Source organism: Cellvibrio sp. (assembly GCF_039207905.1).
Classification (GTDB): Bacteria; Pseudomonadota; Gammaproteobacteria; order Pseudomonadales; family Cellvibrionaceae; genus Cellvibrio.
This window is the reverse complement of sequence record NZ_JBCECX010000023.1, coordinates 1-57,671: the sequence shown is the minus strand read 5'-3', so window position 1 is coordinate 57,671 and position 57,671 is coordinate 1. Positions and strand designations below refer to the sequence as shown.

The 57,671-nt window shown below is 48.5% G+C and carries 51 protein-coding genes and 1 pseudogene (1 of these 52 running past the window's edge); 22 read left to right on the top strand and 30 right to left on the bottom strand.

Annotated elements, in window-relative coordinates; translation table 11 throughout:
- Positions 1 to 749 carry the 3' portion of a hypothetical protein gene (locus tag AAGC78_RS14605; protein WP_435784831.1) on the top strand. 49 nt of this gene lie to the left of the window's left edge, so the window shows 749 of its 798 coding nt (coding positions 50-798); the start codon falls outside the window, past its left edge; it ends in the stop codon at positions 747 to 749.
- A gap of 7 nt (positions 750 to 756) precedes the next feature.
- Here the strand turns inward: AAGC78_RS14605 and AAGC78_RS14600 are convergent, their stop codons facing one another.
- The 3 genes from AAGC78_RS14600 to AAGC78_RS14590 all read right to left on the bottom strand — a co-directional run bounded on the left by AAGC78_RS14600 (position 757) and on the right by AAGC78_RS14590 (position 2,914).
- A complete protein-coding gene (locus AAGC78_RS14600) occupies positions 757 to 1,323 on the bottom strand; it encodes a redoxin family protein (protein ID WP_435784830.1) in 567 nt (188 codons plus the stop codon).
- A gap of 100 nt (positions 1,324 to 1,423) precedes the next feature.
- A complete protein-coding gene (locus tag AAGC78_RS14595) occupies positions 1,424 to 2,176 on the bottom strand; it encodes a hypothetical protein (RefSeq protein WP_435784829.1) in 753 nt (250 codons plus the stop codon).
- A 96-nt stretch (positions 2,177 to 2,272) separates the two neighbouring features.
- Positions 2,273 to 2,914 carry a MarR family winged helix-turn-helix transcriptional regulator gene (locus AAGC78_RS14590; protein WP_435784828.1) on the bottom strand — a complete coding sequence of 214 codons (642 nt, stop codon included), beginning with the start codon at positions 2,912 to 2,914 and terminating at the stop codon, positions 2,273 to 2,275.
- Between the two features lie 448 nt (positions 2,915 to 3,362).
- Here AAGC78_RS14590 and AAGC78_RS14585 point away from each other — a divergent pair, with 448 nt between their 5' ends.
- The gene (locus AAGC78_RS14585; RefSeq protein ID WP_435784827.1) at positions 3,363 to 5,042 is read left to right on the top strand and encodes a cellulase family glycosylhydrolase; all 1,680 of its coding nucleotides are present in this window, start codon (positions 3,363 to 3,365) and stop codon (positions 5,040 to 5,042) included.
- Between the two features lie 52 nt (positions 5,043 to 5,094).
- On the opposite strand, the gene AAGC78_RS14580 is transcribed toward AAGC78_RS14585, so the two are convergent.
- The 3 genes from AAGC78_RS14580 to AAGC78_RS14570 form a co-directional block, all read right to left on the bottom strand.
- Positions 5,095 to 7,191: a hypothetical protein gene (locus AAGC78_RS14580; RefSeq protein ID WP_435784826.1), complete on the bottom strand. Its 2,097-nt coding sequence runs from the start codon at positions 7,189 to 7,191 to the stop codon at positions 5,095 to 5,097.
- 126 nt (positions 7,192 to 7,317) lie between these two features.
- Complete coding sequence (locus tag AAGC78_RS14575; RefSeq protein WP_435784825.1) at positions 7,318 to 8,088, bottom strand: LytR/AlgR family response regulator transcription factor; 771 nt, start codon at positions 8,086 to 8,088, stop codon at positions 7,318 to 7,320.
- A gap of 33 nt (positions 8,089 to 8,121) precedes the next feature.
- A complete protein-coding gene (locus tag AAGC78_RS14570; RefSeq protein ID WP_435784824.1) occupies positions 8,122 to 9,285 on the bottom strand; it encodes a sensor histidine kinase in 1,164 nt (387 codons plus the stop codon).
- Between the two features lie 135 nt (positions 9,286 to 9,420).
- Here AAGC78_RS14570 and argH point away from each other — a divergent pair, with 135 nt between their 5' ends.
- The 4 genes from argH to AAGC78_RS14550 all read left to right on the top strand — a co-directional run bounded on the left by argH (position 9,421) and on the right by AAGC78_RS14550 (position 17,319).
- On the top strand, positions 9,421 to 10,821 hold the full coding sequence (gene argH, locus AAGC78_RS14565) for an argininosuccinate lyase (RefSeq protein ID WP_435784823.1): 1,401 nt from the start codon (positions 9,421 to 9,423) through the stop codon (positions 10,819 to 10,821).
- A gap of 220 nt (positions 10,822 to 11,041) precedes the next feature.
- Positions 11,042 to 13,792 carry a response regulator gene (locus AAGC78_RS14560; protein ID WP_435784822.1) on the top strand — a complete coding sequence of 917 codons (2,751 nt, stop codon included), beginning with the start codon at positions 11,042 to 11,044 and terminating at the stop codon, positions 13,790 to 13,792.
- An 8-nt stretch (positions 13,793 to 13,800) separates the two neighbouring features.
- Positions 13,801 to 16,740, top strand: a complete 2,940-nt coding sequence (locus AAGC78_RS14555; protein WP_435784821.1) for a class I adenylate cyclase — start codon at positions 13,801 to 13,803, stop codon at positions 16,738 to 16,740.
- Positions 16,741 to 16,908: 168 nt separating this feature from the next.
- Positions 16,909 to 17,319, top strand: coding sequence for a hypothetical protein (locus AAGC78_RS14550; RefSeq protein WP_435784820.1), 411 nt, complete (start codon positions 16,909 to 16,911; stop codon positions 17,317 to 17,319).
- An 87-nt stretch (positions 17,320 to 17,406) separates the two neighbouring features.
- Here AAGC78_RS14550 and AAGC78_RS14545 read toward each other — a convergent pair whose 3' ends face one another.
- From AAGC78_RS14545 to AAGC78_RS14530, 4 genes are all read right to left on the bottom strand, one after another.
- On the bottom strand, positions 17,407 to 18,531 hold the full coding sequence (locus AAGC78_RS14545; RefSeq protein WP_435784819.1) for a hypothetical protein: 1,125 nt from the start codon (positions 18,529 to 18,531) through the stop codon (positions 17,407 to 17,409).
- Between the two features lie 89 nt (positions 18,532 to 18,620).
- On the bottom strand, positions 18,621 to 20,003 hold the full coding sequence (locus AAGC78_RS14540) for a PAS domain S-box protein (protein ID WP_435784818.1): 1,383 nt from the start codon (positions 20,001 to 20,003) through the stop codon (positions 18,621 to 18,623).
- Between the two features lie 938 nt (positions 20,004 to 20,941).
- Positions 20,942 to 21,412 carry an ester cyclase gene (locus AAGC78_RS14535; protein ID WP_435784817.1) on the bottom strand — a complete coding sequence of 157 codons (471 nt, stop codon included), beginning with the start codon at positions 21,410 to 21,412 and terminating at the stop codon, positions 20,942 to 20,944.
- 162 nt (positions 21,413 to 21,574) lie between these two features.
- Positions 21,575 to 22,327, bottom strand: coding sequence for an SDR family oxidoreductase (locus AAGC78_RS14530; protein WP_435784816.1), 753 nt, complete (start codon positions 22,325 to 22,327; stop codon positions 21,575 to 21,577).
- A gap of 214 nt (positions 22,328 to 22,541) precedes the next feature.
- Between AAGC78_RS14530 and AAGC78_RS14525 the strand changes: the two genes are divergently transcribed.
- Together AAGC78_RS14525 and AAGC78_RS14520 are read left to right on the top strand one after the other, a co-directional pair.
- A complete protein-coding gene (locus AAGC78_RS14525) occupies positions 22,542 to 23,528 on the top strand; it encodes an AraC family transcriptional regulator (protein ID WP_435784815.1) in 987 nt (328 codons plus the stop codon).
- Between the two features lie 465 nt (positions 23,529 to 23,993).
- Positions 23,994 to 25,514: a diguanylate cyclase domain-containing protein gene (locus tag AAGC78_RS14520; protein ID WP_435784814.1), complete on the top strand. Its 1,521-nt coding sequence runs from the start codon at positions 23,994 to 23,996 to the stop codon at positions 25,512 to 25,514.
- A gap of 108 nt (positions 25,515 to 25,622) precedes the next feature.
- On the opposite strand, the gene nirD is transcribed toward AAGC78_RS14520, so the two are convergent.
- The 3 genes from nirD to cobA all read right to left on the bottom strand — a co-directional run bounded on the left by nirD (position 25,623) and on the right by cobA (position 29,491).
- Entirely contained in the window at positions 25,623 to 25,955 is a 333-nt protein-coding gene (gene nirD / locus AAGC78_RS14515; RefSeq protein WP_435784813.1) for a nitrite reductase small subunit NirD, read from the bottom strand.
- A 116-nt stretch (positions 25,956 to 26,071) separates the two neighbouring features.
- Entirely contained in the window at positions 26,072 to 28,615 is a 2,544-nt protein-coding gene (gene nirB / locus AAGC78_RS14510; protein ID WP_435784812.1) for a nitrite reductase large subunit NirB, read from the bottom strand.
- Positions 28,616 to 28,675: 60 nt separating this feature from the next.
- The gene (cobA, locus tag AAGC78_RS14505; protein ID WP_435784841.1) at positions 28,676 to 29,491 is read right to left on the bottom strand and encodes a uroporphyrinogen-III C-methyltransferase; all 816 of its coding nucleotides are present in this window, start codon (positions 29,489 to 29,491) and stop codon (positions 28,676 to 28,678) included.
- A 632-nt stretch (positions 29,492 to 30,123) separates the two neighbouring features.
- Between cobA and moaA the strand changes: the two genes are divergently transcribed.
- The 3 genes from moaA (at position 30,124) to AAGC78_RS14490 (ending at position 32,152) form a co-directional block, all read left to right on the top strand.
- Positions 30,124 to 31,116, top strand: a complete 993-nt coding sequence (moaA, locus tag AAGC78_RS14500; RefSeq protein WP_435784811.1) for a GTP 3',8-cyclase MoaA — start codon at positions 30,124 to 30,126, stop codon at positions 31,114 to 31,116.
- 121 nt (positions 31,117 to 31,237) lie between these two features.
- On the top strand, positions 31,238 to 31,750 hold the full coding sequence (gene moaB / locus AAGC78_RS14495; RefSeq protein WP_435784810.1) for a molybdenum cofactor biosynthesis protein B: 513 nt from the start codon (positions 31,238 to 31,240) through the stop codon (positions 31,748 to 31,750).
- Between the two features lie 6 nt (positions 31,751 to 31,756).
- Positions 31,757 to 32,152: a winged helix-turn-helix domain-containing protein gene (locus tag AAGC78_RS14490; protein ID WP_435784809.1), complete on the top strand. Its 396-nt coding sequence runs from the start codon at positions 31,757 to 31,759 to the stop codon at positions 32,150 to 32,152.
- Positions 32,153 to 32,156: 4 nt separating this feature from the next.
- On the opposite strand, the pseudogene AAGC78_RS14485 reads toward AAGC78_RS14490, so the two are convergent.
- The 3 genes and pseudogenes from AAGC78_RS14485 to modA all read right to left on the bottom strand — a co-directional run.
- Positions 32,157 to 32,726 (bottom strand): annotated as a pseudogene (locus tag AAGC78_RS14485) (ATP-binding cassette domain-containing protein); the annotation flags it as partial.
- Positions 32,727 to 32,793: 67 nt separating this feature from the next.
- Positions 32,794 to 33,489, bottom strand: coding sequence for a molybdate ABC transporter permease subunit (modB, locus tag AAGC78_RS14480; protein WP_435784808.1), 696 nt, complete (start codon positions 33,487 to 33,489; stop codon positions 32,794 to 32,796).
- Between the two features lie 14 nt (positions 33,490 to 33,503).
- Positions 33,504 to 34,289, bottom strand: coding sequence for a molybdate ABC transporter substrate-binding protein (gene modA, locus AAGC78_RS14475; protein WP_435784807.1), 786 nt, complete (start codon positions 34,287 to 34,289; stop codon positions 33,504 to 33,506).
- Between the two features lie 316 nt (positions 34,290 to 34,605).
- Here modA and AAGC78_RS14470 point away from each other — a divergent pair, with 316 nt between their 5' ends.
- On the top strand, positions 34,606 to 36,642 hold the full coding sequence (locus AAGC78_RS14470) for a putative bifunctional diguanylate cyclase/phosphodiesterase (RefSeq protein ID WP_435784806.1): 2,037 nt from the start codon (positions 34,606 to 34,608) through the stop codon (positions 36,640 to 36,642).
- Here AAGC78_RS14470 and AAGC78_RS14465 read toward each other — a convergent pair.
- The 3 genes from AAGC78_RS14465 to nudE form a co-directional block, all read right to left on the bottom strand.
- Complete coding sequence (locus AAGC78_RS14465) at positions 36,639 to 36,854, bottom strand: hypothetical protein (RefSeq protein ID WP_435784805.1); 216 nt, start codon at positions 36,852 to 36,854, stop codon at positions 36,639 to 36,641. The two genes, AAGC78_RS14470 and AAGC78_RS14465, sit on opposite strands and share 4 nt — an antisense overlap.
- 231 nt (positions 36,855 to 37,085) lie before the next feature.
- Positions 37,086 to 37,955, bottom strand: coding sequence for a 3'(2'),5'-bisphosphate nucleotidase CysQ (gene cysQ, locus AAGC78_RS14460; protein ID WP_435784804.1), 870 nt, complete (start codon positions 37,953 to 37,955; stop codon positions 37,086 to 37,088).
- Positions 37,956 to 37,970: 15 nt separating this feature from the next.
- Positions 37,971 to 38,549, bottom strand: coding sequence for an ADP compounds hydrolase NudE (nudE, locus tag AAGC78_RS14455; protein WP_435784803.1), 579 nt, complete (start codon positions 38,547 to 38,549; stop codon positions 37,971 to 37,973).
- A 43-nt stretch (positions 38,550 to 38,592) separates the two neighbouring features.
- On the opposite strand from nudE, the gene yrfG reads away from it, so the two are divergent.
- The 5 genes from yrfG to AAGC78_RS14430 all read left to right on the top strand — a co-directional run bounded on the left by yrfG (position 38,593) and on the right by AAGC78_RS14430 (position 42,437).
- Positions 38,593 to 39,249 carry a GMP/IMP nucleotidase gene (gene yrfG / locus AAGC78_RS14450; protein ID WP_435784802.1) on the top strand — a complete coding sequence of 219 codons (657 nt, stop codon included), beginning with the start codon at positions 38,593 to 38,595 and terminating at the stop codon, positions 39,247 to 39,249.
- A 3-nt stretch (positions 39,250 to 39,252) separates the two neighbouring features.
- Positions 39,253 to 39,684, top strand: coding sequence for an RNA-binding S4 domain-containing protein (locus AAGC78_RS14445; protein WP_435784801.1), 432 nt, complete (start codon positions 39,253 to 39,255; stop codon positions 39,682 to 39,684).
- 17 nt (positions 39,685 to 39,701) lie between these two features.
- Positions 39,702 to 40,142 (top strand): DUF4124 domain-containing protein, encoded by a 441-nt coding sequence (locus tag AAGC78_RS14440; RefSeq protein WP_435784800.1) that lies wholly within the window; start codon positions 39,702 to 39,704, stop codon positions 40,140 to 40,142.
- A 24-nt stretch (positions 40,143 to 40,166) separates the two neighbouring features.
- Positions 40,167 to 41,072 (top strand): Hsp33 family molecular chaperone HslO, encoded by a 906-nt coding sequence (hslO, locus tag AAGC78_RS14435; protein ID WP_435784799.1) that lies wholly within the window; start codon positions 40,167 to 40,169, stop codon positions 41,070 to 41,072.
- A 123-nt stretch (positions 41,073 to 41,195) separates the two neighbouring features.
- Entirely contained in the window at positions 41,196 to 42,437 is a 1,242-nt protein-coding gene (locus AAGC78_RS14430) for an MFS transporter (RefSeq protein ID WP_435784798.1), read from the top strand.
- A 32-nt stretch (positions 42,438 to 42,469) separates the two neighbouring features.
- Here the strand turns inward: AAGC78_RS14430 and AAGC78_RS14425 are convergent, their stop codons facing one another.
- Positions 42,470 to 43,783, bottom strand: a complete 1,314-nt coding sequence (locus AAGC78_RS14425) for a gluconate:H+ symporter (protein WP_435784797.1) — start codon at positions 43,781 to 43,783, stop codon at positions 42,470 to 42,472.
- 295 nt (positions 43,784 to 44,078) lie between these two features.
- On the bottom strand, positions 44,079 to 45,455 hold the full coding sequence (dbpA, locus tag AAGC78_RS14420; RefSeq protein WP_435784796.1) for an ATP-dependent RNA helicase DbpA: 1,377 nt from the start codon (positions 45,453 to 45,455) through the stop codon (positions 44,079 to 44,081).
- A gap of 114 nt (positions 45,456 to 45,569) precedes the next feature.
- Between dbpA and AAGC78_RS14415 the strand changes: the two genes are divergently transcribed.
- Positions 45,570 to 46,430 carry a MipA/OmpV family protein gene (locus AAGC78_RS14415; RefSeq protein WP_435784795.1) on the top strand — a complete coding sequence of 287 codons (861 nt, stop codon included), beginning with the start codon at positions 45,570 to 45,572 and terminating at the stop codon, positions 46,428 to 46,430.
- A 49-nt stretch (positions 46,431 to 46,479) separates the two neighbouring features.
- Here AAGC78_RS14415 and AAGC78_RS14410 read toward each other — a convergent pair whose 3' ends face one another.
- The gene (locus AAGC78_RS14410; RefSeq protein WP_435784794.1) at positions 46,480 to 47,088 is read right to left on the bottom strand and encodes a class I SAM-dependent methyltransferase; all 609 of its coding nucleotides are present in this window, start codon (positions 47,086 to 47,088) and stop codon (positions 46,480 to 46,482) included.
- A gap of 53 nt (positions 47,089 to 47,141) precedes the next feature.
- Between AAGC78_RS14410 and AAGC78_RS14405 the strand changes: the two genes are divergently transcribed.
- From AAGC78_RS14405 to AAGC78_RS14390, 4 genes are all read left to right on the top strand, one after another.
- Complete coding sequence (locus AAGC78_RS14405) at positions 47,142 to 47,864, top strand: acyltransferase (protein WP_435784793.1); 723 nt, start codon at positions 47,142 to 47,144, stop codon at positions 47,862 to 47,864.
- A 15-nt stretch (positions 47,865 to 47,879) separates the two neighbouring features.
- Positions 47,880 to 48,731 carry a helix-turn-helix domain-containing protein gene (locus AAGC78_RS14400; RefSeq protein ID WP_435784792.1) on the top strand — a complete coding sequence of 284 codons (852 nt, stop codon included), beginning with the start codon at positions 47,880 to 47,882 and terminating at the stop codon, positions 48,729 to 48,731.
- Positions 48,732 to 48,825: 94 nt separating this feature from the next.
- Positions 48,826 to 49,275, top strand: coding sequence for a carboxymuconolactone decarboxylase family protein (locus tag AAGC78_RS14395; protein WP_435784791.1), 450 nt, complete (start codon positions 48,826 to 48,828; stop codon positions 49,273 to 49,275).
- 20 nt (positions 49,276 to 49,295) lie between these two features.
- Positions 49,296 to 50,213 (top strand): TlpA family protein disulfide reductase, encoded by a 918-nt coding sequence (locus AAGC78_RS14390; RefSeq protein ID WP_435784790.1) that lies wholly within the window; start codon positions 49,296 to 49,298, stop codon positions 50,211 to 50,213.
- An 83-nt stretch (positions 50,214 to 50,296) separates the two neighbouring features.
- On the opposite strand, the gene AAGC78_RS14385 is transcribed toward AAGC78_RS14390, so the two are convergent.
- The 8 genes from AAGC78_RS14385 to AAGC78_RS14350 form a co-directional block, all read right to left on the bottom strand.
- Positions 50,297 to 50,854 carry an NUDIX domain-containing protein gene (locus AAGC78_RS14385; protein ID WP_435784789.1) on the bottom strand — a complete coding sequence of 186 codons (558 nt, stop codon included), beginning with the start codon at positions 50,852 to 50,854 and terminating at the stop codon, positions 50,297 to 50,299.
- A 123-nt stretch (positions 50,855 to 50,977) separates the two neighbouring features.
- Positions 50,978 to 51,295, bottom strand: a complete 318-nt coding sequence (locus tag AAGC78_RS14380) for a DUF3301 domain-containing protein (RefSeq protein ID WP_435784788.1) — start codon at positions 51,293 to 51,295, stop codon at positions 50,978 to 50,980.
- A 170-nt stretch (positions 51,296 to 51,465) separates the two neighbouring features.
- Complete coding sequence (locus tag AAGC78_RS14375; RefSeq protein ID WP_039912329.1) at positions 51,466 to 51,675, bottom strand: cold-shock protein; 210 nt, start codon at positions 51,673 to 51,675, stop codon at positions 51,466 to 51,468.
- A 286-nt stretch (positions 51,676 to 51,961) separates the two neighbouring features.
- Positions 51,962 to 52,336, bottom strand: a complete 375-nt coding sequence (locus AAGC78_RS14370) for a hypothetical protein (RefSeq protein ID WP_435784787.1) — start codon at positions 52,334 to 52,336, stop codon at positions 51,962 to 51,964.
- A 36-nt stretch (positions 52,337 to 52,372) separates the two neighbouring features.
- On the bottom strand, positions 52,373 to 52,888 hold the full coding sequence (locus AAGC78_RS14365) for an MgtC/SapB family protein (RefSeq protein WP_435784786.1): 516 nt from the start codon (positions 52,886 to 52,888) through the stop codon (positions 52,373 to 52,375).
- 22 nt (positions 52,889 to 52,910) lie between these two features.
- Positions 52,911 to 55,454 (bottom strand): 2-octaprenyl-6-methoxyphenyl hydroxylase, encoded by a 2,544-nt coding sequence (gene ubiH / locus AAGC78_RS14360; RefSeq protein ID WP_435784785.1) that lies wholly within the window; start codon positions 55,452 to 55,454, stop codon positions 52,911 to 52,913.
- A 53-nt stretch (positions 55,455 to 55,507) separates the two neighbouring features.
- Positions 55,508 to 56,821 carry a Xaa-Pro aminopeptidase gene (gene pepP, locus AAGC78_RS14355; protein WP_435784784.1) on the bottom strand — a complete coding sequence of 438 codons (1,314 nt, stop codon included), beginning with the start codon at positions 56,819 to 56,821 and terminating at the stop codon, positions 55,508 to 55,510.
- A gap of 18 nt (positions 56,822 to 56,839) precedes the next feature.
- Positions 56,840 to 57,454 carry a UPF0149 family protein gene (locus AAGC78_RS14350; RefSeq protein WP_435784783.1) on the bottom strand — a complete coding sequence of 205 codons (615 nt, stop codon included), beginning with the start codon at positions 57,452 to 57,454 and terminating at the stop codon, positions 56,840 to 56,842.
- Between the last annotated feature and the right edge of the window lie 217 nt (positions 57,455 to 57,671).

The following is a 57,671-nucleotide window of genomic DNA, read 5'->3' as shown; positions in this document are numbered from 1 at the left end:
TCGGTTGCGGTGGCAGTTCCAATATAAAAAGCACCATGCCCATTGATCTACATGACAGCAATGCCGATGCTGTTTTTTTGCAGGCTAAAACGACTCTCGCATCCGGCAGGAAAATACATCTGGAAGTGGAGCAACACAAAGTAAATGATACGGTTTTCCTCAGCAGTGGTGGCGAGGACGGGCGCTATCAATACCGTTTACACGATGGCAACCCCAACGGCTCGGCTGTTTTAGTGGGCCCCGCCATTGCAGACACATCACAAAAAATTACCCAAATTTCTGCACACGCCAATTATTCATTAGTCGATACACGCCGCTTTAAAATGGGTTGGGCACCGCATGTGAGTTATTTATTTCTTGATAGTGCTTATCGCACTCCCGGCAAGGCGGTGAAAGTCGATATGGATAAACCTGGCCTGGGTGCACAGTTAAATTTGGGCTTTATTATCCTGCCGCAATTGAGCTTGAATCTCGCCGGAAAATTTACCCATTTCACCTCGGACACCACTAACTTTACCCACAATGTATTTGTGCGCTACCAACCCACTCCGCAGTTAAATATTGATATTGGAAAATACGTGGGCACACTCGATGTCAACGAAGATTCAGGGGTGATTTACGAACAGCGTGCAGCAAATGACCCCAACTGTTTTCCAAATTGTGTGTATGAATTTAACGGCAAAAAACCATCGCGATTGGAAATCGACAACTCCGGCTTCCGCGTAGGCCTCGGCTGGAGTTTCGATTAAGTCACCATTAAATAGTGCAACCCTGCTCATCGCAGCCCGCTATTTGTGGCTGCGATTTTTGTTCAGTGACGATTGCAGAGGTAGAACTGCGCAATGCATTTGCCTCTTGCACTAATTCCGCAATTTGCGCCCCCAGCAACATATCGCTGACTTGCCCAAAATATTGATAGCGAATAACACCGGCTGCATCGATTAATGTCAGCGTTGGCGTGCCCTGCATAAAATACGCGCTCATGGTGCGTGGTGTAGGTGCGCCATCAATCCCCGCGCGATCCACCCCCACCGGAAAATGAATGCGGTATTCATGCAGGAATGCTTGCAGTGAGGTGGGCGTCATCGCAGCGTGATGCTCGAACACCGTGTGCAATCCGATCACCGCAACATCTTCTGCGGCGAAGCTGGCGCGAATACGCGTCGCCTGCGGCAAGCCGTGGGATACGCAGCCGGGACACAACATCTGGAATGATTCCAGTGCGATCACTTTGCCGCGCAAAGATTCGAGCGTAAGCGGCGTTGGGGTGTTGAACCATTGTTCGATTTGCCACGCGGGTGCGGGGCGATTTAATTTGCTCATGTTTGTACTCCACATTATCCAAACCGGTTTTTGGCCGGTACAGAAGACCTGCAACCGGCGGGATTGCCGCCAGCTGCACCAATCAATCGTTGATGATCAATTACTGATTCGGTTTGCCCGGCAAACTCAAATCACCCGACGCCACCTTGAACACATCCACCACACACAAAAGTGGCGCATGCACGCTGGCGTTAACGCGCAAACCGGCGGTTACGCCATCAAATTTCGCAGCGGCAACAACACCGGCATCTTCAAAGGGCACACGTACTTCTACGGTTTGGCCGTTGAATACCGGGGCCCAACCGGGACTGTCGATCAGGATGGGCAGACCCGGCCAGGTTTTTGGCAGGCGCGGTTTTGCACCCTCAGGAATATCCACCACACCGAGCGCGCCAGGACCGCAAGCTTCGGTCGGTTTGAGTACGACCCAGTGGCTGTGCCAGAGATCGCCGTCGTTGGTGAGATTGCCATCGCCGTTTTCGTCGTAGAGCGGAGTATCGTCAAAATCCGGATGCGCGGTTAGCGCCATGGCGAGAATGCCGGTGCCGCGCTCAAATCCGACTTCGTAGGGATCAATGCTGGTCGGCCACACATAGGAAAAGACATTGCTACCGGCGAGTTTGCCGGTTTTGGCAGGCTTACTTTTACCGGCCTTGCCGGACACCGCCATATGGAAAGTGACGACGTTTTTGTCAGTAGTGACCTTGGCGTGGACGATATCAAAATCGGCTTTCACCGCTTTGTTGGCGGCCGCTTGGATACCACCATGATGGCCGGCATCGTGTGCATTAGCAGCGCCGTTGCTCAAGGCAAAAACGGCAGCCACTAGGAGTGGAAGGGCTTTCTGGCGCATAATTAACATTCCTCGTATTGCGTTGCTTACGTTAAGTACTGGGAAACCGGGCGATATTCGATTGCCGTCGAATATCGCCCACTCTTTTTATCCGCGTTATTGCGAATGCATTGGCCGGAAGCGCAGCACGCTCTCTTCGGCTTGTTGTTGGTCAGCTGGCTGTTGTTCAGCGCAATCGACACGTAATTCAGAATCGCCAAACGGCTGTTGCACGAAGGCGCAAAAGTGCGGCTTATCGGGTTGGCTGCCTTCGCCCGGGCGGAAAAACCGGCAGCCCAAACAAGTGCGCGACCCTGTCGCCAAGCCTTTTTGCTGGGCTTCGCGCACCAGCAATTGCGTCACGCGCAAAAATGCGCCCACATCCTGCTCACTCAAACCATTTATCAGCGCCGCCATTCCCTGCTGCGGATCATTTAGGCGCGCGGCTATTTCGCGTCCGTAAACAGTGACGCTTAGCAAACTGGCGCGCTTGTCCGCTGGATCAGCGGCGCGCAGCAACCACCCTTTCGCTTCCAGGGCTTTGAGCGAATCGCTCAAGCTGGCTGCCGATATTCCCAAGCGCTCGGCGATCTGCGCTGCACGCAAGGGTTCAGCCGCACCATCAAGCATGCGCAATACTGCCGATTGGGTCGGCGGCAGCGATGGAGTGCCGTCTTGTCGCCAGGATTGGGCACGAACCAGCGACGCTAACTGCTCAAGTCCGGCTACTGCCTGTTGTTTTTGGAAGTCGGTTGTCATGCAATTAATTTAGGAGTCCTAACCATAATTGTCAAGCTATCGCACTAATAGCCAAAGCCTGACGCTTTTTACGAAACCGATCTCATCACTAAAAAGCGAGTTAAACCGCTATCAACTGGCTTGAGTGTGCACAAATAGGCACTTTTGTCGCCACTTACTGCTTGTGCAAAATCCTAAACTGACCATAAAATGTAACCGATTACAAAAATTGACCGACGTTTTCATAATAATAATGGGCGCCACCCCAAGGCTCTTTTCTCCAAAGATGCTAGTGCAAGCCCTGGTCACGATAGTAGTCATAACCCGAAAGCAGTTCGCCTCACGACAACTCCGCTACGTCTCGCGCAGGCACTGCCTCAAATTGCCAATGCAGTTTGATAACAATAACCAGCTCGCAGGAATTGGTGCCCCATTGCCAATTGAGCAATACCCGCAAAGGAATCCCGCTATGAAAAAACTACTGCCTGCTTCAAGAAAATACTTACAACGCACCGCTCTGGCGTTAGCCACCGCAACCATGATGGCCCCTGCATTCGCGGGTTGGACGGTGAGCGGCACGCAAGTGCTCGATCCTAACGGCAATGCTTTTGTATTCCGAGGCGTAAACCACGCTCACACCTGGTACGCCGACCGCTTGACCCAATCGCTGCGCGACATAGCCGCGACCGGCGCTAACTCGGTACGTGTGGTGTTGAGTAACGGCACCCAGTGGTCGCGCAATAACGGCGCCGATGTGACCAACGTGATCAACCAATGCAAAGCCAACAAGCTTGTTTGTGTGCTGGAAGTGCATGACTCCACCGGCTACGGCGAAAGTACGGCGGCAACCCATATCAGCCGCGCGACCGAGTATTGGCTGAGCAGCGATATCAAAGCGGCCATCACCGGTCAGGAAGATTATGTGATCGTAAATATCGCCAACGAACCCTTTGGCAACAGCACCTCGGCGGCGACTTATACCGCCGATCACATCACCGCGATTCGCGCATTACGCGCCGGTGGCTTGACACATATGCTGATGGTCGATGCCGCCAACTGGGGACAGGATTGGCAAAATGCCATGCGCGATAACGCTCCGGCCATTTTCGCGGCCGACACCCTGAAAAACACCGTATTTTCCGTGCACATGTATGAGGTCTATAACAACGCGGCCATAGTGCAAAGTTATTTGAGTAGCTTCCAAACCCGCAACTTGCCCATCGTGGTCGGGGAGTTCGGCGCGGAGCACAACGGCAGTAACGTTGCGGAAGATGCGATCCTCCAATATGCGCAGGATATGCGCATCGGCTATCTAGGCTGGAGCTGGTCAGGTAACGGTAGCTGCTGCGTGAATCTGGATATTGTGAATAACTGGAATGCAGGCTCGCTCAGTACCTGGGGCAATTTCCTGATCAACAGTACCAACGGCATTAAAGCGACGTCTAAACTGGCGACCAACTTCAGTGGCACAACTACCAGTAGTACCAGCAGTGCGCGCTCCAGTGTCGCGCCGAGTTCAGCCGCACCTTCATCAACTCCCCGCAGCTCGTCATCAATCGCGGTGAGTTCTTCATCGGTCGCGAATGGCGGCACCTGTAATTGGTATGGCAACCGCTATCCGATTTGCATCACTAGCAATAGCGGATGGGGTTGGGAGAATTCGCAAAGCTGTGTGGGTCGCACCAGTTGCGCCGCATTGCCAGCACCCTGGGGGATTGAGGGCAGTGCGACATCCAGCACCGCACCAAGCTCAACACCGGCATCCAGTAGCAGAAGTAGCGTTGCGCCCAGTTCGATTCCAGCGTCATCCGTACCTGCATCCAGCCGCTCATCCTCCAGCGTCGCCAATACCGGAGGCGTAAGTTGTACTTATGTGGTGAGCAATTCCTGGGGCGCAGGTTTTACCGGTGCCATCCGCGTGACCAACACCGGCACCAGTGCAAAATCCGGTTGGACTGCAAGTTGGACTTATTCCGGCAGCAACCGCATTACCAGTTCATGGAATGCGACGCTGACCGGCAGCAACCCTTACAGTGCAACCGGTGTTAACTGGAACAGCACTATCGGTGCCGGACAAACGGTTGAGTTTGGTTTCCAGGGCAACACTAATGGCGGCAGCGTAGAAACACCGGCAATCACTTGCCGTTAATCCAGAGCCTCCTACTGCAATAAAAAGCCCCAGCTTCAAACTGGGGCGCCTCTTACAAGCTCAGCTTGTACAAACCAATTTCACCGGCGGTTTGCTCCATCTTCCCATATTTATCAATGACTATTTTCAGATGGTCCCTAAAAGGTGGGTTATTGGTGTTGCCTCTCAAATTCCAATAGACAAATCGAATGTTATTTGCTTTTAAATAGGCAACAAGGTCTTCCTCACTTTTAATCCGATCAAATGCAGCAAGTGTAGAAGGTGATACCCAATCAGGATAAAAAGGCTTTCCATATAACAATGCACCATTACATCTACCACTCTCAAAAAGTACGTTTTCACCAGGGTAAATTTCATTGAGATATAGATTAATAACATGTTCGGGATTGTAATTTACAGCGATCTTCTGCTTCTGATGCTGCGTAAAGTTTTTGAGCGAATTGTGATCATATATCCAACTAATCCCCGGTAAAAAATAAAAATTTAGTGACACCAAAGCCACAACAGTAATTGCTGCAAGGGTATTGTTAAAATAACCTATACTTTTTCCCCCTGGCATATAAAAAACACCTGCAGCCAATATGCACGCAACAGGCATTATGGGAAACAAATAGCGGATGTACTGCATCATATAAAACATCACACTACCAAATAAGACTACTGGAAGCGCAAGATATAACAGTGTTTGAAACCTTAATAATCTGCTCAAACACAAAATTCCTGCAAGCGGCAACAAAAGGTAGTGAAAACCCGCACTAAAATTTTTAGATTCAAAATATTTACTGGAATCAAAAAACATCGCCCACCAAGCCTGAAGACTAGCGCCATGGGTAAAGGTACTATCTTTAAAGTTAACTGGATTGTAATAAGGCGATTGGAAAATAGCGTTATACAAAGGAAAAACTGGATTTCCGGTAACAAAATAACTTGAGAGATACGGATTAAGTGCAGCGCCCAATCCTAAAGCCAGCACTACAGACACAGTGATAAAGGTAAATTTCGAAAAAGTACATATTTGACGAAAGTTGTTCCACTCACTCACCAATAAACATAAGCATAAAGATCCAGCCAATACAGCTGCAGGCAGCTTTATTGCGATCAATAAAAAGGAAACCAGCAATACGCCAAGAAAACGTTGAATAAATGGCATTTGCCGATTAATGCCAATACATATGGCTGCCATAGTTAACACAGAGAGGATCAACTCTGTTTGCAGACCTGACAAAAGGTTAAATAACATCGGCGTAGAAGCCAGAAATGCCAAGCACAGTAGTCGGACATTAATGCTGTCAAACAACTGACTCGCCGTCATTGCAGTTGAGGCAAACAACGCAATTAATAGAAAAATATTAAGTGCGCCGCGAGAATCCGAATTAGCAATAACAGAGACAATCCCATGAATCATATCCAGGGTAAAAGGCGCTGCGTACCAAATTTGTGTCGTAACATCAAATAAGTATTGGTGATGTGTATGCAACTGGCTCCACATTGCCAAGTGGTAGCTGTTATCGTCAGATGTCACACTTAGTACGAATGAATAGCTGCTGAAAAAACCAATTATCGTCAATAGCATTGCCAGCTTCCAATAAGCTATTGGTGATAAAGCGCTATTGATGCCCTGTATAAATTCTCTAGCGGCATGCCCTATTTTTTGCTGTTTACTAAGACGGATAAATTCAATACAGAGAGGGACAAGTAGAATAAAAATATATCCCGCGCGGTAGTTAATTGGGAAATGAATCATAATCCCGAAAATGACAACATACCCCACCAATCCCAGAATCAAAACAACACCGATATGCCAAGGCTCGTCGGTGATACAGCGCGAGATAATACGCCCCAAACTAAACATACTGAGTGCAAAAAGCAGGCAAGAAAAGCTTGCTAGCACCCCATTGCCAGCAAACAGCACTAGCATAAATCCGATAATGAGCGCTAATTTCTCTGCACGCGGCACGCTAAATTTGCATAGCATAATCAGACCTGCACTAATGGCCATCCATGCCCCCGCCCCCTCCAGAGCGCCAGCAGACCAATAGTTTTGCATAGATGTATCGCTAAGCAGCAAACCGATTATTACAGAAACAAAAGCGATAAACAGGAAACAACCTTGAAAATAACGGGGCATATACCTTGTGGGCAAACTCACAAAAAATTCCTTATCGCAAGCTAAAGAAGGAGGGAGAATAGAAAAATAGGAAGGCTATTGTAATATTCTCTATGCTCATTTAACCATCAGAGCAGGAACTATTTTGTATTTATGTGTAAATGGCAATCACATCATTTTTAGCAATTCCTTTAGATCACTCACATGGCGCCGACTAATCACCGGGCGCAATTCGGTATCGGCCAAGCGCACCTGATACTGCCCCTGCGGCGTACGCTCAAGCGCTTCGATATGTTTAACCGAGACCAGCGAATTGCGATGCACGCGCACAAAGCGCGCACCAAATTCTTCTTCCAATTCCTTTAAGGTTTCATCGAGCAAATGTTCGCCATTGCGATGAAAAACGGTAACGTATTTTTGATCAGCAAGAAAATAACGTACATCGTCGAGCGGGATTAATTCAACTCCACGGCGGGTTTTGGCGGTGATGTGCGTACGCTGGTTTTCCGCTTTGGTCTGCGTTGTTTTTTGCTCAGCTACTCGCAGTGCAGCATTTTGCTGCGCTGCGCCGCGCTGGATTTTATTGAGCTTTTGCGCCTTTTCCAGCACCTGCAATAACTGCTCGGCTTTTACCGGTTTTAATAAATAGCCCACCGCATTAGTGCCGAATGCATCCAGCGCGTATTGATCAAAGGCGGTGCAGAAAATAACGGCGGGCGCATCTTCCAGTTCGGCAACATCCTGCGCGAGGCTCAAACCATCGCGGCCGGGCATACGGATGTCGAGCAAGACAATATCCGGATCATGTTGAGTGATAGCAACCAATGCATCTTCCGCATTGTCCGCTTCGGCGATAACACAAAATCCTTCGATTTTTTCCACCATGCGCACCAGCCGTTGCCGCGCGAGGGATTCATCGTCAACAATTAAAATATCCATCGTTATTGTCTCAATTTGTTGATTTTATTCTGATCACACCGTTAAGGGACAAAAAATATAAGTGGTAAATACACCGTTCTCTGCACTGCTGGACAAACGCGCTGCCGTACCAAAATGCGCGGTGAGGCGGCGGCGAATGTTATCCAACGCTATGCGATTGTGACGCTGCGCCTGTTCACCATTGCGCTGATTTTTTTTCGCTAACAAATAGGGGTTGGTAATCACAATACTGAGTTGTTTATCGTTCTGCGACACCTTGACGGTAATCGTCCCGCCTTTGGGCAAAGGTTCGATGCCGTGAAAAATGGCGTTCTCCACCAACGGCTGCAACATTAAACTGGGAATTTTCAGCTGTGGATTATAGCTGCCGATTTGCCAGTCCAATTGCAACCGCCGCCCCAAACGCAAACATTCAATATCCAGGTAGTGTTTGCATAAACTCAACTCGCGCTCCAGCGGAATCAAGCTTGGCTCGGCAAGGCTCGCGCGAAATAATTCCGACAGGTCTTCCACCACTCGCTCAGCGGTGTTGGGATCGGTCGCAATTAAACTCGCAATCGAATTCATACTGTTAAATAAAAAATGCGGCCGGATACGCGATTGCAACGCCTGGATGCGCGATTGCATTTCCGCCTGCTGTTGGTTGCGCAATTGCTGCTGCAGATAAAGATAGCGCAGCAAAATGCCCGATAAAATCGCCGCGATCACCATATTGTTCAGCAGCAACCAACCATCAAAACTGAACTCCTGATCGCCCACAAATGCCAAGCCGCTGGCGCCATAAATAATCCACTGACCGGCGATACACAGGATCAAGGTAATCACCAATACCAACGCATAACTGACGCAACCGGCGCGCACATGGGATTGCCGCCCCAACCAAAAGCGCAGGCGGCAGAGTGCTATCGCGCTGAACACCACTATCCATTGCACCTGCACGGAGATCAGCGCGAGCTTGTCCCAATTAAAATGCTGCAAGCCGGAAGAAGCGCTGATGGTCAGCAACAACGCCAATAACTCCGCCACCAACACCAACAGGAATACCGACTGGCTGCTGCACAAATCCGGCAAAAATGGCGTAGCCGGCTCAACCGGCAGCGGGCGCGCGGCTTTTCCCTTAACACCTGCAGCGGCCTTGGGTGGGGCTGGAATGTTGGTCTCGTTATCTGGCGCTTTCATTGATACAGCAGCTTCCATTAGTAGGTCTTTTAAAGAGGCATTGAGCTATAATGCGCGGCCCCGGCACCCTGACTACCTTGGATGCCAAGGTGAATGGTAGCCTAAACGCACCCGTCGCCTCCTTCATTCTTTCAAGATTGTGGACACATGCTCATGAGCCAAAACGATCAGCCTATCAAACCCTGGGGCGGCCGCTTCAGTGAAGCCACCGACGCCTTCGTCGAACGTTTTACCGCCTCCATTGGTTTTGATTACCGCCTCTATCATCACGATATCAACGGCTCTATCGCCCACGCCACCATGCTCGCCAAAGTTGGCGTGCTAACCGAGGCCGAGCGCGACCAGATTATTACCGGTTTGGAAGAGATTCGTGCGGAAATCGTGGCCGGCAAATTTACCTGGTCAGTAAGCCTTGAAGATGTGCACATGAACATCGAAGCGCTGCTCACCCAGCGTATCGGCATCACCGGCAAAAAACTGCATACCGGACGCTCGCGCAACGATCAAGTTGCCACCGATATCCGCCTGTATTTGCGCGACGAAATCGATGCAATCGCCAAAGAGCTGACCCGCCTGCAACAAGGTTTGCTGCAAGTGGCTGAAGCCAACGCCGACACCATCATGCCCGGCTTCACCCATTTGCAAACCGCGCAGCCAGTGACCTTTGGTCATCACCTGCTCGCCTGGTTTGAAATGCTGCAGCGCGATTTCGGCCGCCTGCAAGATTGCCGCAAGCGCGTTAACCAATCACCGCTCGGCGCCGCTGCACTGGCAGGAACCACCTATCCGATTGATCGCGCCTATACCGCGCAATTGTTGGGTTTTGATGCACCGACCGAAAACTCGCTCGACTCCGTGAGCGATCGCGACTTCGCCATCGAATTCGCCGCTTTCGCCAGTATCCTGATGATGCACTTGTCGCGCGCGAGCGAAGAGCTCGTGCTCTGGACCTCATCGCAATTCAGCTTTATTGATTTGCCGGACCGCTTCTGCACCGGCTCGTCGATCATGCCGCAAAAGAAAAACCCGGACGTGCCTGAACTGGTGCGCGGTAAAACCGGTCGCGTTTACGGCCATCTGACTGCCTTGTTAACCCTGATGAAATCCCAGCCCTTGGCTTACAACAAGGACAATCAGGAAGATAAAGAGCCAGTATTCGATGCCATCGATACCGTAAAAGATTGCCTGCGCGCCTTCGCCGATATGGTGCCCGCCATCCAGCCACGCAAAGAGAAAATGTACGAAGCAGCCAAACGCGGCTTCTCTACCGCAACTGATCTGGCGGACTACCTTGTTCGTCGCGGCGTACCTTTCCGCGATGCGCACGAAATTGTCGGCAAATCAGTCGCCCACGGTGTACAAACCGGTAAAGACCTGTCCGAGATGAGCTTGGCCGAACTGCAACAATTCTCCACCGTCATCGAGCAAGACGTGTTTGCCGTATTGACGCTGGAAGGTTCAGTTGCCGCCCGTAACCACATCGGCGGCACCGCACCGGCGCAAGTGAAAGCGGCAGTTGCACGCGCGAAAGCGAGCCTCGAAAGCCGTAAGTAAGCGCAAGCCAGCAAACCTAAAAAGGCCGCATCCTGTTCTGGATGCGGCCTTTTTTATGCTCAGATTTCTGTTCATAGTTATATTCATACTTACGTTCATCGCCCACTGGCATCAAAATTCACATTTTTGCCCTTGTCGCTGGTATTTACATCGAAATCGACTAGCCTTTTAAGTTGGCAGTCCATTTTTATAAAGCCAAAAACCAAGGCATAACGCGGCGATGGGAAAAAAATCCTTGCATTCAGGAGAGTCTGAAGAAGCGCTGGCAGCTAAAATTCAGTTGCTGGAGGATGAACTCGCCTCATTGAAACAGGCCTTACACGCCAAACATGTGGTCAACCGCCTCCAGCGTTCGGCGCTGGGTGAGCAGTTCGATGACGAAGAGGCACCCACTCCCAAAAGCAGTTCCGCCAGCAAAGACCAGGATGGTCCACTGTTTGATGAAATTTGGGTGATGGAAACCCTGAAGTTTCTGGTCAAGCAGCAGCATGCTAAAAGCATCCGGCAAGTACTCACCCAAATCGGCACCCTCTTGGCTGTGCGAGAAATCGGCCTGTGGAATTGGGATACCAATGCCGCCACGACCAATTTGCTCAACCAATGGTGTGCGGCTGATCTTGCTGAAAATACCTGCCTATATCTGCAAGATGCGGAATGGCTCCAGTATTTGCTTAAGCCTGATTCCAGTTATTTTCGCCAGCTGCGCGATGCTCATACATTAACGCTCAGCGCCGCTGATCACGACATGGCCGATGCAACCAAGTCCCTGCGTGAGCACGCCATTTTCAACACATTAATTATTCCGCTGTGCGAGCAAAACCAACTGCGCGGTTTTATGACTTTGCACCGCAACAATCCGCGCACCTGGCACACGCAAGATATTAAAGCGCTCACCAGTTTGCTCGGTTGGCTGTTCCGCTTTATGCATCAGCACGAACAATTACGCGTGATGGGCGACCGCGACACACGCTACCAATACGCGATGGAAGCAACCAGCGACGGCTTGTGGGATTGGAATTTACAGAGCGGGAAAATTTATTTCAGCCGCAGTTATTTGCGCATGCTCGGCTACGATTACGAAGACCTGCCTGGCAACCTTGACACACTGCGCGATTATTTTGTTCACCCGGATGATGTGGACAATATGCTCAGCGAATATCAGGCGGCGATTGATAACAATCGCGAATCCCTGCAATTACAATTTCGCATGCTGCATCGCAACGGACAAACAATTTGGGTGCATTCCAAAGCGAAGTTTTTTGAGCCGGATCAGCATAGCCGTTGCACACGTTGCGTTGGTGTGAATACCGACATCACCGATTTTATGAGTTCGCGTGAAGAGTTGCTCAGTGCCAAAGCACAGGCCGATCTCGCCAACAAAACCAAAAGCGAATTTCTTGCGCGCATCAGCCACGAAATCCGCACACCGATGAATGCCATCATTGGTATCGGTTATTTAATGCATGACACCAAGCTGGATGAACAGCAACAAAGTTATCTCAGCAGCATTAACTCTGCCGCCGATTCACTCTTGCAAATCATCAACCAACTGCTCGACTTCTCCAAAATTGAAGCGGGCCGTGTGATCCTCGAATACGCGCATTTTGATCTCGACCAATTATTTGAAAAATTATCGCGCCTGTTTGAAATTAGTGCGCTGCATCGCGCAGTTAATATTGTGTACGACATCAAACCCGATGTTCCGCGCTTCCTGCGCGGCGATGCATCGCGCGTGAGCCAAATACTGGGGCATTTAATTAGCAATGCATTCCAGTACTCCAACACGGATCAAGTCGTGGTGCGTGTCGCTCGTCAAGGTCACAGCGCCAAACAAGTGATGTTGAAATTCACTGTTGAAGATACCGGCCTGGGCATGACTGCCGAAAAGCTCGCCCATATCAAAGAGCGATTGGTATTTAATAAACATACACCGGAAGCAGATAAAAATACCTACGGTCTGGGTATTTGCAGCCATCTTGTGCATTTGATGCAGGGCGAATTTACGATTGAATCGGCGCTCAACAAAGGTTGCAAAGTTACCTTCACTGCCTCTTTTGAACACAGCCATCTCGGCGAGAAAACACTGGTCAACCAACCGCGCGATTTAAATGCAATCCGCACGTTAATTGTGGATGACAACACCATTGCGCGTACTATTATCGCCAGTACCGCACGCAGCATTCATTTGCAAGTGGACGAAATTGACAATCCTATCAGCGCACTGGAACGCATCCGGCAAGCCGATAATTTAGGCCAGCCATATCATTTTGTGTTGCTCGACTATCGCATGCCTAACATGAATGGCCTGCAGTTGACGGGGCTGATCAAATCAGACCGCACATTAAAACAAAAGCCGCGTGTATTTTTAATTTCTGCCTATCATCGCGATGAAATTTCCAGCGCCGATCCTAATGCTATTCTAGTGGATGAATTTCTAAGCAAGCCTGTTAGTGAATCGCGGCTGTTTGATGCTATTAGCCAGGCCATCGGACGGGAACAATTACTGCAAGAACTGACTCCGGAAATTATTACGCCCGGCGATGTTCAGGAGCTGCTTGAAAACGCGCGAGTGCTAATTGCAGAAGACAATATCGTCAACCAACAAGTGATCCGTGGCATCCTCAAAAAGAAAAAAATTAGCACCGAAATTGCCGCCAACGGAATAGAAGCATTGAAATTATTGGAGAGCAGCAGCGAACCATTCGATGTTATTTTGATGGATTTGGAAATGCCGGAAATGGATGGCATTGAGGCAACACAGCGAATCCGTGCCGGACAATTACGCGCGAATAATCTGCAACAAAATATTCCGATTGTCGCGGTAACCGCACAGGCAATGCGTGGCGACCGCGAACGATGTCTCGCCGCCGGCATGAATGGCTACCTTTCAAAGCCAGTGAACCCGGAATTACTTTACAGCACCCTCGCCGATATTTTGCGCAAGAAAAAAGTGACTCAAGACAACTCCTGAAAACATCTATGTATTCACGTCCAATAGACATACACGATATCGATGAAGGCGTTGATCGAAAGCTGCTTAGTCAACTCAAACAACGATTTCTGGATTTAAACCAGGTGCGCCACGAGCGCACCTGCGCTGCGCTGCCTGAACGCCAACAGCAGTTTTTGCATTTGCTTCCGCTGTTATTCCACGTCAATCACCCTATGCTTCCGGGTTATGTTTCGCACAGCACGCCCGCGGGCCTTTACCAATATGAGCCAAATTCTGAAGAGCTGCGGCTGGCAAAAATTTTAGCGCGCAGCTTTCAATTTAATCGCGACCTGAATGAGAAATATCCGGCCATTGATGCCTTGTTTATTATGGGTAGCGTGGGAACAATTGCGCAAAGCGATTCCAGCGATCTCGATGTATGGGTATGCCACAGCATTCCTGAAGAGAATCCACTGTTATCCGAACTGGAACGAAAATGCCACCTGATCACGCAGTGGGCAGCACAAAATATTAATTTGGAAGCGCATTTTTTTTTGATGCGCAGTGATGAATTTTCTACGCAGCGCGTGCAATCGCTCAGCAGTGAAGCCAGTGGTTCTGCACAACACTATTTATTGCTGGATGAATTTTATCGCACGGCATTATGGATCGCCGGCAAAATTCCGCTCTGGTGGTTTATTCCCGCTTCACGGGAAGCAGATTATGCCGACTACCGCGAGCAATTATTAAGCAAACGTTTTTTGAAGCGCGACGACGTGATCGATTTTGGGGGGCTACCCGAAATCCCCGCCAACGAATTTATTGGTGCAGGCATTTGGCAACTCTACAAAGCCATTGAGTCGCCCTACAAATCTGTATTGAAATTGATGTTATTGGAAGTTTATGCCAGCAGCGAAATAACAAGCCCAATTGCCGAGCAGGATAATCAAGTCAGCGATAATATTGATGAACCACAGACTGAAAATATTTGCGTCAATAGCGAACCCTTAGCCCTCAGTTTAAAGCGCGCCATCTACGCACAAACACCGGATACAGATGCACTTGATCCTTATGTCATGGTCTATCGCCGTATCGAGCAATATTTACTAAAACACAATCAGCTGCAGCGCCTTGATTTGGTAAGGCGCTGCCTCTATTTCAAAGTAAACAAACCATTGTCACGCACCAGCCGGCAACCTAATAAATCCTGGCAACGAAAATTGCTGGAGCAATTGGTAAAAGAGTGGCAATGGTCGTCACATCAGTTGCATATGCTCGACAATCGCGCCTACTGGAAAGCCCCCCATGTCATTACCGAGCGTGCGCTTTTGGTGAATGAACTCAACCATAGCTATCGATTATTGAGCGAACTGAGCAGGACCCAACAAAAAGAAATTGCTATCAGCAGTGACGAACTTGCGGTACTCGGGCGAAAATTACATGCTGCATTTGAACGCAAGGCTGGAAAAATTGAATGGATCAACCCCGGAATTTCACGTGACATTAGTGAAGATGCACTGTGTTTTATCCGCGAGCAAAACGACCTGGGCGAAAGCTGGCAAGTGTTGCGTGGTAGCCAAAACGATTTAGCACTGCGCAACATTGAAGTGGAGCCCATTAAACGCGCGCGCGGACTAGTGGAATTATTGCTCTGGTGCCACGCAAACCAAATCATGGAGAGCCACACCAAAAACGATATTATCGGAAAACAATTTTTATTAAACGCTACGCAAAAACAACAGTTGATTCAAGCATTGCAGCAATGGCTTCCCGTCCCGCTTAACATTGAACATCACCAGTTTACGCGCCCCGCGGCTATAGAGCGTTTTTTAATTATCGTGAACACCGGTGTTGAGCCGCAGGCCGATTTGCATAAAAAAGGCATGCAGATGCTGAGCAGCCAACGCGACGCACTGGGTTACAGCGGCTTGCGCGAAAATTTGATGATCAGTGCTGACGTAATACAAATTAATTCCTGGGGTGAATTAGTTTGCCGGCACTACCCAAGCGACGCCCTAATCAATTGTTTATTACATTATTTCCGGTTATTCGCTCCAGGAAAACAATTTAGCTTGCCAGAATTAAGTGTTCGTTGCTTTAGCAGTGGGCAAGGTTCAAATATCGCCCAACGCTTAACCGAACTCTGGCGCGACCTGATAAGTTGTTACTACTCGGGCACGCGCCCACGCAGCAGCCGTTATATATTAGAGATGGGTGATGAATATTTGCTGTTGCAATTTTTGCAGCAGCAATTGCAAATCCAACGCTTTAAAAGTTACGAAAAACTACTCGAAAAATTGGCACAATCACAAGCTGATTTTAGCCCCATTGTAATTGACCGCTACGGCTTGCGCGATAAATCCCTGCGCATTATTGGCGAATACGTAAAGCAGCGCGGCATCTATCTATTTTATCAACTTGATGAATCCCAGGCACATATCACTATCATTGATGAAAAAGGTTCTATCTTTACCACACGCACTGAATATCACAACCAGCAAACTCTATTGCGCCCGCTGGTCAATTTTATTAACGCTGCGATGCAACGCCAATTGTTGGATGGTGACTACCAAGGTGTTTTACCTGACGCAAAAGATATTGTCATTTATGAAATAACCGGCAATGTAAAACAACAGCAGGGCACAGCTGAACGCCGACACTTACAAACTGATTTGAGCCAGCTGCACTTTATTAATATAAAAGCCATTGCTGAATTGGATAGCGAGCAGGAATTGCGCTTTACTATTTTTTGTAATGAACAAGAGTTCTCAACACTGGCATATGGAGATGAGCTTTTTAAAGCAGTCGCCAGCTACATCATCCGGCGCCGTCAGCGTGGTGAGCGCTATCCCTGCTATATCACCGACCTCGATCTCTCCCTGTGCCACGAAACCATTGCCCAACAAACAGGTGTACAGCTGGGGCATTACCTACACTTAAAATCAGAACTGGAAAAAAAACTTAACCTTGCACTAGCCGCCTTATAAAACCAGATGGTTTCCCCTCATATAAAGCTTATTAACTGACTATTAATTTTTGTTTAGCTACAGGTTATCAGCTGGCAACTCATGCATAATCGCCTCGCCTTTCCAATCGGCACTCTTATTATCAAACTAAAAAAATTATCAACCAAAACACAATCGAGGCATCCAATAATGAAAAACATCCTGACATTAATCGCAATAGCAACCTTGGCATTTAGCCAATGGGCAAACGCCGGTAGCAAACTGACGGGAACCTGGGAACTGGAATACGCCATTTATAAAAATGAAAAAGGCGAAGTCGTCGGTGAAATAAAAGACAAAACCACCCTCTCCCGTAAAGTCCTGTCGGAAAAACATTTTGCGTTTATCACCTGGGACAAAACAGGAAAGTTTATTGTAGCGGCATCCGGCACTTATACTTTTAAAGGTGAGGATTATAAAGAAACTGTTGATGTCACTTCAGAAGCGCGCCTGATGGGAAAAACCTATCACTTTAATGGTGTGGTAAAGCAAGACCTGTGGATTCATAAAGGCATGGAAGATGGGACGTTAATTGAAGAACATTGGCGTCGCGTGCAGTAACGAATCTTTATTGCCTGCCGATAAATGCATCGGCAGGCAAGCAAATAATATCTTTCTTAAATATTTTTAATTAAAAATGATAGACAGCTAGTCGACCAATTTAAAATCTGCGTTAGCCACTTCTTTTCCATTGACCTGAATTGCCACCTGATGCGCACCTGCATAATAGCGGCGGGTAGTGATCGGTTTAAACGAATAACTTTTTGCAATTACCACCGATTCATTCGCACCTAACATCATATTTTTTAACTTGAATACTTTGGGTGCTAATTTGCCATTGGCTTTCATAAAATAAACAACATAATCCACTACCAGATTCTGCGTTTGCTCACCTGCGGTAATCACACAAGAAAAACTGATCGCATCACCCATAGAGATACGTTTCTTATACAGTTTGATTTCACTCGCAGTTACCTCAGGTGTTGCTGCGTATCCCAACAGCGGAAACACACGCATATCGCCAGCTTTAACCAAGCTACGCAGCGCGTGTTTTACAATCCAGTCGGAATGTTGATGTGCGTCACCCAACCAATTCCCGCACAATTTAATCATCCAATCGGCATTATCCTTACTGATATCGTTCAGATTGTTTGCCACTGAACGGCGCACATACAAACTCTCATCCACTTTTAATTTTTCCAAAATAGCGGCGAGAGGTTCAGGATCTTTAATAAATTGCGGCAAGCGCATACCCCACGGCAGACGTGGGCGCGAACCTTCAGAGGCGAGCCTGCGCACATGCTCGGAGTCGTGCTCACACCACTCCAATAATTTTGCGTAGGTGATATCAGTGTGCTGCTGGATAAAAGGACGCACTGCAAATTCAGCACTGAATAGCGGTGTTAATTTTTCCAGCGTCTGTAGCGCTTCTTTAGGATGTTGCAAACCATGGGCAGCGATATAATCAATTAACGGCCAGGCGGCAAAACCGGCTTTGTTATCCGCCGCACTGCCCCTATCCCATACACTGGGAAGATCCTGCAGATATTTGCTGAGTTTTTTAAATGGCAAATCGTAGTGACGATGCAATACCGCAATCAAATGATGCACGCGCGCTTTTAATTCAAGTTCATCAAGCCCGCGCTCCGCATCTTTCTGAAACGCCCGCGCATTAAACCCCGGCACCACCAGCGCAATGCTACTGCCGATACGCTTGATCGCCTGCGGCCCCAAACCATCTTTCATTAACGGACTTTTATCGGCATCACTCATTAGCTAAATCCCAGTAGTAAAACCCCATCATAAAAAAAGCTGCTGACATATAATGTCAGCAGCTTTTTTAAACCGAATAAAACAAAAACCTAACTCATCGCTAACTGGATATTGAAGCAAGTGCCATGTTGTTCATCTGAGGTGACCGCCATTTGGCCTCGGTGATGTTCGGTGATGATGAAATAGGAGTAGGACAAACGCTGTTCTACCGGGCAAGTGGATTCGTGATTAGTGATGGCGAAGAAAGGTTGGAAAATATCCAACTGTTCAGTTGCACTTAAACATTTGCCGTTGTGTTCAATTTTAATCCACAGCGAATCGTAGAACTCACCAATTTCAATATTAATCCAGGGTTTGTTGTTATCGTCCCAGGTTTTGGAATTGAGCGCGTAGAAAGAGTTACGCATCAAACGAATAAATACTTGCTCAAGCTCAGTGGGGAAACACGGAATTTGCGGCAGAGGCGATGCGTAGTTGCGGCGGATATTAATATGTTTAAACGCGAGACTATCGGCATCGGTAAACAAATCTGTTGCCAGCGCTATACTGCGATCCATAATCGGCGGCACATCGGCGAGTTGTTTGGTATCGCGATGGCTGCTGGCGAGATCCAACAAGTTTTGTGCAATCGCCGTCGCCTGATGGGCACTTAAGCGAACCGTCTCAACTTCTTGCAATAAAAAATCTTTTACATCGCCAAGCTCTACTTCTGTGGATTCAATCTCCTGACGCGCATTGGTGACGCGCGACAAAATAGTTTGCATCGGCAAGCTGATATCGTAAGCCATAGCGGATGCGAGCTCGCCCATCGCGGAAACCTTATCGCGCTCGGCCAATTTATTTTCGGCGTTAACTTGTTTGGTCACATCGGAAATCAAAATTACCAGACCGGTATCTTTGTGCGATGTAAGGGGATAGAGAGTGATATCAAAACTGTATTGCCCGCGCTGCGCATGCTTCAAGGTGAGTGTTTCACCTTCTGCCAACACTGACTTCACTTGTTCCTGTGTAAGCGTGATAGCCGCGTAGGCATCCCATAAATTTTTGCCGATAACATCTTTAAATGGTCGACCAGTAATCTCTTCCGCCTTTTGGTTCCACTGGGTGATGTTCAATTGTTGGTCCAAACCGATCAGCATCACCGGCATGGAATTCACGATGCTGGCGATATAGGCCTCGCGCTCCTGTAATTGTCCAGTGGTCTCCTGCAGTACTGCAGTACGGTGCGCGACGCGATCTTCCAGCGTGGCTTTTATTTCTGTCAGGGCGCGGTTGGAGCGCATGGAGCGTAAATGGGCGCGAATCAAAAAAATCAGCACGATCAACAGGGTCAGGATCAACACACTGGCACTGGTATTGGCGACGTATTGCCATCTGGTACTGCCATCCTCTTCGCGAAACACGGCGAACATATCGGCGAAAGCACTCATACTCAGGGTAGCGAGTACGATTAATACCAAGGGTTTCTTCATGGATGGGGTCCCGGGAATGGTGAGGGTGCGGAGCGGGAGAGTCGCTCGTAGCGCTAGCGGTGAATTCTACAAGATGCGCCCGCGCGACAATAGCTCCTTGTATGCGCGATGGCCCATCAGCGGGATCACAAAGCTCGGGAGCTGGGCATCGACCGGACATTTCGACCACAAAAGCAGCAAAATGCTCCAGCAACAAGCAAATCGCTCCGATGCGGTGCGCTGTGTATCAACGATAGAAGGGGATTAAACAGGCCGGGAAACCAGAAAGTGGAAACTGCAGGCAGAAGAAGCAATCAGTAAAAGCCCAATCACTGGGCTTTTACTGCGGCAGACATTGGTCATCGCATCCTTATCGTTAGCAATCATTTCGTCCGGGCGCCCAATTATTCGGTCTTATTCGACGAGGAAAAATCCCTCGCGCCAGATTAGTTGAAATGTTTACTCTTGCATCATGCTGATCGTTATTGTTGTGATGGTTTTTTGCGCGGGCATCTATCCTCCCGGATTCACCCAAATATCCTGGCAAATTGCAAAAACCGCGAAACATATCCCACTGCAAATTGCATTGCACCGGGAAACGCTTCAGGCGCGCACGCCTTGAGTCAAAAACGGATGCGGCATTATTGGTCGTTATTGTTATGCATCAGGGATCAACGGCAGCTATTTTCCCGCTTAACCTGACCGCAGATGTGAATGCGGTTCACAGCCCGTTCGTTTAAGAAAATTATCAAACTGACAATAAAGTAGATGGATGCGCCAAGCGCAAAAAAAATGATCGGATTTTTTTACAGTTTTCTAACTGCAGGCGATAGGAATCAAATTCTGATTGATAACCTTGCAGCAGAATAGTTAGTGGCGGGTTTGCAATTTTTTAATGCATAGAAGGTAAATGCAAACTCACTCGCAAAAGCGAAAATGAGTTTGCATGCTGCAGATAATTAGCAGGCGATTGCGTGCGTGGTTTTGCGGGTCGCGTAGGAAGCGGGGGCGCTGATGGCGTAGCGATAACCTTTTGCGGTTTGCAATACAATATGCTTGTTGTACATCCAGACTTCGCTAATTTTTTCCCCATCCAAACGGAATAAAGCAGTAGCGGTAAATTCCAATTCACCACCGGAAGCAGGTAAGCCCATAAATTCTTCGTGGTGTTTTCCCTGAATCCGAAAACGAACCAGCACTTGCGAATCAGCAGCCAGCAATTGTTCAATCGTGAAAACTTGTGATTCAAATACGTCAGCCAGGTAATTGAAAAAACCCTGATATTCATCGCAGTTGCCGGGATTAAATTCAGGGAAGCCCCAACACTTGACCTCCGCTGCAACAAAATGGCCCAAACTTTTATCCTGGGTGATGTGCGCCGCGCGCAAAAACTCTTTTATCAAACGCTCATTGTTCCGATGTGTACACATATAAACTCCTTCCCTTGTGGGGATTTTTTTAATCTTCAGCCTGCTTGGGGTGAAGCAGGCTTTATTGTGAAACCTTCCCGCAGGGTAAGGTCAAGCACCGGCGAATTATGTCAGTAGCCTCGCAAAAAATTGTCACAATGTGTAACTGCCTGCTGGCATTTATCAATAGGGACTTTTTGTCGGGCGGACAATAATTTCACTGACATCAACATCGGCCGGTTGCTCTATCGCATAACAAACGGCGCGGGCGATGGCATCGGGCGTGAGCGCGATCTGGCGGAAGCTGTCCATGGCTGCGCGCGATGCAGGATCGGTAATGGAATTGGCCAATTCCGATTCCACCACACCGGGAGAAATAATCGTGACCCGAATATCGCCATCCAATTGCTCCTGCCGCAAACCTTCGGAGATAGCGCGTACCGCATATTTAGTCGCGCAGTAAACGGCAGCGGTTGGATAAACTGCGTGGCCGCCAATAGAAGAAATATTCACGAAGTGCCCAAAACCCTGACGTTTCATAATTGGCAACCCCGCCGCTATTCCAAACAGCACGCCCTTAATATTCACATCAATCATGCGCTCCCACTCATCGACTTTGAGTTCGGCCAAAGGTGATAGCGGCATAACACCAGCGTTGTTGACGATCACATCAACGCGGCCAAATTTTTCGCGCGCAAATTCCACCAGCGCTTGCACTTGCTCCTGCTGGCGCACATCGACTGCGCAATATTCGGCTACACCGCCTTGCGCACGTATGTCCGCCGCCAATGTTTCCAAGCGGTCTGTACGACGCGCACCTAAAACGACTTTTGCGCCCTGCGCCGCAAGAATACGCGCCGCTGTTTCACCAATGCCACTGCTGGCGCCGGTGATGATGACTACCTTCTGGTTAATTGCAGATTGATTCACTGACATAACAAAACCCTCGTAGCGATTTGGATGCCGAGCAAAGTGTCGGCGTGAAATCACTATAGGAGCACGGCCGCTCTGGTCGATAGTCAGTTACTCGCCAGTTATTGCCCAATAGTCCAAAGTCGTCCCGTTTTGGTATGGGCAAGAGAAGCAGTTGTGTAAACTCAAACCATCGACTTATCACCAGCTTTTGCCACCATGGCTACGAGGGCAACACGTGGATAACACTGCCAATAACCCGACTAACACCGGGGCGACTACTGCGCCCTTCCCCGGCTATTCGCTCGCAACACAACTGCAGGAACTGACCTGGCGGATTGAACAATTCACCAAGACCGATGGTTTTACCGAAACGCCGATCAAAGGGCTGCGACTGATCCGTGCCAAACAACCCAGCACAGCGACACACACGGTGTATGAGCCGTCGCTGTGTTTGATCGCGCAGGGAAACAAGCAGGCAGTGCTGGGCAATGAAATCTATACCTACAACCCAGCCCACTATTTAGTAGCGGCGGTGGATATTCCGGTCATAGGCCAGGTGCTGGATGCGACGCCGGAAAAACCCTACCTCTGCTTCAATTTGATCCTGTCGCCGCAGGATATTCAGGAGTCATTATTAGCGGGCAAAAAAGCAGGGGCGCCCGGATTTCCCGCCACCAGCTTAACGCCCAAGCGCGGGCTTTTTGTCAGCGAAGCCAAACCGCCATTGCTCGATGTGGCATTGCGTTTGATGCGCCTGCTGGAAACGCCAGAGGATATTCCGCTGCTCAGCCCACTGTTATTGCGCGAGATGATTTATCGCCTGCTGCAGGATGATCAGGGCGAAATTCTCGCGCAGGTTTCGCTGGTGGATAGCCATGCCCAGCAAATCAGCCGGGTGATCAATATCCTCAAACATAATTACCATCGCAATTTGCGTATTGAAGATCTCGCGCGCGAAGCCTGCATGAGTAGCTCATCGCTGCATACCCATTTCAAAACCATCACCAATATGACGCCGCTGCAGTACCAAAAACACCTGCGCCTGCAAGAAGCACGACGCCTGCTATTTGCCGAAAAGCTGGATGCAGCCACCGCCAGCCACAGGGTCGGCTATGAAAGCCCCTCGCAGTTCAGCCGCGAATACAACCGCCTGTTCGGTTTATCGCCACTGCGCGACATTGCCCGCTTGCGCTCCTCCGATGCATTTGCCAATCCCGGATAAGCAATCCCGGGCAGGCATCTGAGGTAAGTGACGCAGTTATCAACATCGACCTTCCATCACCCCGCTTTCTCCCGTCTGTGCTATTTCTGTAATAAGGCGCCACTACGGCACCTTATTTGCAGAAGTATTTGCACAAATATCTACAGATAATGCATTGATAAACCGGTACCAATCCGTATTTGATTATCCGCTCTACCCAGCATTCACCGGCTAGTCACAGAAAATGGTCGAATCGGCCAATAAAAACTGAGGCGCCGGGCTCAAAAGATCATGGAGATCGCCGAATGACGACCTGTCCCGCTAGTAAATATGTATCAGGGGATGCAGCAACAGCCATTGTTAACCACAGTGCGCCACGCCTTTTTTTGGCATTCGCCGAGCCGGTTTTTGTAAAAACCGCCCTTTTGCCATGTCGAAAAGTTATACGAATATCTATGCGACACTCTTTGATAGCGGGGTTGCGTGGTGAATAGTCTTTATATTGCACTGGCCGCACTGTTCGGGGTGATTGTTGTTATCGCCGCTGCTGTGCACATCAACCGCGTCAACCTGAAGTTGCGCAATATGGTTCGGTTGATGCGCCGCGCCGATGTCTGGCAGCGTGGCCATAACCATGTGCTGGCACAAATCGCAGCCGATGATCCGCTGGAAGAAGTACTGCTGGAAATTATTGTCGGCGTAGAACATATCCGCCCGGAAATGATTTGCAGCATTTCGCTGGTAGATCGCCACACCAATCGGCTCAAAATCGCCGCCGCGCCAAATTTACCAACCGCTTATAAAGACGCCGTAGATGGCCTGCCCGCTGACCAACCCATAGGTTCCTGCGGCACAGCAGTAGTGACCGGCAACCGGGTGATTGTGAGCGATATCCAGAAAGACCCAAGCTGGGTCGGGCTAAAAGAACTGGCGGCCAAAGCAGGGCTTGCCTCTGGCTGGTCAGAACCTATCGTCAACCGCCACGGCGAGGTACTGGGCACCTTCGGGATTTATCAGGGACAGATTTCCGAACCCACCGCCGACGACATACGCTTGATTGAAGAATCCGCCTACCTCGCGGAAATCGCGATTGAACGCAAACTCTCGCTTGAAGCGCTGCGCGCCAGTGAAGAGCGCCATCGCCTGCTGGCCGATAACGCGCAAGACGTGATCTGGATTATGGATCTCGACGGGCGCTTCACTTATGTCAGTCCCTCGGTTGAAAAATTACGTGGTTACAACGCCGCAGAGGCCATGCAACAAACCCTGCAGGAAACCTTTACGCCGGAATCGGTGATTAAAGTGCAAGAGGCGGTTGGCCGCACGCTCGCGGCCGTGCAAGCCAACGAACCATTTCCCGACTTCGTGGCCGAGCTGGATCACCTGCGCAAAGATGGCTCGACCGTGTGCGCCGAAACCAGAACCTCGGGCATTTATGATGCAGAAGGAAAATTTGTCGGCATAGTCGGGGTGAGCCGCGATGTTACCGAGCGCAAAAAGAGTGAAGAAAAAATTCGCTATATGGCGCAACACGATAGCCTGACCGGATTACCCAATCGCGCCTTGTTTGCGGATCGTCTACAACAGGCATTGAGTTACTGCAAACGCCACCAGCGTGTGCTCGCGGTAATGCTACTCGACCTGGACAAATTCAAACCGGTCAACGACCGCTACGGCCACGCACTGGGCGACGAATTATTAAAGCAAGTCGCGCAACGACTGCTCGCCTGCGTGCGCACTTCGGACACAGTGGCGCGCATCGGCGGCGATGAGTTTGTGATTCTCCTGCATCAAATGGATGATATTCATCACGCAAAAATTGTGAGCGAAAAAATCCAACACGCGCTCGCAGAAATATTTTTAATTGAAGAATACCCAATTCAGATCGGCTGCAGTATTGGTACGGCGTTTTATCCGCAAGATGGTGTTGATCCGCTTGAACTGACTAAAATTGCCGACCAGAAAATGTATAACCACAAACGCCAAACTACCGCGGCAATTCGTTGAACCTACCAAAAAAAGGGCAACCCATCGGGTTGCCCGTTAAGCCGACTCATGAAGCAGTCGAAGAAGAAGGAGTAAAGCTAAAACCGCAAACCTGATTTCAGTTGCAAATCACGCTTGCACTTGCACCAAACCATCATCGATACGCACCGGATACACAGCGACGTGATATTCCGGCTTTTCCAGGCATTCACCCGTGCGCAGATTGTAGTGCTCTTTGTACAGCGGCGATGCAATCACCACTTCATCACCTATCGAACCAATAATACCGCGCGACAACACGTTGGCTTCACCGATAGGGTCGTAATTGGATACCGCAAAAATTTCGTCCAGGCGACGCGAGCGGAAGATCGCTACTTGCTTACTATTGACCAGTGCACACACGCCGGTGTCGGGCAATAAATCATCGATTTCACACACGCTGATCCAGGGTTTTTCGCTCATGATATTTCTCACTAAAATATTCTTGATTCGTAGCCCGTATGGAGCCTAGCGCAATACGGGATCGTTAATTTATTCACAGCCCCGTATTTCGTTTTACTCCATACGGGCTACGGCAGCTAATCAACCAACTCAACAAACTGAATAGTTTTATTGTTGCGTTCCAATGCCGTTGCCGGGCGAATTTGTTCGCGCTCAATTACATACGCGAGATTTTCATCAGTTGCAGTGGTGTTGATAAAATGTTTAAAGCGTTTTTGCAATTCATCACTCTCAACCGTGGTTTTCCATTCGCATTGGTACTGGCTGATGTTGTAAGCCATCTGTTCTTCCAATTCAGCGCAGATCGATAACTTATCGTCGATCACCACTTTCTTCAGATAATCCAAACCACCTTCCATATTCTCCATCCACACCGAAGTACGTTGCAGGCGGTCGCCGGTGCGGATGTAGAACATCATTACGCGGTCGATATATTTAATTAAGGTAACGTCATCCAGGCCAGTGGCAAATAAATCAGCGTGACGCGGGCGCATACCGCCGTTGCCGCACACATATAAACTCCAACCGGTTTCGGTGGCGATTACACCAAAGTCTTTTGATTGCGCCTCAGCACATTCGCGCGTGCATCCAGACACACCAAATTTAATTTTGTGTGGTGCACGCACACCTTTGTAGCGATTTTCCAAAATAATCGCCATGCCAACAGAATCCAATACACCATAGCGGCACCAGGTGCTGCCCACACAGGATTTAACTGTGCGCAGTGATTTGCCGTAGGCGTGGCCAGTTTCAAAGCCGGCATCAACCAATAATTTCCAGATCGCCGGCAACTGATGTAATTGCGCACCAAATAAATCGATCCGCTGGCCGCCGGTAATTTTGGTGTAGAGGTTGTATTGTTTGGCAACCTGACCCAACACAATTAATTTATCCGGGGTAATTTCACCGCCCGCAACACGCGGCACTATTGAGTAGGTGCCATCTTTTTGCATATTGCCAAGGAAAATATCGTTGGTGTCTTGCAGGCCGATGTGTTTTTTATCCAACACAAATTCATTCCAGAAACCGGCGAGAATTGAACCCACCGCTGGCTTACAAATTTCACAACCCAAACCACCATTGCCATGGCTATCCAACAACTCATCAAAGGTTTTGATTTTTTTGATGCGGATAATATCGGCCAATTCCTGACGTGAATGGGGGAAGTGTTCGCATATATGATTGCTCACTTCTACACCGAGTTTTTTCAACTCGGAATCCATTACTTGTTTGGTCAATGCACTGCAACCACCACAACCGGTAGAGGCTTTGGTAACGGCTTTGATATCGCCCATGGTGCGTGCGCCGTTCTGTACAGAGCAACAAATTGCACCTTTACTCACATCAAAACAGGAGCAGATCATTGCTGTCTCTGGCAATGCATCCACACCTATGGCCATACCACCGCCATCAACATTCGGTAGAATCAGGCAGTTAGGATCTTCCGGCAAATCCATGCCGTTAACGCAGATTTGTTGCAGAGTTCCATAGGCTTCAACATCGCCCACTAATACCGCGCCCAACAATTTTTTATTGTCGGCCGATACAATCATGCGCTTGTAAACTTCATCCACATCATTGCTGTAGGTGTAGCTTAATGAACCGGGAGTTGTGCCGTGCGCATCGCCAATCGATGCCACATCAACACCGAGCAATTTTAATTTGGTGCTCATATCGGCACCCATAAATTGATCGCTACCGCCGGTGATATGGGATACGGCAACTTTCGCCATTTGATAACCGGGTGCAACCAAACCGTAAATGCGATTATTCCAGAGCGCGCACTCACCAATTGCGTAGACATCTTTCATATTGGTCTGGCAGTTGTTATCAACCACAATGCCGCCACGCTCACCTAATTGAATACCACACTTGCGGGCGAGTTCATCCTGCGGGCGAATACCAGCAGAGAACAAAATCATATCGGTTTCAAGATAACTGCCATCCGCAAAATTCATGCGATAACGTGCATCAGTACCAGCAACAATTTCACTGGTCGCTTTTTGGGTGTGGACTTTTACACCTATAGCTTCAATTTTACGGCGCAATAATTTTCCGCCGCCTTCATCCAATTGCACTGCCATCAAGCGCGGAGCAAATTCAACCACGTGAGTTTCAAGCCCGGCTGCTTTTAATGCAGCGGCAGCTTCCAAGCCCAACAAACCACCGCCAACAACCACACCCACTTTACTTTGGGTGGCTGAATAAGTAATGGCTTCCAGATCTTCAATAGTGCGATACACCAGACAGTGTTCGCCGTTATTACCAGGAATAGGAGGAACAAACGGAAATGAACCTGTCGCAAGAATTAACTTGTCGTAACCTTCGCGACGACCGGATGCGGTAATCACTTCTTTGTTATCAAAATCCAGATCGATCACTTTATCTTTCAAGATAAATTCAACGGATTTTTCGTTGTAGTAATCCGCGGAGGTCAACGCGAGATCTTCAGCCGTTGAACCGGAAAAATATTTGGAGAGCTGTACGCGGTCGTAAGCCAGGCGCGGCTCTTCCGAAAAGGTGATCACCTGATACTGCTCAGCATCAGCGTGATTCACCAGATTGTCGATAAATTTGTGCCCTACCATGCCGTTTCCGACTACCACAATGCGCTTCTTCATACCTGCCTCACGGTCGTAAAATTTTTGTATTAACTAATTTTTTGGGTGGATCGCAATCACTTATGCCAACAAATATTTTTCTTCCGCCGTATGTAGTTGCACCTGCATTTGCAACTTTTCTTTCATACGCACAACTTCACCCACAATAATCAACGCAGGCGATTGCACGTGTTCACGAATAACGGCTTCAGGAAAATCTTGCAGAGTAGAAATAATGTCGCGCTGGTTTTGGCGGCAACCATTTTCGATAATTGCCACCGGCGTATCTGCAGCCAAACCACCCGCTAATAATTTTGCGGCGATTTCATCGGCGCGGGTCAGGCCCATGTAAAACACCAGTGTGTGATTCAGTTGCGCCAGCGCATCCCAATTCACATCCAGACTTTTTTCGGCGTGACCGGTAACAAACGTACAGCCCTGTGACAAACCGCGATGGGTCAGCGGGATATCAGCATAAGTGCTGCAACCGGATGCAGAAGTAATACCGGGAATCACTTCCGCCTCAATACCGGCAGTGCGCAGCTCCAACAATTCTTCGCCGCCGCGACCAAACACAAATGGATCGCCACCCTTAATACGGCAGACGGTCAACCCTTGCTGTGCTTGTTTTACGAGCAACTGATTGAGATCGTCCTGCGCGATGCTGTGTTGATTTTTTGCTTTACCAACATAGTGCGCAGGAACATTTTTAGGAAAGAGTGCGCGTATCTCAGCGCTAACGAGGTAATCGTAAAAAATAATGTCGGCGCTATTGATTGCACGCAGCGCTTTTACGGTTAGCAGCTCTGCATCACCAGGGCCCGCACCAACCAACCACACTTTTCCTGAACAGATTTTTTTTGCCCGCTCATTAGTATCACCACGTTGCTTGAGCATCGCGGAGGGAAGAACTTCTACATTGGTTTTGATGAAAGTGGTCATGGCATCACCCGCAATTTATTTACAAAGGGGTAATTGCAATCGCAGTGCCATATCGTTTTTTTTCAATCGAAAAAATAATTTTCTTTATATTTCATAAGCTTAAAATCACCACTCACACAAAATTTGCTGGCAGGCAATTTATCGCAAAGAGATCAATCAGGAATTTATGAATTTTAATGGTGCAAGCGCGCACCAACTGGCAGCAAAAATGATTTTTATAAATTTACAAAAATGCACCAATTAAAAACAAAGTTATGGTGCACGCAGCACCATTAAAATGCATTTGCGTGTATCTTTATCAAAAGCGAACCAAAAGAGCAGAAGCCGACACTGAGGCGGACAATCAAAAGCCCTCATCACCACGACAATAAGGGTGTAAAATTCAAAAAGTCACCATTTTGGAACAGCCTTTTAGACTGATATTGCCCATCCCGGCGTGGCCACCAACGAAAGTGGCCACAAGCTTGCTAGGCATTAGGGCGAAAGCAACCGAAACGCCTTGAGCCGCGGCGCTGGCATCGCTAGAGTGACCATCCGAGCGACTCACCCCAGCGGCTCGTCTAAACAGGAATACACTTTCTTTATATATGTTGATCGATAACTTTGGTCGAACCATCAATTACGTGCGCCTGTCAGTCACTGACCGCTGTGACCTGCGCTGCGTTTATTGCATGGCGGAGGATATGACCTTCCTGCCGCGCGCCGAAGTGTTGAGCATTGAAGAACTGGCAACTCTGGGCGAGACCTTTGTCGGACTGGGAGTAACCAAGCTGCGCATTACTGGCGGCGAGCCGTTGGTAAGACGCGGCACCATCGATTTACTGGAACGACTGGGGCAGCTACCCGGATTAAAAGAGCTATGCCTCACCACCAACGGCACCCACCTGCCCCAGTACGCACAGGCAATTAAAGATGCAGGTGTGGATCGGATTAATATCAGCCTCGACAGTTTGAATCCCGACCGCTTCCGCCAGCTCACCCGCTTTGGCGATATCAGCCAGGTATTAAAAGGCATCAAAGCCGCACAAGCCGCCGGTTTCAAACGCATCAAACTCAACTGCGTTGCGCTCAAACACTACAATGCCGATGAAGTCCCGGCACTGGTGAAATTCGCGCTGGATGAAGGGCTGGACATCAGCTTCATCGAAGAGATGCCCCTTGGCCGCATCGATGAACATGGGCGCGCAGCCGAGTTTGTCAGCAGCGACGAATTGCGCAGCTCAATCAACAAGCAACAAGAGTTGCAACCGGTTTTTCGAAAAGGTGATTCCAATGCAGGTCCTGCCCGCTATTGGAAAGCGAGCGGCTACGATTCGCGCATCGGTTTTATCTCGCCCCATTCCAATAATTTTTGCAGCAGCTGCAACCGCGTACGCGTCACCGCCACCGGCCGTTTATTATTGTGCTTGGGGCAAGAAAATAGCGTGGATTTGCGCGAGGCATTGCGTGCAAGTGATGATCCGCATACCGAAGTGCGCACGCGCATTATTAACGCCATGCACCACAAACCGGAAAAACACACATTTGATTTAGAAGATGAACCGCAAATCATACGCTTTATGAATATGACGGGCGGTTGATCCCAACAATAACCCCTCCCCAGCCCTCCCCTTACAAAAAGGGAGGGAGCGACAACACCTCCCCCTTCATAAGGGGAGCTGGGCGCCCGGCTAGGGGAGGGGGTTGATACAGGAATAAAAAATGTCATCCCAAAAAGAATTTGAGCCGTTAAATATTTGTGTGCTTACTGTTTCAGACACACGCAATCCGGATACCGATACTTCCGGGCAAAAACTGCAGGACTTATTAATTGCTGCCGGTCATAAATTGTATGACCGCAATTTGGTGATTGATGATATTTACCAAATTCGCGCCGTGCTTTCCAATTGGATTGTGGATAAACAAGCGCAAGTGGTGCTGATCACTGGCGGCACCGGTTTTGCGGGACGCGATTCTACTGTTGAAGCAGTCACGCCGTTATTTGATAAAACCGTTGTCGGTTTTGGTGAATTGTTTCGCCAGGTGTCTTACGAGGAAATCGGCACCTCGACGATTCAGTCGCGAGCAACGGCTGGATTTTCCAATCGCACTTTGATTTTTTGTTTGCCCGGCTCAACTGGCGCCTGCACAACAGCATGGGAAAAAATCATCAAAGAACAATTGGATAGTCGCCATAGACCCTGCAATTTTGTTGGCCAACTCAGCATCAATTAAACCACTATGACTGACACTAACGAAAAAAAATTAAATGGCGCACGCATTAAAATTCAGGCACGCGTGATGCTGGATGATGAAATTGCTTTTGGCCCGGGCAAAGCCGATTTGCTTGCAGCAATTGCAGCAACCGGTTCAATCTCGGGAGCGGGTAAACATTTGGGCATGAGCTATAGGCGCGCATGGCTTTTGGTTGATGCAATGAATCGCTGCTTTAGCCATCCGCTGGTCGAAACCGTAACCGGCGGAACCCATGGTGGAGGAGCAAGACTCACATCACAGGGCAATGATGTGTTAGCACGCTACCAGCAATTACAAAATGATCTTCGCGCACTGGGTGAAAAACATTTTCCAGAATTTAAACCGCTGCTGCGCAAAAAACCGGTTCCACCCAGCCAATAATTTTTTATTCGGCTGAATGAAGTGCACCATCGCGAACATAACAATAATACTGCGTTAAATATTCCAGCTCACTGCGCGCATGAGTGACGTACACCATAGGAATTTTGCACTCGGAATAAATGCGCAGAAAGAATGGCAATATCTGCTGCTTCAAACGCTCATCCAGCGCCGATAAAGGTTCATCCAGCAACAATAATTCCGGCGAATACAAGACTGCACGCCCAAGCGCAACACGCTGCTTTTCCCCGCCGGATAAACTACCGGGGCGGCGCTCAAGCAAATGACTTATCTCCAACAAATCAACAATCGCATCCAAATGAAAGCGCCGCTGCGATGCACTGATATTGTTGTACCCATACAACAAATTTTTGCGCACCGATAAATGCGGTAGTAGTTGCCCATCCTGAAATACCAAACCTATGTGGCGTTTGTGCGGTGGTAGCCAAATTTTTGTAACGCTGTCGCACATTAACTGGCCGTTCAGTTTTATCGAGCCCTGCTGCGGTTTTAGTAAACCGGCAATCAATGCCAGCAAAGTACTTTTGCCACTGCCCGATGCACCCAGCACGCCGGTGATAGGCGCATCAAATTTTTGTTTGGCCGAGAGCGAAAAATCTACGCGCTTAAATTCAAAATCCAATTCAAGCACGGCGAACTCCCAACCACTTTTCAGCGCGGCGGGTAAGCAAGTTGTTCAGAAAGAGCGAGAAAAAGGCGAGCGCAAGACAAATACAAATCAGTCGTATAGCCATGGCATCGCCATCGATTTGGTGTGTTGCAGAATAGATGGCGAGTGGTAACGTGCGAGTCTCACCAGCGATATTACCAACGAAAGTGATAGTCGCACCAAATTCACCGAGTGAGCGACTAAACACCATAATCGAACCGATTAAAATACCCGGCAGCATTAATGGCAAGGTCACACTGCACCAGACTTTAAATGGACTGGCGCCGAGTGTGCTGGCAGCGGATTCAAGCCGACGATCAATCATCTGCACCGATAATTTTGCTGCTTGTACCATCAGTGGAAAAGCGATAACGGCGGCAGCCAAGACTGCGCCTTTCCAGTTAAAAGCCAATTCAATGCCGAAATTTTCTTTCAACCATTGCCCCGCAACACCTTGGGAGCCAAACACCACCAATAACAAATAACCAGGTACCGTGGGTGGTAATACCATCGGCATAAATAAAACCGCTTCTAATGCGGGCTTGGCAAAAAAATCTTTGCGCGCAAGCAGCCAACCAAAATAAATTCCGGGGATTGCACAGAGCAGAGTTGCACAAATCCCCACTTGCGCAGACAGCGATAGCACTTGCCATTCAGCTTCAGTCAGCATAAAGAAACGTCAAATCAATTCGTTGGCAATGCCACTTTAAAACCGTAGCGCACAAAAATATCGAGCGCGACAGATGATTGCAAAAACTGCCAGAATGCGCGCGCGTCTGCCGTTGCACTTTTGGTCAAGCCACCAGGATAGACAATGGGCAAATGGCTCTCTGCCGAAAATGACGCAACTATGCTTACCTTTTTACTCATCAATGCGTCAGTTTTATACACAATTCCCAAACCACACTCGCCGCGCTCTACAAATGCCAGTGCGGTGCGCACATCTTCTGTGCCGACGAGGCGCGGCTGAATCCCTTCCCACCAACCATAATAGGTCAGCGCCTGTTTAGCATATTTACCTACGGGTACCGAGGCAGTATCACCCGTGCACAACTTGCCGTTAAAACCGGCGAGCAAATCAGTACCTTTTGCGATGGTGATTGATGGCACCCGATCACTCGACGCGATCAACACCAACTCATTAACCAATAAATCAATACGTGTACTTTTGTTCAACAGATTGCGTTGCACCAGATAATCCGCCCAATCTTTATCCGCAGAGATAAAAATATCGGCGGGTGCACCGTTTTCAATTTGTTTTGCCAGGGTAGACGAACCCGCAAACGAGGTTTTAATCGCTACATTGGGGTGTGCTTTTTCATAAGCGCGACTTAATTCGGTGATGACATCAGTAAGACTGGCCGCAGCCGACACCCGCACATCACCCGCTTGCACGCTGCCAACGACCAACAGCTGCAATACTAGCAACAGACCACTTAATACAACGCGCGACTTCAAGATTGTGTTCATAGCTTCCCCATTGACAGGGCAACATTAATGCCCGATATATACATGGAGATATAATGAAACAATCCATGCTTTGGTGCAACCTGAGCAACAGCTTGCACCAGCAACATGCACGCGCAATATTTTCTGCTGCAATTTGGTGATTCAACACTTTATTTGCCTCGAAAAATACAAAAGCCTTGTGGATTTTTGTCAGCAGAACCACAAGATGCGGTTCATTTATCAAGAAATACAAAGACCCATGCTCATGGCAAGCTAATTGCAATTCTCTGGAACCATGCCCTTTCAAGGTGTTTTGATGTACTTGTGAGCAGCCTCCATGAATCACTCTTTACTGTTACACACAGCGGTGCCATCACTATTGGCCGCCATGGACGCGTTAACGCTCGAACCGGATTTTCAAATCTTCTTCAAAAAAGCTGCTGCTGCGGTGCGCAATCTATTGGGCGCCGACGGCACCGCATTGATATTGCTGGATGAAGAAACCCAAACCTTCGAATACAAGTTGTTCGAAGGCGAGCAGCAACACCTGCTCAATGCTTTTAAAGGATTTCGTTTTTCGGCAGCGACCGGAATTTCCGGCCGCGTACTGACCAGCAAAACCAGTATTTTTACCCGCGATTACCCCACTGCCCCCGATGCCATGCCGCAACTGGTTGAAGCCGGGTTGCAATCCAATCTGGTAATCCCGCTGATTTCATCAGATAAAGTGTTTGGTGTGCTCGCATCCTCCTGGTTTGCACACACCCAATCAGTCGCCGATATTTCACCGCAGTTACTCACTCTGGCAGAGCGCATCGCGAGCCAAATTGCCGTTGCTTGTCACCGGGAAAAATTGGAAACACAACTGCGTGAACTTGCGACTATTGATCCACTGACAAAATTATTAAACCGTCGCGGCATTTTGAATTGCCTCGATGATAGCCTTGAAAAATTGCATCGCTACAATCGCAGCTTTGCATTATTTTTTATTGATATCGACGGACTTAAATCGGCAAATGATCACTGGGGCCACGAAACCGGTGATGTGCTGCTGCGCGATGTTGCCCAGCGTTTATCCGATGTCGTGCGCAAAGGCGATCAAATCGGACGTATGGGTGGCGATGAATTTTTAATTGTCGCCGAGTGCGACGAATCCCATATCGATATTCTCGCCAACCGGTTTTTGCAGGCATTGCGCGTGCCCTACGGGGTAGGCCGCAAACGCGGGCGCTTAAGCGGTAGCATTGGTGTGGTATTGGCGCCGCAAGATGGCGTTGATGAAATTAATTTGCTGCGCAAAGCAGATGCGGCTATGTATATCGCCAAAAGTCAGGGCGGCGATAAATTCCAGCGCGCCTCGGTGAAAACCGAACAGCCGCAAGACCGATTGATTTCAGTGGTGGATGTAGAAGGTGCACTGGATCGCAATGAATTGCAGCTGTGGTATCAACCGATTTGCCAGCTGCATGATTTATCGGTTATCGGCTTTGAAGCGCTATTGCGCTGGTGTAAACCCGACGGTGAAGTCGTAAGTGCTGGCCCAATTATTCAGGCATTTGAAACTGCACGCGGTGATTTGGAATTTCGTTTAGGCAACTGGGTCTTGCGCGAGGCCGCGCGACAGATGCTGCTGTGGAATAAAAATTCACTCACGCCTGACATCCATATCAATATATCCCCGCGTCATTTTTTACATCCTTCCTTTTTACTGGAATTGCAAAACCTGTGCGAGCAACAACAGGGTTTTGGGGAATCGTTAATTATTGAAATTACTGAAACCGCGATGCTGGAGGACCTTGAGCGCGCCAAACGTATTATGTTGCGCTGCCGCGATTTAGGTGCACGTATGGCGGTAGATGATTTTGGTACCGGTTATGCGTCGCTGACTTATATCAAACGCTTGCCACTGGATATTATTAAAATTGATCGTTCATTTGTGGCTGATTTGCCCGGCAATAAAGTGGATTGGGATATTACCAAAGGAATCGTATCTATCGCCCATGCGCTGGGGTTAGCGGTTGTTGCAGAAGGGGCAGAAGAATTTGAGCAGATTGGCAGCTTACGCGAGTTGGGTTGCGATCAGGTGCAGGGTTATTTTATCCATCGCCCAATGCCATTTACCGATGCCGATAATTGGTTGCAGCAACAGCGGATTCAATCACGCGCGCCCAACCAGCCAACAACGATCAACAATTTTTCTGCGCGTACCGGTAAAAAAATAAAGGCCGCTGCCAATGAGGAATCGATGCAACATTCTGCTCAATCCTATCTGGCAACAGCCCTTTGCAGCTCACAAGAGCGGTTTGATTCGCGCTTTACGTTGTCACCACAAATGTCACCGCGAATCACCGCTAACCAACGTCATCCGCGTTAATAATGCACCGGCAAGCGTTTCAACATGGCTTGTCGTGCATTGATCAATTCTTTGTAGGTCTGGATCATAGTGAAATTTACTTGTGCGCCATTGAGTTTTAGTTCGGCGAGCTGGCGCTCGTAGTCAGAAATTTCGCGTAAAAGTTTATCGCGCAGTAAATCTGAACGACTGGTATTGAAATCCGCTTTTAGATTTTTGCTTTCTCTTCTCATCAATAACACTCCCTAAGAATAAAACCTGCAAAATTTTTCAGAACTATTCGCCGGAAATGCCTGCGCGAATGAATTCTGGAAGCTCAAGTGAAGACTAGCCCAGAAGATCAACAAATGACCACCCTGAACTTAGACCGTTTTCTTATCGGGACTATTAAATTTTGGTTATAAAACCGGCAGGATTGCCGCCCACACCCGAGGGGATGCGGCAGCAATAATTTAGCGGGGGAGTCAATCAGTGGATAACAATTTATCCCAGGCAAAATGTTTATCGCCCAATGCGTAGAAATGTGGGTTGAGGATATCGTCACTGGCGTTATACACCAGTGGGCTCAGGTCAGGCTGTGCATGAACCACCCGCCCACCTGCAGCCTCCAATACCGCTTGCGCAGCCGCCGTATCCCATTCCGAGGTGGGCGCAAGGCGCGGATAAAAATCCGCATTACCTTCCGCGATAACACAAAACTTAAGCGAGCTACCGGCATTGGTAGTTTCAATCTCACCCGGCCAATTGCGGGTAATTGCAGTCATCAAATCAACCGTTGCCTGGGTGCCGTGGCGATGGCTGAGCAATACCGTAAAGGATTGCCGTTGCGCAAAACGCTCAGCCAGCGAGCGCACGGCAATCGCATGGGGATTTTTACCCTGTGTATATTTGAACGCACCAATACTGCTTTGCTCACGCGCATCCAACACCCCGATGTAAGTGATGTCGGTCGCGGGCACATGCACAACGCCCAGCAGCGGTCTGCCACGTTGGATCAACGCAATATTGACCGTGAACTGGCCATTGCCCGCGATAAACTCCTTGGTGCCATCGAGCGGATCGACCAGCCAATAGTTTTCCCACAAATGGCGATCGGCAAATTCAGGTAGCTCGCCCTCTTCCGAAATGATCGGCAGCGGCAGCAGCTCTGGCAAACCGGCACTGATGATTCGATGGGCAGCGAGATCGGCCGCCGTAAGTGGCGATTCATCGCCCTTGTGCTCTATCTGGTAAGCATCTTTGTTGCTATAGATCGCCATGATAGCGTCGCCAGCGCGCCGACTGAGATCAACCAATTGCTCGATGAGTTCGGGGCTGATGGGATGATTGGTCATACTAGGCCTCGCGTTTTACGATAAATCCAGCACCGGCTCGGGTGCAGTAAAATTGCCTGCCAGCCATTCGCGCACCATAAAGAGCGCGGCAATACTGCGCCCCTCACATACATCGGCGCGGCTAATTAGCTGCAGCAGGTCAGACAGTGGATAGGGTACTACTTCAATGGGTTCGGGCTCGTCGCCAACCAAGCGCTCGGGGTAAAGATCCCAGGCAACCACCACATTGATGCCATGCTCCATATAAGAAGGCGACAGGCTGATCTTTTTGAGGAACTGCAACTTGCGCGCGCCGTAGCCCACTTCCTCTTTCAGCTCGCGGTTGGCGGCATCCAGCAGGGCTTCGCCCTGGTCGATAGCACCTTTCGGCAGCGCCAGGTGGTAATCCTCAATTCCGGCCCCATATTCACGCACCAAAAGCACCGTATTATCGTCGAGCAGGGGTACAATGAGCACCGCCCCCGGCCCGCCGGAACAGAGCTTTTCGTAAGTGCGCTCTTCACCGTTGCTGAAACGCAGGTGAATCTCATCGGCACGGAACAGGCGGCTGCGCGCTACTGTCGCGCGCTTCAAAATACTGGGCTTGGTAGGCATAGGTCGTTAAATGCAGTTCGCAGAAAGTGGTAGAGACAATTTTATGATCAATTGGGACTTAATAGATACTGTCATGCTGGATATGGATGGTACCTTGTTGGATCTGCATTTCGATAATTATTTTTGGCTGGATCACCTGCCCCAGCGCTATGCGCAAATCCACAATGTCGATCTCGCGGCCGCTCATCAAAAATTGAGCAGCGATATCCGCCAGCACGAAGGCACCTTGCAGTGGTACTGCCTGGAGTTTTGGTCCAAAGCGCTTGATGTTGATATCACGGCACTGAAAGAAGAAGTGAAACACAAAATCCAGATTCGCCCGCACGTTGGCGAATTCCTGCATCGCTTGCGCGCGCAGGGGAAAAAAGTGTTGCTGGTCACCAATGCGCACCCGCAAAGTTTGTCACTCAAAATGCAAGTCACGCGCATCGATCAATGGCTGGATGTGATTATTTCATCGCATGAATTTAACGAGCCGAAGGAATCGCAAAAATTCTGGCAGGATCTGCAGGCACGCGAACAATTTGATCCGGAGCGCACACTGTTTATCGATGACACGGTACGCATTCTCGATTCAGCCAAAACTTTTGGCATTAAATACTTATTGGGTATCCACCAACCTGACAGCCAAATAGAGCGACGCATGGAGCAATATCCTGCGATCCACAATTTTGATGAGATTATGCCCTCGGCACATTAATGTATGAGCAAACAAAAAATCGAACACGATGATGATGACGATAAAATCCGCATCGACAAATGGCTGTGGGCCGCGCGCTTTTATAAAACCCGCAGCCTTTCCAAGCAGGCAATTGATGGCGGCAAGATTCACTGCGATGGTCAACGCATCAAACCGAGCAAAGAAGTCACCGTAGGATTGATATTAACCATTCGCCAGGATTTGGATGAAAAAACCGTCGTCGTAAAGGCCTTGTCCGCCCAACGTCGCGGAGCACCAGAAGCGGCACTGCTCTACGAAGAAACGGAAGAAAGTAAAGCGCTGCGTGAAAAACGCGCCGCCGAACGCAAAGCCGGACTGGGGAGCTATATCATCAGCGACCACCGCCCGAGCAAAAAAGAACGCCGCCATATTCACCGCTTCCAGCGGATTAATTTATTGGGTGATGAAGGTTAACTTTTAAGGAAAAAATCATGGACGTAAGCAAATATCTGGTACTGGGTTTATGTGTTATCGCACTCAACAGCCAAGCTGAAATTTATCACTGGGTAGATAAAGATGGCAAGGTGCACTTTACCGACAAAAAACCTGCGCCCGATGCAGAGAACATTACTAAAGAAGTAAAAACGCATAATCTCGACACCAGCAGTACCGAAATACAAAAAATAACGCTCAAGCGCGAGCAGGAAGAAAAACAGAGACAAGAACAAAGGCTGCGAGAATGGCAAGAGAGAAAGCCAGAAGTTGACAAGCAGCGCCAGGTTTATTGCGAGAAACAAAAGGAGCGTTTGCGAAAAATCAGCGGCTACATTGTTTTTGTTGATGAGAACGGAAGATCAGTTAAGGTCACAGAACAAGAGCGCCAGCAAAAAGTTGCAGAGCTTAAGCAAGTTATTCAGGACACATGTGGTTGATAGTTTTATTTCTAAAGGTTTTTTATGCCAAGCAAAGATTTACTGCACCGTTTTTTATTTGATGACTGCGACATTCGCGGCGAAATAGTTACTTTAGGTGATAGCTACCGCGAAGTTCTCAGCCACAACCCACAGCAGCCCGCTATTCATCGTTTATTAGGTGAGTTTCTTGCGGCGGTGGGATTATTGTCCAGCACCTTAAAATTCGATGGAAAAATTATTTTACAAGCGCGCGGTGACGGTGCCATTTCAACCATCATGGCTGAGTGCAATCACCACAATAACCTGCGTGCAATCGTGCGTTTAAATAGTGAGGTTGAACTCAGCGAAGAACACGCGCTGAACGGCAACTTACAACAACTCCTCGGTAACGGTGTGCTGGTGATTACCATTGAGCCGCAGCGCAATGAAAACTTTAGCGGCACCATTGAACGTCACCAAGGCATAGTGCCAATGGATGCCGACAATCTCGCTGGCTGCCTTGAACATTACTTCGAACAATCGGAACAGCTGGCAACTAAAATGTGGTTTGCGGCCGACCATGAAAATGTCACCGGATTTTTAATCCAGGCTTTGCCGCAGCAGTTAATTACGAACGAAGAAGACAATCGCGACAAATGGGAAACCATTACCACTTTGGCAGACACAGTAAAAAAAGAAGAGCTGCTGGAGTTGGATCACCCCACCGTTCTCTATCGTTTGTTTAACGAACATCCATTGCGTTTGTTTGAACCAAAAACATTGCGCTTTGCCTGCAGCTGTTCGCGTGAACGCAGTGCAAGCGCGCTGCTTTCAATTGGAAAGGAAGATGTTGAAGCATTATTGATTGAGCAGGGTAGCATCGATATCGATTGCCAGTTCTGCAACCAGCACTATCATTTTGCCGCCGATGAAGTGCGCAAGTTATTGGGCGGCAATGTATTGCACTAATACCGTCATGCCGGAGTACAACACTCCGGCGCGTTCGGCAGATTGTGCTTTGTAACCTCACCCTTCACTATCAATCTGCGCATGCGAATGCTTAGCATGGAACGATAGTATTTTGAGCTATTTATGAACCAAGTTACCTCCGAACCTTTTAGCGCTTATCAAAAGCGCGTTTTACTTTTACTCGCCTTTATCCAGTTCAGCATAATACTGGACTTTATGATCATCTCTCCTATCGGCGATATCCTGATGAAATCGCTTTCCATTGGCACCACTGAATTCGGGCTGGTCGTTTCGGCCTATGCATTCAGTGCTGCCATCGCGGGCATAGTTGCAGCCGGCTTTATGGATAAATTCGATCGCAAGAAATTGTTGGTCTGGTTTTTCAGCGGCTTTGTGATAGGTACGCTGGCCTGTGCGCTCAGCCATAACTATGTGCAATTAATGTTAGCCCGAATTGTGACCGGAATTTTTGCCGGCGTTTCCAGTGCAGCTTTATTTACACTGGTGATTGATATTTTTGCACCGCAACAACGTGGCCGCGCAATGGGCGTAGTGCAAATGGGTTTTGGCGTTAGTCAGGTGGTAGGAATTCCGCTCAGCATTTATATCGCCACCCATTTGGGCTGGGAAGCTAGCTTTATTGTCATTGTTATTTTAGCGCTGGGAATTCTGTTCGCAATCGGTCTGGTCTTACAACCAGTGACTGCGCATTTAGCGGCGCAGCATGATAAAAATCCTTTTGCGCATTTTTTGACAGTGTTATCCAATGCTGAATATCGAAAAGGATTTGCAGCGGTCATGTTTTTGGCAATCGGCGGCTTTATGATAATGCCGTTCACCGCACCTTTTTTAATTAACAATGTGCATGTTACGGCAGAACAATTGCCGCTGATTTATTTAAGCACTGGTTTGCTATCGCTGGTGATGATGCCGCTAATGGGCAAATTTTCTGATCGTTATGATCGTTTTACACTGTTCACTATTGGCTCACTCGGCGCAGTGGTGATGGTTTTTGTCTACACCAATTTATCGGTAACACCACTCTGGCTAGTGATCGTTGTTAACGTGTTATTATTTGCCTGCATCCTAAGCCGTATGACACCCGCTATGGCACTCAACTCAATGGTTGCCAAACCGGAAGATCGCGGAGCTTATATGTCGATATCCAGTTCGCTACAACAAACCGCCGGTGGTGTGGGCGCATTTGTAGCGGGATTGGTGATTGTGCAGCAGGATGCCCACAGCCCACTGCAACATTTTGATTGGCTCGGTTACATCGCTATAGGGATTTTTATTCTGTGCATTTTTTTAGTTGGTCGCGTCGACAAACTATTGAAATCGCGCACGCAAGTTAAATCGATTTAGTGCAAGCCGCCTCGCACGAGGCGGCACTTTGGCTAGACAAAAATATCCAGCACCAATACTCCCAGCAATCCCACCACACCAACAATGGTCTCCATTAACGACCAGGATTTGAATGTATCTTTCAAACTCAAATTAAAATATTCCTTGTACATCCAAAAGCCTGAATCATTCACGTGCGAACACATCAAACTACCGGCACCGATTGCCAGTACCATCAAGTTTGGATCTGCACCAGTCAGCGGAATAATCGGTGCAACGATTCCCGCAGCGGTTAAACCCGCAACAGTTGCCGAGCCGAGAGCAATACGAATAACAGTTGCAATCAACCAAGCTAACACCAAAGGATTAAGCGCAATATTTTCCAATGAGTGCGCCAGCTGTTCACTAACCCCACTCACTACCATCACTTGTTTAAGTGCACCTGCGCCCGCAACAATCAGCAATATCACGGCGATATCCTTAATCGCATCGCTATAGATATTCATCACTTTACCAATGCTCATACCGCGCTTGAGCCCAAGAGTAACTGTCGCAATAGCGAGTGCGATCATCAGCACTATCATCGAATTACTTAAAAATTTTGCTACGGGAGCTTCGGCAATTGCACTGGGCATGCAATAAATAGCAATGCTGCTGAGCGCAATTAACATCACGGGCAACAGCGCCGTAATAAAACTATTGGCTATACCCGGCAAATCACTTTCGGGCAAATCTGTAGGTTTGAAGGTGGCGAGCGGAGTGCTTTTAATGGATTTCAATGTCGATGAAAAAATCGGCCCCGCAATAATCATGGTCGGGATTGCGACCAGCAATCCGTAAAATAATGTAGTGCCCATACTCGCGCCGAATTGCGGAATTAATGCAACGGGTGACGGATGCGGAGGAAGGAAACCGTGAGTAACTGAAAGCGCTGCAAGCAGTGGAATACCTAAGTACACTGCGGGCAATTTAGTTTGGTACATCACCGAAAAAACCAGCGGCACCAAGAGCACAAAACCAACATTGTAAAATAGTGGGATACCTACAATAAAACCGGTGAGCATTAATGCCCAAGTAATATATTTTGGTCCGCACCAGCTCATCAAACTACGACTGATTTGCTGCGCCGCGCCCGACTCTGCTACAAGTTTTCCAAACATAGCGCCGAGGCACAAAATAATTGCCAGCGAGCCGAGCATCCCGCCGATGCCTGCTTCAATAGTGCCGGGAATTTGATCGAGTGGAATGCCAAGCATAATCGCCGCCGATATAGCGGAAACTAAAAAGGCAAGAAAGGGATTAAGTTTTAAACCGGTGATCAATACCACCAATATCAGGATTGCAATAACAACTGCAGCTATGGCCATGGTTCGCCCTTCTATATCGTTTTTTTAATTTTTTTGCTGGAGATGCAGAGAGTTGAAGCCCGTCATTTATCCCGGAGGCGTAGTAGGCGACCGTATGCAGCATGGATGCTGCATTCGAGCCTACATGGATGTATTCACGGCGTGTCGCAGACTACGCCTCCGGGATAAATGACGGACTCCAGCCTAGTGGCACCAAGCATGAGTGCGGTAAAACTAATTCATAAGGAACCAAACACCTGCATTAATTTACTTATTTTTGCATATTGCAGGTGCGGTCTTTTCAGCATCAACGTTATTAAAGTTTTCTTGCGCGAAATTTACGGCCTTTTAATTTTCCATCTGACAACTGCTTTAATGCAGCGCGCGCGATACTTTTATCTACTGCGACATACGCAGTGAAATCAAACATATCAATCTTGCCAATTTTTTCGAACGGAAGACCAGCGTCTTTAGTGAGCGCACCAATAATATCGCCAGGACGCAATTTATCTTTTTTCCCACCATCAATATTTAATGTAACCATCGCTGGTTCCGGAAAATTTTTCTTATCCCCCTGAGGTAAAGATTCAAGCGTGATAGTTTGTTTCATATAATCTTCGAGGCGATTAATTTTATGCACCTCTTTTTGCACTACCAGATTCAACGCCAATCCCGATGCACCCGCACGGCCGGTACGACCAATGCGATGCACATGCACTTCGCTGTCGCGCGCCAGATCGACGTTAATGACTGCGTCCAATCCTTTAATGTCGATGCCGCGTGCAGCAACATCGGTCGCAATCAACACCGAACAACTTTTGTTGGCAAAACGCACTAACACCTGATCGCGCTCGCGCTGTTCCAAGTCACCATGCAAGGCTAATGCATTCACATCTTGCTCTCGCAAATATTCAAGCAACTCATCGCATGCCACTTTGGTGTTACAAAATGCGATAGATGTTTCAGGGCGAAAATGGGCCAACACTTGTAACACTGCTTCATGGGTTTCATCGTCAGCACGCAGTTCGTAAAAATGTTGTTCAATATTTGTTTCAGAGTGGATTGATTCCACACTCACCATTTGTGGATCACGCTGACAGCGGGCACTGATTTTTTTAATGTCATCAGGATAAGTTGCCGAGAATAATAATGTCTGGCGATTTTCATTACAGGCGGCGAGCACTGTATCAATATCTTCAGCAAAGCCCATTTCCAGCATGCGATCAGCTTCATCCAAAACAAGTTGGTTCAAGCTATCGAGCTTTAATGTGCCTTTCGCAATATGATCAACAATACGGCCGGGAGTACCCACTACAATGTGGGCGCCGCGTTCCAGTGAGCCGATTTGTGGACCAATAGAAACACCACCGCAAAGTGTTAATACTTTTACATTGGGAGTTAAGCGTGCGAGGCGGCGAATTTCTTTAGCAACCTGATCTGCCAATTCGCGTGTGGGGCACAATACCAGCGCTTGCACACCGAAAAAGCGCACATTTAATTTTTCTAGCAGCGGAATACCGAATGCTGCGGTTTTACCGCTGCCGGTTTTTGCTTTGGCAATAATATCTTGCCCCTGCAACACCAATGGCAAACTTTGCGCCTGAATAGGTGTCATCTCGTTATAACCAAGTGATTCAAGGTTGGCGAGCATGGCTTCGCTGAGCGGTAATGTTGAAAAAGCAGTGGCAGTCACAGGCGTCTCGATAAATACATAATTGCGTGGATAATTGCGGCAGAATACCAGTAAAATCCGCGCAAGTCGCCCATTGACAGGGGCTGGATCAGCTATGGGATTAGATCATTTATTATGAAATCACACCGTTTATGCGCGCTTGTTGTTCCATCAATTGTTACATCAATGGCCACATCAATCACTACATCAGTCGCCGTGCTACTGCTAACCACAGCGACTGCTGTTAATGCGCAGGAAGAAACTAATAAAAAGTGGGAGCTGGGTTTAGGTGTTGGCGCAGTGGCCGGGCCGGACTATCGTGGCTCCGATGAGTACCGCAGTTTTATCAGCCCTATTCCTTATGTTGTTTATCGCGGAAAAGTAATTCGCTCTGATCGCGAAGGTATTCGCGGTAATTTTTTGCGCACTGACAAATACGAATTTACCTTGAGCGCCACCGCCGCCATTACGCCAGATTCAGATAAGAGCGAATTGCGCGAAGGCATGCCTGAATTAGGCTCCACTGTAGAGTTCGGCCCCTCATTTAATATCAATTTAACGGGACAGGATTTTTCGCGCGGCTGGCAATTGCATATTCCCTGGCGCGCTGTTTTTGCAATAGATGCAGATGAGTCCGGCTACATTGGTTCGGTATTCCAACCGCAATTGGTGTATCGCACAAAACTGGATGATTGGACATTTTCATATCGCGCAGGCATTAGTTACGCGAGCGACGATTACCATGATTATTATTACAGCGTGAATGAAAAATATGCTACCGAATCGCGCAGTTACTTTGAGGCCAGCGGTGGTTATAGCGGCTGGAATAATTTGGTAGCCTTAGGCCGCAGCTTTGATCACAACGGTATCAAAACCCGGCTCTCATTTTTTATTCGCTACGACAATATCAGCGGCACTGACTTTAATAAAAGTTCTCTGGTGAAAACCAACGATGTTTATCGCGGCGGTATTGCATTTATTTGGGTTATAAAATAATGCAGCGCTTTTTATAAGCGCCGCGACAATTTAAAGGCGTCGTAACATTTTATAAGCGCCGCAATAGGCCCAAGGTTTTAATCAATGGCATGGATTCAAATAAACCGGAAGCCTGCGCCAGTTTCCAAATTTCAAATGGCGGACGACCGCCATCGGCGGGATTGGGAAATACATCGTGAATAGCCAACCAACCACCGCGTACGACATGCGACGCCCAGGCGCGATAATCCGTTAACGCCGCTTCCATGCTGTGCCCTCCATCAATAAACACCAAGCTCAACGGAGTTGACCAATAGCGCGCAGCCAAATGCGATGGCGCAACTACCGATACGACACAATCCTCCAGATCGGCGCGCGCAAGTGTGTGGCGAAATTCGCGGAAGCTATCCATCTTTTCAAATTGTTTATCGTACAGCGCAGGATCATGATACTCCTCGCCCAATTGATGTTCCTCTGATCCACGGTGATGATCCACCGCAAACAAAACATTGCCCGCTTTCTTACAAGCGCTGCCGAGATAAACGGTAGACTTGCCGCAGTAGCTGCCAATTTCCAACACCGGGCCGAGCGCAGCAACTGCTAGCGCATGCTCGTACAAGGCCGCGCCTTCATCTTTATCCAAAAAACCTTTTACTGAATCTATATCGATTGGCAGCATAACTATTCTCGCTCATAATCATTCCCCTAATATTATCAGATACGAGCCCACTCATGCGGCGCAGCAATACTCCCTATTTTATCAAGCGACTTTATAAAACCATCAACAGTTGGTATGTGGCTCGTTTTATCGCGCCGCAATTTGATAGTTTGGGAACCACACCTGAAATCGCCCATCCACGCAGCCTGGTTATTTTTGGGCGCAATATTCACTTGGGCAAATACGCGCAAATTATTTGCTCCAGCGATAACTGTGTGCGCTTTACAACCTGGCCAAGCAAACAAGCGGATGCACAAATCATTATTGGCGATTATTGTTTGATCTCACCCGGCGTGCGTATTTCTGCCGCGCAATCTATCCGCATTGGCGACAATTGCATGTTCGCGGCAAATGTGATTATTAGCGATAGCGACTGGCATGGGATTTATAATCGCATTCGCCCTTTTCGCTGCACCAAGCCGGTCACGATTGAAAATAATGTGTGGCTCGGCGAGCGAGTGATTGTAATCAAAGGCGTCACCATCGGTGAGAATTCTGTTATAGGCGCAGGCTCGGTTGTAACCAAAAATATTCCACCTAATTCTGTTGCTGCGGGCAATCCGGCGCGCATCATTAAAACGATCAATCCCAATCGGCGCATGCTGAAGCGGGAATTATTATTTAATGATCCGGAGCATTATTTTTATAATCAGGATCAATTGGATAAATATATGCTTGGCAATAATGGTTGGCTAAACTGGTTGCGTAGCCTGTGGAAACCCAATCATCAGGATTAACTGACAGAAACAAAAATGCGTAATTTGATCGCCCCTACTTATTCCACCACCGGACCGACAGTAGATATGTTGGGGCATTTGGGTTTTCGCAGTTTTATGCCGCATCCCTATTTGCAAACCTGGGTGCAGCGCTATTGGGTCGCACGGCAGCCACGCATACCGGAGCAGGGGTTCATCGAAAAACTTTATCCCGACGGCGGCACCAATCTCAATTTTCGTTTCATCCCCAACCAGTTACCCGATGTCAGCTTCAATGCATTCCACACATTTCACACCATGGAATTTCAAGGCAGTGTAGATTTGCTCGGCATACGCTTTCATCCCGGCGGTGCATTCCAATTATTTGGTTTGGAGATGTCGGCATTGATCGGCAACGTGCACAGCGCAAATGATCTGGACACGGATTTAAATAATCAGCAACTACTCGATCTACGCGAAGGCCTGAGCGAAGCAACTAGCATCGCCAAACGTATTGGTTTAATTGACGACTGGCTGCTGCAACAGGCAGCGCAACGCCTCGCCGAATCCGGGCCAATCCAGCATTTGCTACCGCGCCTGCCCGACTCATTAGACTCTATCGAAACCATGAGCGCAGAGGTCAGCATGAGCCGGCGCCAGCTGGAACGACGCTTTCAGCAAGAAGTGGGATTAACGATGGTATATGTCAAACAATTGCAGCGCATTAGAAAAGCGCGGCAATTGATTGGCCTCAATCCCGAGCGCCCGCTGGTGGATATTGCCTATGAAGCGGGGTTCTACGACCAGGCGCATTTCAACCGGCAATTCCAGAAGATTAACCAGCAAACCCCAGGGCAATATCGCGACCGGAAACGCGCACAAAAAGAGCCCACCAAGGACATTGAGTAGATTTGCGTAATTCCTCAACGATGTCGCAAAAATACAATCCGATTTAAACCCCGCGCGGCATTATGGCTCCAACAACCCAACTACGGAGTCCATCATGAAAGAACGCATCGCTTACTCAAAAGTCTACAATCTGCAACCTGTACTAGCCAAAACCTTAATGGAGCTGGGTGATACTGCAGCAAAGAACATCGACCACTCGATTATCCATTTGGTAAAACTGCGCGCATCGCAAATAAACGGCTGCGCCTTCTGCCAGCACATGCATGCCAATGAGGCGCGCAAAGACGGCGAACAACAAAGCCGCCTGGATGTGCTGCCAGCATGGAAAGAAGTACCGGTTTTTTCTGACCGCGAACGCGCCGCACTCGCTTGGACCGAAAAACTGACGTTAGTCGCTAACCACGAAATCCATGACGAAGATTTTGCGCTTGTGCGCGAGCAATTTAGCGAAGAAGAAATCGTAAACCTGACCGCAGCAATTGTGACAATTAATGCATGGAACCGTATTGCTGTTGGTTTCCATTTTATTCCGAACATTAAATAGCACTCACTCAAGGAGATCTTATGCTGATATTTCGCTGGTATTTATTATTGCTGGCATTTGCATCAATCGGACTGCAGGCTAATCCCCTGCAGCTCGATGAACAATATGCTGTATTTGACGGACAACCCGTGAACTTAAAAGAAGTCATTGGGCATAAGCCTGTTTATATAAAATTTTGGGCCACCTGGTGCCTTGATTGCAGAAAAGAGCTGCCGAGCTTACAAAAAACTTATGAGCAATATCGCGATACAATTGCAATTTATGCAGTCAACCTGAACATCAATGAAACCGACGAATACATTCGCACGCTGCAACAAAAACACAAGTTGTCCATTCCAATCGTAATGGACAATAACGGTTCTATTGCCAGTAACTTCCAATTCCACGGCACACCGTTTCATGTATTAATCAATGCACAAGGTGAAGTGGTATATACAACTTACAAGGATGACGCGGCATTGCAGCAGCAACTGCAACAATTAGCCAACCCCGGTAAAAATATCACCACTCTGACCAAAACCATAACTCAGGAAAAGCAAACAGCTGCTATTCCATCCACGGGTTTATCCCTCGTTTATTTTTCAGCGACCTGGTGCGATTGGTATATGAAAGATATTCACCCGGAAATGACCCCAAATTGCCTCGGCGCAATTAAATTGGTGAATAGTCTGCATCAACAGTTACCGCAGCTTTCATTGCAGGCTTACGTCACGCACCTATGGACCGAGCAAAAAGATGTGGATGACTATGTGAAGAAGTTTTCGATTGTTTATCCGGTAAACATCGATTCCGACAATCGTATTGCCCAGCATTACCGCAGCAACGAGTATCCAACACTGTTAGTAATTAACAATGGCAAAGAAATTAACCGCTTTACCAAATTCGATTCGCCAGCCGAAATAACAAAAACCATCACAACCTTAGCGACAAAAAAGTAGGGGATTTTTGAAGGGTAGCCAAAACGCCGCGAGTAGCGTTTTGGTATTCTATTTCAGGTGCTACCAACTTGAATGCTGAAAGGCTACAAATCCAGCGCCACACGCAATAACGCTGCAACTGAAATACCATCGGTAATGTCACTGCGCTTTACCATTTCTATCGCTTCGCGTAGTGGAAGCTTCTTATATTCGATATCCTCGGTTGCTTCCAACTGCTGTTGGCCAGCAAACAAATCGCGCGCAACAAAAACCACACAGAATTCGTCCGTAACTGAGTTGGACAAATGCATCGTCATTAACTCTTGCCAATTATTAGCCTGTAGACCAACTTCTTCTTCCAATTCACGCTTTGCAGCATTGAGTGGACTTTCGCCATGAGGGCAACCGCCTTCTGGAATTTCCCATGTGTACTGATTGAGTGTGTAGCGACTTTGTTTTACCAACCACGTGTTGCCTTCATTATCAATAGGCACCACACCAATGGCAGTATTTTTGAAATGCACCACACCGTAAATACCATCAGTGCCTTTGGGGGTAATCACTTCTTCATGCGATACTTTAATCCACGGATTTTCATAAGCCACTACCGACGTTTTGGTTTTCCATCCACCGGTTTTTTCTGCAAGGAATTTTTCACTCATCGTACAATCTCTGGCAATTACTTTTTAATGTTCGCACACGCGAACTATGAGCAAGCTCTGTGTAGGATATAAGTTTTAAAAGTGATGGAAAAATAGTTAGAGTGAAAGTCACGCATCAAAAAATTAATGCACACGATGCGGATCTAACTCAACCTGAGTGATATACGAACCCAACATCACAACACGGCCAAAGTATCGATCTGCCCCCGACACGGTAAATTCAAAATAAAATGCACGCCACAAAAGTAATCGCCCCGACTCACCGCGTTTAAACCAAAGACGGCGCAGGTAAACACTTTCATCGAGCATTTGCACTTCCATTTCTGCACAACGCTTTTGCGCTGCAACATATGCGCGCTCCTTAACACGCAAGGCATCGCGCCAATAAAAAACAGTGACAACAATAAGGGCAAGCCAGAGGACTGATTGCAGATCAAACATGAGGGAGGGCCGATGAGAGAAACAAAAGAATCCATATCGCGTAAGCGATGGAAATGTAACGCGGCGGTTAGTTACAAAAGAATCGAGCTATACCCGTTTTTTGCAACTGGAGCCCTAAAACAGCAAAGGGTGATTGATTGCTCAATCACCCTTTTCGGAACTCACTCAAATTAGAGTGGAGTTACGTTTTCTGCTTGTGGACCCTTTTGACCTTGGGTAACTTCGAAAGTCACTTTCTGACCTTCTTTCAAGGTTTTACGGCCGTTGCCGTTGATTGCACGGAAGTGTACAAATACATCTGCACCACCTTCACGCTCAATAAAACCATAACCCTTGTCATCGTTGAACCATTTAACAACACCAGAGACTAGATCTGACATAGCTTCCTCATCTTGCATCTAAAACGTCAGCGTAGCTGACCGAACAAAATAACCGACTTTACTAAAAGCCAGAGTGAAATAGCCTGTAATAAAGCTATTGCTCAGGTCGTGGTACGTCCAAGTGTCTTGAGCAAGCAATCGGTTGTCTTACAAAAGTCTAGTCTTGGGGCGGATCTCAATCTGTAGCAGTTCAAAATTAAAACACTAGACCTTGCAGAGTCAAGCAGTTATCAGCGAATTTAGAGAATATCGACACTTTTTGTAATGCTGTGTAAGAGGCACACATTTAATCGGGCATTTTGGGGTCGTTATCGCTTTCTTTGCCATTATTTTGTGCAGATTTTGCGTTAGCTTTGCCCAATATCTCGTGCAAAAACAGTGCAACAGGAACCACCATAAATCCAATCATCATTGCGTGGCGCTTAATACTTTGAAATTCGTAACCTTGTTTTGCTAATTGATAGCATGCAAGCCCCCACGCAGCGGCCGCAAAATAACCCCAGCGCCAATGTTTGAAAACGGACCAGGCAATTATGGCGGTTACACACGCCAAAAATAATCCGTACACATTCAGGAATGAAATAAATCCAACGACAGCCCCTACTAAAACAATTAATAAAAGGACATTTAATATGTTTGCAACAATCCGCAGTTTCGACATAAATACTTCTTCAAAAAATGTTACTTTTCTACACCATTAATCCGAACTGGATTTACCTTTACCACGCCAGTCCTGATATTTTTTATGTACACCGCGGGTAAATGCCTGGGAATAATCTTCCAGGAAGTCCACACCCACGAGCACGAGAATAACAACCAGCGATAATTTTATCGCCACCAGGTTGTAGCCTATAGCAATCACCACGCCGATTGAGGCCAGCATCCAGATAGTCGCCGCCGAAGTAACGCCCAACACAAAACCATCGCGCGCCAACATTACCCCCGCGCCCAAAAATCCGATCCCGGTAATCACCTGTCCGATGATGCGCGATGGATCTGTGACGACTTTTTCCGGCCCCGCTAAATGCCCGGAGACATAAAGAGAGGCGGCAATAAAAATGTAGGTGCCGAGGGTAATCAGGGATGAGGTGCGAATACCGACCGGCTTGCCGCGCAATTGGCGTTCGATGCCGATAATGCTGCCGCACAGCAACGCTGTGCCAATGGATGTCCAATCAAACGGCGCTATGGTGAATACCGAATCCAGCTCCATAGATTTACCTCACTTGCATCGGTCAGGACACACCCAATGCGGTATTGATGATAATTTTTTTAATCGCTGCTACCGAGTTTAGTTGGCGCATGCCGGTATTGCGCAGCCAATTTACTGCGAGCGAACGACTGCCAAACAAACGCTTGAAGCCCTCCATCGCCGACATCATGCCCAGATTGCCCGCCAGACGCTGGCGTTGGTAGCGGCGCAATATCGAGTAATCCGCAAGCGGGATACCGCGCGCAAGGCCACGCTCGATTTCCTGCGCAAGCGCAATAACATCCAACAAACCTAAATTCACACCCTGCCCGGCGAGCGGGTGGATGTTGTGCGCAGCATCGCCGACCAGTGCAATTCCGGGTTGGATATAGGTGGTCGCATGGCGCTGGCGCAAGGGAATGGCGAAGCGTTTATCGCAAGCGACTACTTGCCCTAAACGATGCTCAAATGCATCGCTGAGGCGCGCGCAAAACGCTGCGTCATCAAGTGCAATTAATTCAGCCGCTAGAGTTTCATCAGCTGACCAGACAATAGAACATTGGTGTGCATCGCCGTTGTTTTGTAGCGGTAAAAAAGCCAGCGGCCCGGTATGCATAAACCGTTGCCACGCAGTGAATTCATGGGGCTGTTCAGTGCGCACGGTAGTAATAATCGCCTGCTGACCGTAGTCCCATTCGCGCGTAGAAAATTCGGCCAGCTCACGCACTTTGGATTGCGAACCATCGGCAGCAATTAATAGCGGCGCGGTAATTTCTTTACCATTGGATAATTGCACTCGCACGCGCGGAAACTCGGCTTGCGCAGGAATAACTTGCGCAACAGCAACCGGTTGGATCAGGAAAATATTTTGATGCTGCGCCATACGTGCACGCAATTGATTCACGATCACCGAGTTTTCAACGATATGACCGAGGTGGTTTTGCTGTACTTCGGCGCAATCAAATTCAATTGCTGCGGTGCCCTCACCATCCCAGACTTTCATTTCGCGATAGGCACAGACACGCTGCGCAACAATGTCACTCCAGCAGCCAATATCCATTAACAGTTGTTGCGATGCATGAGTGAGGGCAACAACGCGCGGATCGAAGTGCTCACCGCTAAAATGTTGCGTATCTGTGTTGGCTTCGATAACCGCAATTCGCAGATCGCGCGCAACGTCTGTTTGCGCAATAGCACAGGCGAGCGATGCACCGACCAAACCAGCGCCGACGATAATCACATCGTAATCAGGATTATCCGTTTGCTCGGCATGCGTATTTTGATCAACAACCGCACTGCTTTTAGTTACTGTTTTTTCGTTAGCGGATTCATCCAGCAACCAGCGAAATTGACGACCGGCAGTGCCCATTGTTTGCGCGATAAACTGGTTTTTAATTAGCGGAATTGATTCAAGACTTAATAATCCGAGATGGCGGATGGCAATCAATGGCAGTTGGTCGCTAGAAAACAAGCGCACTAGTTTATCGCTAAACTCGATGGTGATTTGTTGGTCGAGCTTTTGTTTATCGAGATAATTCTGCAATACCGCCAAATCGCCGGGTGATTGTTTTTGTGCAATCGCCTGACGCAGGGTTTCCACCAGGCAGACACAATCGCGCAGCGCCAAATTAAACCCCTGCCCGGCAACCGGATGCAAAAAATGCGCGGCATTTCCCAACAACACCAGATGCGAGCGAATTTGTTCTTCCGCCAAAACCAATTGCAACGGATAAGCATAACGTTTGGCAACGCGATTGAATCGCCCTACTCGAAAACCAAATCGCTCTTGCAACTGCGCAAGAAAATCTGCATCGCTCAGCGAAAAAATTTCATCTGCCTGTGCTGTGGGCAACGTCCACACCAATGCCGATTGCTGAGCACTACTGGATTCACCTAACGGCAAAAGCGCAACGGGACCATCGGCAGTAAAGCGCTCGTAAGCAACGCCATTATGCGGCTCGGAAAATTCTACGTTGGTGATAATTGCAGTCTGCCCATAGGTACGCACTTGCGTGCCTATACCCAATGAAGTGCGCAGTGGTGAATCACCTCCGTCAGCAATTACCGCGAGCGATGCCTTGATCAGCAATTCTTGCGCATCAGTTTTAACACTGAGCAGCGCAGAATCCTGTTGCGGTGTTAAACGCGAAACGGTTGCCGAAGTGAAACACTGGATATTCTGCTGTAATTGCACGTGCGCAAGTAAAATTTTACCCAGCCAGGCATTTTCGACAACATAGCCGACCGCGGCGAGATTATTTTCTGCCGCGTCAATAACGCCGCCGAGAAAATGTCCGCGATCCGACACATGCACCTGTGAAATTGGTGTGATGTGTTGCTGCAATAATTCCCACAATCCCAGCTCGCGCAAAATTGCGGCGGTGCCGTAAGAGAGTGCAGTGGAGCGCGCATCAAAACTGGGTTGAAAATGAATTTCATCGGCTTGGGCAAAGGGCTGTGCTTCAAGCAATGCAATGCGCAATTGGGGTTGGCTGGCGGCAAGTAAACTGGCGAGACTGGTACCCACCATGCCGCCGCCGATAATAGCGATATCAAATTCGAGGGTTTGAGTCTGGATTGGGGTCATGATCTTGACCTGAGTTAATCGCTCCCACGCAAAGCCCGGGAGCGAGAAAATATTTACACAGCCATCAAGGCTTCAATTTCGGCAACGGTTTTAGGTACATCTTTGGTGAGCACTTCATTGCCGTCTTTGGTGATGACAACATCGTCTTCAATACGAATGCCGATGCCGCGCCATTTTTTCGCAACGCGTTCGTTATCAGGTGCGACGTAAATGCCCGGCTCTACGGTCATCACCATGCCCGGTTCGAGCACGCGCCATTCGCCGCCGACTTTGTAGTCACCGACATCATGCACGTCCATTCCCAACCAGTGGCCGGCGCGATGCATATAAAATTCTTTGTAGGCTTCGCTTTTAATTAATTCGCTTACATCACCTTCGAGCAAACCAATTTTTACCAGACCTTCGGTGATCACACGCACAGTAGCTTCGTGGGGATCATTCCAATGCTTGCCCGGTTTGCATTCGGCGATTGCTTCAAGCTGAGCTTGCAAACAAATATCGTAGAGTGCTTTTTGTTCGGGAGAAAATTTTCCGTTGACGGGAAAAGTGCGGGTGATATCAGCGGCGTAGTAATCCAGTTCGCAACCGGCATCAATCAATACCAGATCGCCATTTTTTAGCGGGGCGGAATTTTCGATGTAATGCAAAATGCAGCCATTTTTTCCACCGCCAACAATACTGTTGTAGGCGGGAAAACGCGCGCCGCTCATTTGGAATTCGTGCAGGATTTCGGCTTCGAGTTGATATTCCATCACCCCAGCCTTGCTCGCTTTCATTGCGCGTACATGGGCGCGTGCAGAAATTTCGCCAGCTTCTTTCATTACGCGCAATTCGGCGGCGCTTTTAAATAAACGCATGTCATTTAAGAAGTGGCTTAAATCAAGAAATTCACCCGGTGGCGTTGCGCCGGAGCGCACTTTGGCGCGGATGGTATTGACCCAATCCATCACGTGCTTATCAAATTCACTGTCTTTGCCCATCGCGTAATAAACGCGCTGCTTGCCTTCCAGCAGGCCCGGTAAAATATCGTCGATGTCGTCAATCGGAAATGCATCGTCTGCTTCAAATTCGCTGCACGCGCCTTCGGGTCCCGCGCGATATCCATCCCAAATTTCCCGCTCGCGATTGCGCTCGCGCACGAACAATACATATTCACCATGCTCACGGCCAGGAATTAACACCAACACCGCTTGCGGCTCTTCAAAGCCGGACAAATATAAAAAGTCGCTGTTCTGGCGATAGTGATATTCGGTATCGCGGCTGCGATTGCGCTCGGGTGCGGCGGGCACTATGGCAATGGAGTTTGGCTCCATATGCGCCATCAACATTTTGCGGCGGCGGGCAAATTCAGTTTTGGAAATTCTCATAAAGGCACTCGCAAACAATTAATGCAATTGATTAGACGCTGGCGCCATGCTCGCAGGATTTACGCCTTCGGCATGTTCGGCTGAAAATTCAAAATACAGTGAGTTGACGACTACGCGGACATACTCAGTGACTTCCATATAATCCGATTCCGCGCTCGGCTCATCCTCTTCATCATCCGCCTGGATTTGGACGATATTGACAATATCCTCCAACATTTCTTCAAACTCTTCGCTGATAACGCGCTTGCCTTGGTGATCAACGCTGCCGAAGCCAGTGAGAAAACCGTGGCACCACTCGCTCAGGGCGCGCACGCGTTCGTTGAGGGTGTTGTCGTCATCGGGCAACATCAACTTCAAACTGAATTGGCCGCGCAATTGATCGCAGGTGGTGTGGTAGAGACGGCTCAATGCGACGCGCACTTGCTCGTCCGGTGCGGCGATAAAATCGAGGAACTCAACCGCCTCCAACAACCAGCTGATTTCCGTGAGCTGTGCACCACCGGCTAATTTGCCGCACAGCAAACCGTGCAACTCAGAGGGACTATTCAGGGTGCCGAGGGGTGCCAACAGGTTGGCAAGATCGTCAAAATTCAGGGGAGTGAGCAGTTGTTCGGGGGAATTTGTATCGTTCATAGTTGTCTCTCATCGCAATGGGCGAATGCTATCACGATTGGCCTTGGCGGCTCTGCAAACTTTTATATAGCCTTTTATAAGGTTGATGCCGCTCAAGTAAAACCTGTTTGTTTATCATTTGATAACAATCAACTTCTCGAATTCACATTAACTTGGGTCGCGCGATTGACCACCCGTCGAGCGCACAATATAGTGGGCGACCCGCGCTATTTTATTG

What these genes read in the sequence shown, in the direction of transcription:
- AAGC78_RS14600 (WP_435784830.1), bottom strand. Translation starts at nt 1,323, where the DNA reads ATGAGCAAATTAAATCGCCCCGCACCCGCGTGGCAAATCGAACAATGG.
- AAGC78_RS14595 (WP_435784829.1), bottom strand. Translation starts at nt 2,176, where the DNA reads ATGCGCCAGAAAGCCCTTCCACTCCTAGTGGCTGCCGTTTTTGCCTTG.
- AAGC78_RS14590 (WP_435784828.1), bottom strand. Translation starts at nt 2,914, where the DNA reads ATGACAACCGACTTCCAAAAACAACAGGCAGTAGCCGGACTTGAGCAG.
- AAGC78_RS14585 (WP_435784827.1), top strand. Translation starts at nt 3,363, where the DNA reads ATGAAAAAACTACTGCCTGCTTCAAGAAAATACTTACAACGCACCGCT.
- AAGC78_RS14575 (WP_435784825.1), bottom strand. Translation starts at nt 8,088, where the DNA reads ATGGATATTTTAATTGTTGACGATGAATCCCTCGCGCGGCAACGGCTG.
- AAGC78_RS14570 (WP_435784824.1), bottom strand. Translation starts at nt 9,285, where the DNA reads ATGGAAGCTGCTGTATCAATGAAAGCGCCAGATAACGAGACCAACATT.
- argH (WP_435784823.1), top strand. Translation starts at nt 9,421, where the DNA reads ATGAGCCAAAACGATCAGCCTATCAAACCCTGGGGCGGCCGCTTCAGT.
- AAGC78_RS14560 (WP_435784822.1), top strand. Translation starts at nt 11,042, where the DNA reads ATGGGAAAAAAATCCTTGCATTCAGGAGAGTCTGAAGAAGCGCTGGCA.
- AAGC78_RS14555 (WP_435784821.1), top strand. Translation starts at nt 13,801, where the DNA reads ATGTATTCACGTCCAATAGACATACACGATATCGATGAAGGCGTTGAT.
- AAGC78_RS14550 (WP_435784820.1), top strand. Translation starts at nt 16,909, where the DNA reads ATGAAAAACATCCTGACATTAATCGCAATAGCAACCTTGGCATTTAGC.
- AAGC78_RS14545 (WP_435784819.1), bottom strand. Translation starts at nt 18,531, where the DNA reads ATGAGTGATGCCGATAAAAGTCCGTTAATGAAAGATGGTTTGGGGCCG.
- AAGC78_RS14540 (WP_435784818.1), bottom strand. Translation starts at nt 20,003, where the DNA reads ATGAAGAAACCCTTGGTATTAATCGTACTCGCTACCCTGAGTATGAGT.
- AAGC78_RS14535 (WP_435784817.1), bottom strand. Translation starts at nt 21,412, where the DNA reads ATGTGTACACATCGGAACAATGAGCGTTTGATAAAAGAGTTTTTGCGC.
- AAGC78_RS14530 (WP_435784816.1), bottom strand. Translation starts at nt 22,327, where the DNA reads ATGTCAGTGAATCAATCTGCAATTAACCAGAAGGTAGTCATCATCACC.
- nirD (WP_435784813.1), bottom strand. Translation starts at nt 25,955, where the DNA reads ATGAGCGAAAAACCCTGGATCAGCGTGTGTGAAATCGATGATTTATTG.
- nirB (WP_435784812.1), bottom strand. Translation starts at nt 28,615, where the DNA reads ATGAAGAAGCGCATTGTGGTAGTCGGAAACGGCATGGTAGGGCACAAA.
- cobA (WP_435784841.1), bottom strand. Translation starts at nt 29,491, where the DNA reads ATGCTCAAGCAACGTGGTGATACTAATGAGCGGGCAAAAAAAATCTGT.
- moaA (WP_435784811.1), top strand. Translation starts at nt 30,124, where the DNA reads ATGTTGATCGATAACTTTGGTCGAACCATCAATTACGTGCGCCTGTCA.
- moaB (WP_435784810.1), top strand. Translation starts at nt 31,238, where the DNA reads ATGTCATCCCAAAAAGAATTTGAGCCGTTAAATATTTGTGTGCTTACT.
- AAGC78_RS14490 (WP_435784809.1), top strand. Translation starts at nt 31,757, where the DNA reads ATGACTGACACTAACGAAAAAAAATTAAATGGCGCACGCATTAAAATT.
- modB (WP_435784808.1), bottom strand. Translation starts at nt 33,489, where the DNA reads ATGCTGACTGAAGCTGAATGGCAAGTGCTATCGCTGTCTGCGCAAGTG.
- modA (WP_435784807.1), bottom strand. Translation starts at nt 34,289, where the DNA reads ATGAACACAATCTTGAAGTCGCGCGTTGTATTAAGTGGTCTGTTGCTA.
- AAGC78_RS14470 (WP_435784806.1), top strand. Translation starts at nt 34,606, where the DNA reads ATGAATCACTCTTTACTGTTACACACAGCGGTGCCATCACTATTGGCC.
- AAGC78_RS14465 (WP_435784805.1), bottom strand. Translation starts at nt 36,854, where the DNA reads ATGAGAAGAGAAAGCAAAAATCTAAAAGCGGATTTCAATACCAGTCGT.
- cysQ (WP_435784804.1), bottom strand. Translation starts at nt 37,955, where the DNA reads ATGACCAATCATCCCATCAGCCCCGAACTCATCGAGCAATTGGTTGAT.
- nudE (WP_435784803.1), bottom strand. Translation starts at nt 38,549, where the DNA reads ATGCCTACCAAGCCCAGTATTTTGAAGCGCGCGACAGTAGCGCGCAGC.
- yrfG (WP_435784802.1), top strand. Translation starts at nt 38,593, where the DNA reads ATGATCAATTGGGACTTAATAGATACTGTCATGCTGGATATGGATGGT.
- AAGC78_RS14445 (WP_435784801.1), top strand. Translation starts at nt 39,253, where the DNA reads ATGAGCAAACAAAAAATCGAACACGATGATGATGACGATAAAATCCGC.
- AAGC78_RS14440 (WP_435784800.1), top strand. Translation starts at nt 39,702, where the DNA reads ATGGACGTAAGCAAATATCTGGTACTGGGTTTATGTGTTATCGCACTC.
- hslO (WP_435784799.1), top strand. Translation starts at nt 40,167, where the DNA reads ATGCCAAGCAAAGATTTACTGCACCGTTTTTTATTTGATGACTGCGAC.
- AAGC78_RS14430 (WP_435784798.1), top strand. Translation starts at nt 41,196, where the DNA reads ATGAACCAAGTTACCTCCGAACCTTTTAGCGCTTATCAAAAGCGCGTT.
- AAGC78_RS14425 (WP_435784797.1), bottom strand. Translation starts at nt 43,783, where the DNA reads ATGGCCATAGCTGCAGTTGTTATTGCAATCCTGATATTGGTGGTATTG.
- AAGC78_RS14415 (WP_435784795.1), top strand. Translation starts at nt 45,570, where the DNA reads ATGAAATCACACCGTTTATGCGCGCTTGTTGTTCCATCAATTGTTACA.
- AAGC78_RS14410 (WP_435784794.1), bottom strand. Translation starts at nt 47,088, where the DNA reads ATGCTGCCAATCGATATAGATTCAGTAAAAGGTTTTTTGGATAAAGAT.
- AAGC78_RS14405 (WP_435784793.1), top strand. Translation starts at nt 47,142, where the DNA reads ATGCGGCGCAGCAATACTCCCTATTTTATCAAGCGACTTTATAAAACC.
- AAGC78_RS14400 (WP_435784792.1), top strand. Translation starts at nt 47,880, where the DNA reads ATGCGTAATTTGATCGCCCCTACTTATTCCACCACCGGACCGACAGTA.
- AAGC78_RS14395 (WP_435784791.1), top strand. Translation starts at nt 48,826, where the DNA reads ATGAAAGAACGCATCGCTTACTCAAAAGTCTACAATCTGCAACCTGTA.
- AAGC78_RS14390 (WP_435784790.1), top strand. Translation starts at nt 49,296, where the DNA reads ATGCTGATATTTCGCTGGTATTTATTATTGCTGGCATTTGCATCAATC.
- AAGC78_RS14385 (WP_435784789.1), bottom strand. Translation starts at nt 50,854, where the DNA reads ATGAGTGAAAAATTCCTTGCAGAAAAAACCGGTGGATGGAAAACCAAA.
- AAGC78_RS14380 (WP_435784788.1), bottom strand. Translation starts at nt 51,295, where the DNA reads ATGTTTGATCTGCAATCAGTCCTCTGGCTTGCCCTTATTGTTGTCACT.
- AAGC78_RS14375 (WP_039912329.1), bottom strand. Translation starts at nt 51,675, where the DNA reads ATGTCAGATCTAGTCTCTGGTGTTGTTAAATGGTTCAACGATGACAAG.
- AAGC78_RS14370 (WP_435784787.1), bottom strand. Translation starts at nt 52,336, where the DNA reads ATGTCGAAACTGCGGATTGTTGCAAACATATTAAATGTCCTTTTATTA.
- AAGC78_RS14365 (WP_435784786.1), bottom strand. Translation starts at nt 52,888, where the DNA reads ATGGAGCTGGATTCGGTATTCACCATAGCGCCGTTTGATTGGACATCC.
- ubiH (WP_435784785.1), bottom strand. Translation starts at nt 55,454, where the DNA reads ATGACCCCAATCCAGACTCAAACCCTCGAATTTGATATCGCTATTATC.
- pepP (WP_435784784.1), bottom strand. Translation starts at nt 56,821, where the DNA reads ATGAGAATTTCCAAAACTGAATTTGCCCGCCGCCGCAAAATGTTGATG.
- AAGC78_RS14350 (WP_435784783.1), bottom strand. Translation starts at nt 57,454, where the DNA reads ATGAACGATACAAATTCCCCCGAACAACTGCTCACTCCCCTGAATTTT.